53 protein-coding genes and 5 tRNA genes (1 of these 58 running past the window's edge) are annotated in these 55,951 nt (G+C 62.7%); 25 read left to right on the top strand and 33 right to left on the bottom strand.

The window, feature by feature from the left end:
- Nucleotides 1-228: the 5' end (the start) of an outer membrane protein assembly factor BamE gene (gene bamE / locus AAFO92_RS05300; protein WP_347533610.1), read on the bottom strand. Its footprint begins 228 nt before the window's first position; only the first 228 of its 456 coding nucleotides appear in the window; its start codon is at nt 226-228; its stop codon lies off the left edge, out of view.
- 90 nt (nt 229-318) lie between these two features.
- Between bamE and AAFO92_RS05295 the strand changes: the two genes are divergently transcribed.
- The 8 genes from AAFO92_RS05295 to AAFO92_RS05260 all read left to right on the top strand — a co-directional run bounded on the left by AAFO92_RS05295 (nt 319) and on the right by AAFO92_RS05260 (nt 5,942).
- Nucleotides 319-867: a DUF177 domain-containing protein gene (locus AAFO92_RS05295; protein WP_347533609.1), complete on the top strand. Its 549-nt coding sequence runs from the start codon at nt 319-321 to the stop codon at nt 865-867.
- 152 nt (nt 868-1,019) lie between these two features.
- Nucleotides 1,020-1,226, top strand: coding sequence for a 50S ribosomal protein L32 (rpmF, locus tag AAFO92_RS05290; protein WP_299844200.1), 207 nt, complete (start codon nt 1,020-1,022; stop codon nt 1,224-1,226).
- 23 nt (nt 1,227-1,249) lie between these two features.
- Nucleotides 1,250-2,356 (top strand): phosphate acyltransferase PlsX, encoded by a 1,107-nt coding sequence (gene plsX / locus AAFO92_RS05285; RefSeq protein ID WP_347533608.1) that lies wholly within the window; start codon nt 1,250-1,252, stop codon nt 2,354-2,356.
- On the top strand, nt 2,353-3,327 hold the full coding sequence (locus tag AAFO92_RS05280) for a beta-ketoacyl-ACP synthase III (RefSeq protein WP_347533607.1): 975 nt from the start codon (nt 2,353-2,355) through the stop codon (nt 3,325-3,327). The genes plsX and AAFO92_RS05280 overlap by 4 nt, the downstream gene beginning before the upstream one ends.
- Before the next feature lie 110 nt (nt 3,328-3,437).
- Nucleotides 3,438-3,740, top strand: coding sequence for an integration host factor subunit alpha (ihfA, locus tag AAFO92_RS05275; RefSeq protein WP_347533606.1), 303 nt, complete (start codon nt 3,438-3,440; stop codon nt 3,738-3,740).
- 13 nt (nt 3,741-3,753) lie between these two features.
- Nucleotides 3,754-4,647, top strand: a complete 894-nt coding sequence (locus AAFO92_RS05270) for a MerR family transcriptional regulator (protein WP_347533605.1) — start codon at nt 3,754-3,756, stop codon at nt 4,645-4,647.
- 62 nt (nt 4,648-4,709) lie between these two features.
- Nucleotides 4,710-4,786: transfer RNA gene (locus AAFO92_RS05265), tRNA-Pro, on the top strand.
- A 76-nt stretch (nt 4,787-4,862) separates the two neighbouring features.
- Nucleotides 4,863-5,942, top strand: coding sequence for a 2'-deoxycytidine 5'-triphosphate deaminase (locus AAFO92_RS05260; RefSeq protein ID WP_347533604.1), 1,080 nt, complete (start codon nt 4,863-4,865; stop codon nt 5,940-5,942).
- Between the two features lie 414 nt (nt 5,943-6,356).
- Here AAFO92_RS05260 and AAFO92_RS05255 read toward each other — a convergent pair whose 3' ends face one another.
- The 7 genes from AAFO92_RS05255 to AAFO92_RS05225 form a co-directional block, all read right to left on the bottom strand.
- Nucleotides 6,357-6,524 carry a hypothetical protein gene (locus tag AAFO92_RS05255; RefSeq protein WP_347533603.1) on the bottom strand — a complete coding sequence of 56 codons (168 nt, stop codon included), beginning with the start codon at nt 6,522-6,524 and terminating at the stop codon, nt 6,357-6,359.
- Nucleotides 6,525-6,625: 101 nt separating this feature from the next.
- Nucleotides 6,626-7,288 (bottom strand): SMC-Scp complex subunit ScpB, encoded by a 663-nt coding sequence (gene scpB, locus AAFO92_RS05250; protein ID WP_347533602.1) that lies wholly within the window; start codon nt 7,286-7,288, stop codon nt 6,626-6,628.
- Nucleotides 7,289-7,292: 4 nt separating this feature from the next.
- Nucleotides 7,293-8,081 (bottom strand): ScpA family protein, encoded by a 789-nt coding sequence (locus tag AAFO92_RS05245; protein WP_347533601.1) that lies wholly within the window; start codon nt 8,079-8,081, stop codon nt 7,293-7,295.
- A complete protein-coding gene (nagZ, locus tag AAFO92_RS05240; RefSeq protein WP_347533600.1) occupies nt 8,074-9,081 on the bottom strand; it encodes a beta-N-acetylhexosaminidase in 1,008 nt (335 codons plus the stop codon). The genes AAFO92_RS05245 and nagZ overlap by 8 nt, the downstream gene beginning before the upstream one ends.
- Nucleotides 9,078-9,995, bottom strand: coding sequence for an SPOR domain-containing protein (locus tag AAFO92_RS05235; protein WP_347533599.1), 918 nt, complete (start codon nt 9,993-9,995; stop codon nt 9,078-9,080). The genes nagZ and AAFO92_RS05235 overlap by 4 nt, the downstream gene beginning before the upstream one ends.
- An 86-nt stretch (nt 9,996-10,081) precedes the next feature.
- Complete coding sequence (argS, locus tag AAFO92_RS05230) at nt 10,082-11,827, bottom strand: arginine--tRNA ligase (protein ID WP_347533598.1); 1,746 nt, start codon at nt 11,825-11,827, stop codon at nt 10,082-10,084.
- Nucleotides 11,828-11,942: 115 nt separating this feature from the next.
- Nucleotides 11,943-13,112 carry a deoxyguanosinetriphosphate triphosphohydrolase gene (locus tag AAFO92_RS05225; protein ID WP_347533597.1) on the bottom strand — a complete coding sequence of 390 codons (1,170 nt, stop codon included), beginning with the start codon at nt 13,110-13,112 and terminating at the stop codon, nt 11,943-11,945.
- Nucleotides 13,113-13,192: 80 nt separating this feature from the next.
- Between AAFO92_RS05225 and AAFO92_RS05220 the strand changes: the two genes are divergently transcribed.
- Nucleotides 13,193-13,516 carry an iron-sulfur cluster assembly accessory protein gene (locus tag AAFO92_RS05220; protein ID WP_347533596.1) on the top strand — a complete coding sequence of 108 codons (324 nt, stop codon included), beginning with the start codon at nt 13,193-13,195 and terminating at the stop codon, nt 13,514-13,516.
- Between the two features lie 27 nt (nt 13,517-13,543).
- Here the strand turns inward: AAFO92_RS05220 and AAFO92_RS05215 are convergent, their stop codons facing one another.
- The 3 genes from AAFO92_RS05215 to AAFO92_RS05205 are packed head-to-tail and all read right to left on the bottom strand — an operon-like array spanning nt 13,544 to nt 16,097.
- Nucleotides 13,544-14,461, bottom strand: coding sequence for a DMT family transporter (locus tag AAFO92_RS05215; protein WP_347533595.1), 918 nt, complete (start codon nt 14,459-14,461; stop codon nt 13,544-13,546).
- Nucleotides 14,458-15,534 (bottom strand): hypothetical protein, encoded by a 1,077-nt coding sequence (locus tag AAFO92_RS05210; protein ID WP_347533594.1) that lies wholly within the window; start codon nt 15,532-15,534, stop codon nt 14,458-14,460. The genes AAFO92_RS05215 and AAFO92_RS05210 overlap by 4 nt, the downstream gene beginning before the upstream one ends.
- Nucleotides 15,535-15,587: 53 nt before the next feature.
- Nucleotides 15,588-16,097, bottom strand: a complete 510-nt coding sequence (locus AAFO92_RS05205; protein WP_347533593.1) for a hypothetical protein — start codon at nt 16,095-16,097, stop codon at nt 15,588-15,590.
- Between the two features lie 342 nt (nt 16,098-16,439).
- Between AAFO92_RS05205 and xth the strand changes: the two genes are divergently transcribed.
- Nucleotides 16,440-17,222, top strand: a complete 783-nt coding sequence (xth, locus tag AAFO92_RS05200; protein ID WP_347533592.1) for an exodeoxyribonuclease III — start codon at nt 16,440-16,442, stop codon at nt 17,220-17,222.
- Between the two features lie 46 nt (nt 17,223-17,268).
- Here xth and AAFO92_RS05195 read toward each other — a convergent pair whose 3' ends face one another.
- A complete protein-coding gene (locus AAFO92_RS05195; protein WP_347533591.1) occupies nt 17,269-18,438 on the bottom strand; it encodes an FAD-dependent monooxygenase in 1,170 nt (389 codons plus the stop codon).
- Between the two features lie 72 nt (nt 18,439-18,510).
- Nucleotides 18,511-18,966 (bottom strand): RNA polymerase-binding protein DksA, encoded by a 456-nt coding sequence (gene dksA, locus AAFO92_RS05190; protein WP_347533590.1) that lies wholly within the window; start codon nt 18,964-18,966, stop codon nt 18,511-18,513.
- Nucleotides 18,967-19,124: 158 nt separating this feature from the next.
- Between dksA and AAFO92_RS05185 the strand changes: the two genes are divergently transcribed.
- From AAFO92_RS05185 to AAFO92_RS05170, 4 genes are all read left to right on the top strand, one after another.
- Nucleotides 19,125-19,964 carry a MoxR family ATPase gene (locus AAFO92_RS05185; protein ID WP_347533589.1) on the top strand — a complete coding sequence of 280 codons (840 nt, stop codon included), beginning with the start codon at nt 19,125-19,127 and terminating at the stop codon, nt 19,962-19,964.
- A gap of 125 nt (nt 19,965-20,089) precedes the next feature.
- Nucleotides 20,090-21,457: a DUF2927 domain-containing protein gene (locus AAFO92_RS05180; protein WP_347533588.1), complete on the top strand. Its 1,368-nt coding sequence runs from the start codon at nt 20,090-20,092 to the stop codon at nt 21,455-21,457.
- 3 nt (nt 21,458-21,460) lie between these two features.
- A complete protein-coding gene (locus AAFO92_RS05175; protein WP_347533587.1) occupies nt 21,461-21,631 on the top strand; it encodes a hypothetical protein in 171 nt (56 codons plus the stop codon).
- 6 nt (nt 21,632-21,637) lie between these two features.
- Complete coding sequence (locus AAFO92_RS05170) at nt 21,638-22,822, top strand: VWA domain-containing protein (protein ID WP_347533586.1); 1,185 nt, start codon at nt 21,638-21,640, stop codon at nt 22,820-22,822.
- Here the strand turns inward: AAFO92_RS05170 and AAFO92_RS05165 are convergent.
- From AAFO92_RS05165 to AAFO92_RS05140, 6 genes are all read right to left on the bottom strand, one after another.
- Complete coding sequence (locus tag AAFO92_RS05165; RefSeq protein WP_347533585.1) at nt 22,819-23,619, bottom strand: DUF2189 domain-containing protein; 801 nt, start codon at nt 23,617-23,619, stop codon at nt 22,819-22,821. The genes AAFO92_RS05170 and AAFO92_RS05165 overlap by 4 nt on opposite strands.
- Before the next feature lie 62 nt (nt 23,620-23,681).
- On the bottom strand, nt 23,682-25,091 hold the full coding sequence (locus AAFO92_RS05160; RefSeq protein WP_347533584.1) for an amidase: 1,410 nt from the start codon (nt 25,089-25,091) through the stop codon (nt 23,682-23,684).
- 105 nt (nt 25,092-25,196) lie between these two features.
- Nucleotides 25,197-26,324 (bottom strand): peptide chain release factor 2, encoded by a 1,128-nt coding sequence (gene prfB, locus AAFO92_RS05155; protein WP_347533583.1) that lies wholly within the window; start codon nt 26,322-26,324, stop codon nt 25,197-25,199.
- Between the two features lie 92 nt (nt 26,325-26,416).
- Nucleotides 26,417-28,939 (bottom strand): PBP1A family penicillin-binding protein, encoded by a 2,523-nt coding sequence (locus AAFO92_RS05150; protein ID WP_347533582.1) that lies wholly within the window; start codon nt 28,937-28,939, stop codon nt 26,417-26,419.
- 96 nt (nt 28,940-29,035) lie between these two features.
- Nucleotides 29,036-30,253: an N-acetylmuramoyl-L-alanine amidase gene (locus AAFO92_RS05145; protein WP_347533581.1), complete on the bottom strand. Its 1,218-nt coding sequence runs from the start codon at nt 30,251-30,253 to the stop codon at nt 29,036-29,038.
- Between the two features lie 79 nt (nt 30,254-30,332).
- Nucleotides 30,333-31,517: an aminotransferase class I/II-fold pyridoxal phosphate-dependent enzyme gene (locus AAFO92_RS05140; protein WP_347533580.1), complete on the bottom strand. Its 1,185-nt coding sequence runs from the start codon at nt 31,515-31,517 to the stop codon at nt 30,333-30,335.
- Nucleotides 31,518-31,579: 62 nt separating this feature from the next.
- On the opposite strand from AAFO92_RS05140, the gene AAFO92_RS05135 reads away from it, so the two are divergent.
- Nucleotides 31,580-32,905 carry a M48 family metalloprotease gene (locus tag AAFO92_RS05135; RefSeq protein ID WP_347533579.1) on the top strand — a complete coding sequence of 442 codons (1,326 nt, stop codon included), beginning with the start codon at nt 31,580-31,582 and terminating at the stop codon, nt 32,903-32,905.
- 4 nt (nt 32,906-32,909) lie between these two features.
- The gene (locus AAFO92_RS05130; protein ID WP_347533578.1) at nt 32,910-33,659 is read left to right on the top strand and encodes a DsbA family protein; all 750 of its coding nucleotides are present in this window, start codon (nt 32,910-32,912) and stop codon (nt 33,657-33,659) included.
- 67 nt (nt 33,660-33,726) lie between these two features.
- Here AAFO92_RS05130 and ispG read toward each other — a convergent pair whose 3' ends face one another.
- The 3 genes from ispG to hemA form a co-directional block, all read right to left on the bottom strand.
- Entirely contained in the window at nt 33,727-34,851 is a 1,125-nt protein-coding gene (gene ispG, locus AAFO92_RS05125; protein WP_347533577.1) for a flavodoxin-dependent (E)-4-hydroxy-3-methylbut-2-enyl-diphosphate synthase, read from the bottom strand.
- Between the two features lie 148 nt (nt 34,852-34,999).
- Nucleotides 35,000-36,241, bottom strand: coding sequence for a RodZ domain-containing protein (locus AAFO92_RS05120; RefSeq protein WP_347533576.1), 1,242 nt, complete (start codon nt 36,239-36,241; stop codon nt 35,000-35,002).
- A gap of 117 nt (nt 36,242-36,358) precedes the next feature.
- Complete coding sequence (gene hemA, locus AAFO92_RS05115) at nt 36,359-37,582, bottom strand: 5-aminolevulinate synthase (RefSeq protein WP_347533870.1); 1,224 nt, start codon at nt 37,580-37,582, stop codon at nt 36,359-36,361.
- Nucleotides 37,583-37,815: 233 nt separating this feature from the next.
- Here hemA and AAFO92_RS05110 point away from each other — a divergent pair, with 233 nt between their 5' ends.
- A complete protein-coding gene (locus tag AAFO92_RS05110) occupies nt 37,816-39,192 on the top strand; it encodes a M20/M25/M40 family metallo-hydrolase (RefSeq protein WP_347533575.1) in 1,377 nt (458 codons plus the stop codon).
- Nucleotides 39,193-39,201: 9 nt separating this feature from the next.
- On the opposite strand, the gene AAFO92_RS05105 is transcribed toward AAFO92_RS05110, so the two are convergent.
- On the bottom strand, nt 39,202-39,684 hold the full coding sequence (locus AAFO92_RS05105) for a hypothetical protein (protein ID WP_347533574.1): 483 nt from the start codon (nt 39,682-39,684) through the stop codon (nt 39,202-39,204).
- A gap of 149 nt (nt 39,685-39,833) precedes the next feature.
- Here AAFO92_RS05105 and AAFO92_RS05100 point away from each other — a divergent pair, with 149 nt between their 5' ends.
- Entirely contained in the window at nt 39,834-40,703 is an 870-nt protein-coding gene (locus tag AAFO92_RS05100) for an alpha/beta hydrolase (RefSeq protein WP_347533573.1), read from the top strand.
- A 301-nt stretch (nt 40,704-41,004) separates the two neighbouring features.
- Here AAFO92_RS05100 and AAFO92_RS05095 read toward each other — a convergent pair.
- From AAFO92_RS05095 to AAFO92_RS05085, 3 genes are all read right to left on the bottom strand, one after another.
- Nucleotides 41,005-41,081, bottom strand: a tRNA-Asp gene (locus AAFO92_RS05095).
- A gap of 34 nt (nt 41,082-41,115) precedes the next feature.
- A tRNA-Asp gene (locus AAFO92_RS05090) sits at nt 41,116-41,192 on the bottom strand.
- A 110-nt stretch (nt 41,193-41,302) separates the two neighbouring features.
- Nucleotides 41,303-41,551 (bottom strand): hypothetical protein, encoded by a 249-nt coding sequence (locus tag AAFO92_RS05085; protein WP_347533572.1) that lies wholly within the window; start codon nt 41,549-41,551, stop codon nt 41,303-41,305.
- Nucleotides 41,552-41,655: 104 nt separating this feature from the next.
- Between AAFO92_RS05085 and AAFO92_RS05080 the strand changes: the two genes are divergently transcribed.
- The gene (locus AAFO92_RS05080; protein ID WP_347533571.1) at nt 41,656-42,381 is read left to right on the top strand and encodes a helix-turn-helix transcriptional regulator; all 726 of its coding nucleotides are present in this window, start codon (nt 41,656-41,658) and stop codon (nt 42,379-42,381) included.
- Here the strand turns inward: AAFO92_RS05080 and AAFO92_RS05075 are convergent.
- The 6 genes from AAFO92_RS05075 to lon form a co-directional block, all read right to left on the bottom strand.
- A complete protein-coding gene (locus AAFO92_RS05075) occupies nt 42,364-43,050 on the bottom strand; it encodes a hypothetical protein (RefSeq protein ID WP_347533570.1) in 687 nt (228 codons plus the stop codon). The genes AAFO92_RS05080 and AAFO92_RS05075 overlap by 18 nt on opposite strands.
- A gap of 392 nt (nt 43,051-43,442) precedes the next feature.
- Nucleotides 43,443-43,518, bottom strand: a tRNA-Val gene (locus AAFO92_RS05070).
- A 55-nt stretch (nt 43,519-43,573) separates the two neighbouring features.
- A complete protein-coding gene (locus tag AAFO92_RS05065; RefSeq protein WP_347533569.1) occupies nt 43,574-44,134 on the bottom strand; it encodes a histidine phosphatase family protein in 561 nt (186 codons plus the stop codon).
- Nucleotides 44,135-44,166: 32 nt separating this feature from the next.
- Nucleotides 44,167-44,241 (bottom strand) — tRNA-Val (locus tag AAFO92_RS05060).
- A 19-nt stretch (nt 44,242-44,260) separates the two neighbouring features.
- Complete coding sequence (locus AAFO92_RS05055) at nt 44,261-44,827, bottom strand: HU family DNA-binding protein (protein WP_347533568.1); 567 nt, start codon at nt 44,825-44,827, stop codon at nt 44,261-44,263.
- A gap of 187 nt (nt 44,828-45,014) precedes the next feature.
- A complete protein-coding gene (gene lon, locus AAFO92_RS05050) occupies nt 45,015-47,426 on the bottom strand; it encodes an endopeptidase La (RefSeq protein WP_347533567.1) in 2,412 nt (803 codons plus the stop codon).
- 551 nt (nt 47,427-47,977) lie between these two features.
- Here lon and AAFO92_RS05045 point away from each other — a divergent pair.
- Both AAFO92_RS05045 and AAFO92_RS05040 read left to right on the top strand, forming a co-directional pair.
- Nucleotides 47,978-49,144 carry a sugar-transfer associated ATP-grasp domain-containing protein gene (locus tag AAFO92_RS05045; protein ID WP_347533566.1) on the top strand — a complete coding sequence of 389 codons (1,167 nt, stop codon included), beginning with the start codon at nt 47,978-47,980 and terminating at the stop codon, nt 49,142-49,144.
- Between the two features lie 150 nt (nt 49,145-49,294).
- Nucleotides 49,295-50,173 (top strand): SRPBCC family protein, encoded by an 879-nt coding sequence (locus AAFO92_RS05040; RefSeq protein WP_347533565.1) that lies wholly within the window; start codon nt 49,295-49,297, stop codon nt 50,171-50,173.
- 53 nt (nt 50,174-50,226) lie between these two features.
- Here AAFO92_RS05040 and tgt read toward each other — a convergent pair whose 3' ends face one another.
- Entirely contained in the window at nt 50,227-51,357 is a 1,131-nt protein-coding gene (tgt, locus tag AAFO92_RS05035) for a tRNA guanosine(34) transglycosylase Tgt (protein WP_347533564.1), read from the bottom strand.
- Between the two features lie 123 nt (nt 51,358-51,480).
- Here tgt and AAFO92_RS05030 point away from each other — a divergent pair, with 123 nt between their 5' ends.
- The 4 genes from AAFO92_RS05030 (at nt 51,481) to rimK (ending at nt 55,815) form a co-directional block, all read left to right on the top strand.
- On the top strand, nt 51,481-52,371 hold the full coding sequence (locus AAFO92_RS05030) for an SPFH domain-containing protein (RefSeq protein WP_347533563.1): 891 nt from the start codon (nt 51,481-51,483) through the stop codon (nt 52,369-52,371).
- Nucleotides 52,371-52,637, top strand: coding sequence for a hypothetical protein (locus tag AAFO92_RS05025; protein WP_347533562.1), 267 nt, complete (start codon nt 52,371-52,373; stop codon nt 52,635-52,637). Before AAFO92_RS05030 ends, AAFO92_RS05025 begins: the two co-directional genes overlap by 1 nt.
- Before the next feature lie 111 nt (nt 52,638-52,748).
- Nucleotides 52,749-54,323 carry a pentapeptide repeat-containing protein gene (locus AAFO92_RS05020; RefSeq protein WP_347533561.1) on the top strand — a complete coding sequence of 525 codons (1,575 nt, stop codon included), beginning with the start codon at nt 52,749-52,751 and terminating at the stop codon, nt 54,321-54,323.
- An 82-nt stretch (nt 54,324-54,405) separates the two neighbouring features.
- Nucleotides 54,406-55,815, top strand: a complete 1,410-nt coding sequence (gene rimK / locus AAFO92_RS05015; protein ID WP_347533560.1) for a 30S ribosomal protein S6--L-glutamate ligase — start codon at nt 54,406-54,408, stop codon at nt 55,813-55,815.
- The last annotated feature ends 136 nt before the right edge of the window (nt 55,816-55,951 follow it).

The raw sequence follows: 55,951 nt of genomic DNA, 5'->3' as shown, positions 1-55,951 counted from the left end.
CCGGCTGCGGATATAGTAGTAATCCCCGTCGCTCAGCACGCCCGAGGCCGTTGGCGCCCCGATCGCATCATCCACGGTGGCGCGGCTGTCGACGCCGACCACCAGTTCGGCCAGGTCTTCCTCGCTGGGAACATAACCGTGGTTGCTATACGTGGCGGTACAGCCGGCCATTGCCAGAAAACACAATACGGCGAGCGCTTTGCCCGAACGGAAAATGACCCCAATCATACGTGCCCTCTTGATCTTGGCAGGCTGTGCCTTTTATCCCGCTTACAACAAGGTGATAGTGCGGTTCAAGAAAGGATACGAGATTCGCCGATGCCAGAGGAAAAGCCACAGAAGTCCAGCCTGCGCGTTGCCGACCTGCCGCAGAACCGTGAAACGCGGTTCAGGTTGACGCCGGATGACGCGCAGCGACAGCGGATTGCCGAGGATCTGGGGATTTTGTCGCTTCGCAAGCTGATCTTCGACGGCCATGTCCGGGCGCAGGGCAGGAACGACTGGCAGCTTGTCGCCCGGCTGGGGGCAACCGCCGAGCAGTCCTGCGTGGTCACGCTTGAGCCGGTGGTGACGCGGATCGATCAAGAGGTCATGCGCAATTTCATTGCCGAGATGCCCGCCGATCCGGAAGAAGAGGCCGAAATGCCCGAGGATGACAGCCGCGAACAGCTGGGGCCGGAAATCGACCTGATCCGCGTGATGACCGAGGCGCTTGCCCTGGCCCTGCCCGACTATCCGCGCCGCGACGACGCGGCCCTTGAAAACGCGGCCTTTTCCGCCCCAGGCGTGACGCCGATGACGGATGCCGAGGCCAAGCCCTTTGCCGGGCTTGCGCAGTTGAGAGACAAACTGGGAAAAGGTGAGTGAACAAGGTGAAAAAACGCTTGCCCCGGCAGCAATTCACTGTATTTTCGCGCTCTCGCCGGAATTTAGGGTTGAACCGTCGGCTCATCACGGATTAAGAGCCGCGGACACTCGTGAAACCGGGCCATTGGGCCCACAGGAATTGAGGTTGTGACATGGCTGTCCAACAGAACAAAGTATCGAAATCGCGCCGCAACAACCGTCGCGCGCATGATTCACTGGTTGCGGCAAACCCGAACGAATGCCCCAACTGCGGTGAACTGAAGCGCCCGCACCACGTTTGCGCCGCATGTGGCCACTATGCTGACCGCGAAGTCGTCGCGCTGGCTGACGAGGTCGACCTGGACGACGACGCGGCATAGACGCCTGAAGGACACGCGCCCGAATGACCGTGCTCAAGGATCAGTCCCAGGCCGGTGCAGGGCGCACCATCATCTCTGTTGACGCCATGGGTGGCGATCGCGGACCGGCGGCAGTAGTCGCCGGTATTTCGCTTTCGGCCAAGAAGAACCCGGAAATCGGGTTCATTCTGCACGGCCCCAGGGCAGAGCTGACCAAGCTGGTGAGCAAGCGCAAGCATCTGGCCGGCCGGTGCGAGATTCGCGATGCCCGTGATGTCGTGTCGATGCAGGACAAGCCGGCGCAGGTGATGCGGACAGGCAAGAACACCTCGATGTGGTCCGCGCTCGATTCGGTGCGCAACGGCGAAGCGACGGTCTGTGTCTCCTGCGGCAATACCGGCGCGCTGATGGCCTTGTCGATCCTGCGCCTGCGCAAGCTGAGCGGCATCTACCGCCCTGCCATCGCGGTGATGTGGCCCTCGCGCAATCCGCAGGGGTTCAACATCATGCTCGACGGTGGCGCCGATATTCGCGCGGATGCCAAGGACCTGATGCAATATGCGCTGATGGGGACCTCCTATGCGCGTAACGGGTTCGGGCTGGAGCGGCCCCGAATCGGACTGCTGAACGTGGGCACCGAAGAACACAAGGGACGCGCCGAGCTGAAAGAGGCGCATGACCTGATCGCCGCGAACGCGCGGCGGGCCGATTTCGAATTCGTGGGATTCGTCGAGGGGCGCGAATTGCCCGACGATGCCTGCGACGTGATCGTGACCGACGGGTTCACCGGCAATGTCGCCCTGAAGACCGGCGAGGGCATCGCCAGCCTGATCTCGGACCTGCTGAAAGAGGCATTCAAGTATTCGCCGCTGTCGCGCCTGGCCTCGGTGCTGGCCTATACCTCGCTGCAGCGGCTGAAGAAACGCATCGACCCGCGGCGCGCCAATGGCGGCGTATTCCTGGGGCTGAACGGCACGGTCGTCAAATCCCACGGCGCCGCCGATGCAACCGGCATATCCTCGGCGGTCAAACTGGCGTTCGAACTGGCGCAGTCGGGGTTTTCCGAAAAACTGGCGGCGCGGGTTGCATCTGCGGCCCTGCTTGACCAAGATGAACCATCCGAGGCAACTTCCGACGGTGAAAATCAATGACATTGCGAGCCGTCGTGCAAGGGGTCGGGCATTACCTACCAGACCGTATCGTCCAGAATTCCGCGTTCGAGAAAACGTTGGATACCTCCGACGAATGGATCAGGACCCGTTCGGGAATCGAACGGCGCCATTTCGCCGCCGAAGGGCAGACCACATCGGACCTGGCGGTCAGGGCCGCGCAGAATGCGCTGGATGATGCCGGCCTTGCCGCCGATGATATCGACGCGCTGATCGTCGCCACATCGACGCCGGACCTGACCTTTCCGTCGGTCGCCACGATGGTGCAGCAGAAATTGGGCATGACCCGCGGCTTTGGCTTTGACGTGCAGGCGGTCTGCGCAGGGTTCGTCTTTGCCCTGACCAACGCCAACGCCCTGATCGTCTCGGGTCAGGCGAAACGCGTGCTGGTGATCGGCGCCGAAACCTTCAGCCGGATCATGGACTGGACCGACCGCGCCACCTGCGTTCTGTTCGGCGACGGCGCCGGTGCGCTGATCCTCGAGGCGCAGGACGGCAACGGCAACAGTGAAGATCGCGGCATCCTGTCGGCCGACATCAATTCCGACGGGCGCTACCGCGACATGCTGTATGTCGATGGCGGCGTGTCGACGACGGGCACCTCGGGCAAGTTGAGGATGCAGGGCAATCCACTGTTCCGGCAAGCCGTCGAAAAACTGACCTCGACCGCCGATGCCGCGCTGGAAAAGGCCGGGCTGAGCAGCGACGATGTTGACTGGATTGTGCCCCATCAGGCCAATATCCGCATCATCCAGGGCACCGCGAAAAAGATGGGCGTGCCGATGGATAACGTCATCGTGACGGTACAGGACCATGGCAATACATCGGCGGCATCGATTCCCCTTGCCATGTCGGTGGGCGTGGACCAGGGCCGCATCAAACGGGGCGATTTGCTGGTGTCCGAAGCAATCGGTGGTGGTCTGGCCTGGGGTGCAGTAGTCCTTCGCTGGTGATCTGACCCCAGATATGGGAAATCGCTCGCTTAAAGAGCAATGTGCAAGTCGTTGAAGTTGACTCGGAAATTCGCTTCGCCCTAAAGTCCACCAAAGACAGAGGGGATGTGATGAGCGAAAAAACGTTAACCAGAATGGATCTGAGCGAAGCGGTCTTCCGCGAAGTCGGACTGTCCCGCAACGACTCGGCGCAGTTGATAGAAAGCGTGCTTGAATACATGTCGGACGCCTTAGTGCGTGGTGAACAGGTCAAGATTTCGTCCTTTGGCACCTTCTCGGTGCGCAACAAGTCCGCGCGCGTCGGCCGCAATCCGAAGACCGGTGAAGAGGTGCCGATCAATCCGCGCCGGGTTCTGACCTTCCGCCCTTCGCATTTGATGAAAGATCGTGTCGCCGCCGGTAACAAGCGTTAGGAAACGGGCGCTTATGGCCAAATCAGCCGACGCTTTCCGCACAATCAGTGAAGTCGCCGACTGGCTGGAAACGCCGGCCCATGTTCTGCGTTTCTGGGAAAGCAAGTTCGCCCAGGTCAAACCGGTCAAGCGCGCCGGCGGGCGGCGCTATTACCGCCCCTCGGACATGCTGCTTCTGGGGGGGATCAAGAAGCTGCTGCACACCGACGGGATGACCATCAAGGGCGTGCAGAAACTGCTGCGTGAACATGGCGTCAAGCATGTGGCGGCACATTCGCCGCCGCTGGATGACATCACCGCCACCGGGGACAAGACCATTACCGTGGATACGGCCGCGCCCAAGGCAGCCGCGCCCGACGCGCGCCCTGCCACGACCCCTGCCGCCGACACACCACCGCAAGAGGCGACAACGCCGCAAGCGAAGGCCCCGGAACCAACGGGCGTCACGCCCGAACCGGCGCCACCGGCAGATGAGGTGTCCGAGCCAGCGCCCCCCGACGCCGAGCCTGAACCGGCACCCCCCGCGGAACCCGCCCCCCGGCCCGAAACCGAACCCAAGCAAGAGCCGGAGGCCACAGAGGAACCGGTGGCCGAGGCAGACAGCGACGCGGATGCGCCCGTCATGCCGAGTTTCTCGCACAGACGCGCCGCGTCCGAAGAAACGGCGAAACCGGAATCCCCTGCCCCGGCAAGTACCGAACCCGACGCCGCGCCCGCTGTCCCCAAGCCCGAGACCGTCGATGTTCCCGACGATCCCGCCGACGACGTGACCGCCGAGCCCGGTATCCTGGCGCAGATGAGCGCCCTGAAGGCACCGATATCCGATGACCTCGCCGATCGTCTGGGCGAAGTTCTGAACCGTCTGCGCCGAGGCGATGGCGGGAATGGCCCGGGACAGAACGGCTAGGGCAAGATTTTGGGATTTAACGCTTGTCCCCGGTGTGAAAACCAGTATGAAAGCCAAATCGTCGGGCTATGGCGCAGCCTGGTAGCGCGTCCGTCTGGGGGACGGAAGGTCGCAGGTTCGAGTCCTGCTAGCCCGACCATCATCACCACACTCCCCGCCCCCGAACCCCGATCGGGGCTCGCCCCCGGGGCGCGGAACCGCCAGGGGGCATGGACATGACCGGTGTTCTTTCCAGCCAGCAGCTGAAGGGTCTGATCGCGGATGGCCGCATCTCGGCGCAGCCCGCCATCATCCCCGAACAGATTCAACCGGCCAGCATTGATCTGCGCCTCGGCGGCGTCGCCTACCGCGTCCGCGCCTCGTTCCTGGCCGGTCACGGGCGCCCGGTCGCCGACCGGCTGCGCGATTTTGAGATGCACAGGATCGACCTCAGCGACGGTGCGGTGCTGGAAAAGGGCTGTGTCTATGTCGTGCCGCTGATGGAATCACTGGACCTGCCCGCGGATATCACCGCCGTGGCCAATGCCAAATCCTCGACCGGGCGGCTGGATTTGCTGACCCGAACCATCACCGACAGCGGCGAAGAGTTCGACCGCATCGCCGCGGGCTATTCCGGCCCCCTCTACGCGGAGATCTGCCCGCGCTCGTTTTCGGTCCTGGTGCGTCCGGGCATGCGGCTCAACCAGATTCGCTTCCGCGAGGGCCAGGCGATTCTGGACGATACCGCGCTGCGGGCGCTGCACGCCGAAACACCGCTTGTCGATGACGCGGCGGTGATCGACGAGGGGCTGGGGTTTTCGGTTGATCTGAAACCGACCGACACGACCCTGGTCGGCTACCGCGCCAAGCCGCATACCGGGGTGATCGACCTGGACCTGATCGGGCATTACGATCCGGCCGAGTTCTGGGAGGAGGTTCACGCCGCCGGCGATCACATCATCCTGGACCCCGGCGCGTTCTATATCCTTGTTAGCCGTGAAGCGGTGCACATCCCCCCCGCCTATGCCGCCGAAATGGCCCCCTACCTGGCGATGGTCGGTGAGTTCCGCGTGCATTACGCGGGCTTCTTCGATCCCGGCTTCGGCCATAGCCGGGCGGGCGGCGCCGGCTCTCGCGGCGTGCTCGAAGTGCGTTGCCACGAGGCACCGTTCGTTCTGGAACACGGGCAGATCGTCGGCCGGCTGGTTTACGAGAAAATGGACCAGATACCTGACCAGCTCTACGGCGCCGGCATCGCGTCGAACTACCAGGGCCAGGGGCTGAAACTGTCCAAGCATTTCCGCGCCACCGCCTGAGCTTTACCCCTTTCAAGACAAGCGTTTTCTTGCCTGAAACCCGGAAATCCTATACCAAAGGATAGACATTAACTCCTCTTTAATTATTACTACCGAAAATTTGATTCACCATAGGTTGTATTAGATCAGGAACTGGGTTTTGTATTTACTACGTAAATTACCATCGCGTCCCCTCGTGATTTTGGCTGTATTGACGTCCTTCGTGGCCTACGTGTCCGTTCAGGATTACCTTAAATCCAATGGACCGGGCGCAAACGCCTCGTCGACGAAACAACACTTGATCCCGCGGGATTGATACTGGTCCGACGCCCCTCGTCAGGTTGAAGACAGCCAGGCGCGCCGTCGCGCGGTGCGATGTCTGCCGGTAAAATCAACAGGTTACGGATTGGCTGCGGGCCTGCACCGCGCGAAAACTCATTTCATCCGCTTGGTGGTCTGCGATGCCTCCGCTGCGCTGTCCTTGGCGGATCTGTTCCGGTTCAGCCGCGATCCCACCGCATCCATCCCGGCATTGATGCCCGAGCGGATCACTTTGCGCATCACGGTGCGAACGATCATGTTGATGATTTGATTGGCGTTCATTGCGCCCTCCTCGTGTACCTCGCCCCGAGACTAGCACCAAATCGTGAAATAATCAGGGCAGAGCCGCATTTTCCGTGCCGATTGCCGCAGGGGTAACCGGCTCAGTCCTCGAACAGCTCGTTCTGGCCTTCGCTGGTTTCCTCCTGGGCGTCCTCGTCGCCATCGCCCAGCTGTGGCATCGTTCCCGGTGGCGGCCGGTTTTCCAACAGCCCCGCCGAGCGCAACTCCTTCAGCCCCGGCAGATCCCGGGCGCTTTCCAGCCCGAAATGATCCAGGAAGGTCTGGGTCACCACAAAGGTCACGGGCCGCCCCGGCGTCATCTTGCGCCGGCCAAAACGGATCCATTCCATTTCCAGCAGTTGATCGACGGTACCGCGGCTGACCGACACGCCCCGGATTTCCTCGATCTCGGCGCGTGTGACCGGCTGATGATAGGCAATGATCGCCAAGGTCTCGGTCGCGGCGCGGCTCAGCTTGCGGGTCTCAATGGTCTCGCGCTGCATCAGGAAACCCAGATCGGCGGCGGTGCGCATCGCCCAGGCATCCCCGACCTTGACCAGGTTCACGCCACGCCCCTCATAGCGTTTGCGCAGATGCACCAGCGCCTCAGCCGCATCGCTGCCATGGGGCATCCGCGATTCCAGCTCGCGCACGGTGATCGGCTCGGCGGTGGCAAAAAGGATCGCTTCGCACATGCGCTCCTGCTCGGCCATCGGCGGGGCCTCGAACAGGCTTTCACCTTCGTCTTCAAGCTTTTCCGTCATCTTCTTAATCCTTGCGCCGCAACTGAATCGGCGCGAAAACCTCTGATTGCCTGATCTCGACCTTGCCTTCCTTGACCAGTTCCAGCGAGGCGGCGAAAGTCGACGCCGTAGCCGACCGGCGCCGCGCCGGATCGGTGGTGAACCCATCGGGCAGATAGCTTGAGATATCCGTCCAGGTACCGGCAAAACCGATCAGCCCGCGCATCCGCTCCAGCGCCTGTTCCAGCGTGAACACCGCGTTGCGATCCATCACGAAGGGGCGGAACTCGTCCTTGGTGCGGATGCGGGCATAGCCCTGCATCAGATCCAGCAGCGTGGCGGTGTAGGTGACCCGCTTGATCCGCGTCACGTCCTCGGGGATGCCGCGGGCAAAGAAATCGCGCCCCAGCCGGTCCCGCGCCATCAGCTTGGCGGCGGCCTCGCGCATCGCCTGCAGCCGTTCCAGCTGAAACGCCAGATGCGCGGCCAGCTCCTCGCCCGACGGCCCTTCCTCGGCGGGGTCGGGCGGCAACAGCAGGCGCGATTTCAGAAATGCCAGCCAGGCGGCCATCACCAGGTAATCGGCGGCAAGCTCGATCCGCAGCGCCTTGGCACGCTCGACAAAGCCCAGATACTGTTTGGCCAGTTCCAGCACCGAGATCTTGCGCAGATCTACCTTCTGCGTCCGGCTGAGCATCAGCAACAGGTCAAGCGGCCCCTCGAACCCATCCACATCGACGATCAGCGCCTCGGCCGCCATGCGGTCCGCGACATTATCGAAGCTGCTGACATTCTCGAAATCGTTCTCAGGCATTTCCCGACCCACCGATAAGCGTCCCCAGCTTTGCCTCAAGGGCGGGAATGTCAACCTCGTCCGGTGTTTTCCGCTGCGCCAGGGCCGCCTCGGCCCGCCGCTGCGCCAGCGCGTCCATCTGCCCGGCGGCCTCGGCCACCTCGCGGCGGGCGTCCAACGAGCCGTTGCAGTGCAGGATCACGTCGCAGCCTGCCGCCAACGCATCCTGCGCGATCTGCGCCAGCGATCCCCTGAGCGCCTTCATCGAGATGTCATCGGTCATCACCAACCCGTCAAAGCCGATCTGGTCGCGGATCATCTGCATCATCACCGGCGAGGTGGTCGCCGGGCGATCATCGACGGCATCATAGACCAGATGTGCCGTCATCCCCATCGGCAGATCATTCAGCGCCCGGAACGGGGCAAAATCCACCTGCTCCAACGCATCCACAGGGGCGCTGACCACCGGCAGATCATGGTGGCTGTCGACGACCGCGCGACCGTGGCCGGGGATATGCTTGAGAACCGGCAGCACACCGCCCCGCAAGAGCGCATCGGCCACCGCCCGCCCGATCCGGGCCACGCTGGCGGGATCGAACCCGTAACAGCGATTCTTCAGAAATTCATGGGTCGCGGGCCCCGCCACATCCACCAGCGGCGCGCAGTTGCTGTCGATGCCAAGGGCACGCAGCTCGGCCGCGATCAACCGGTACCGCAGGTACATCGCCTCGGCAGCGGCTTCGCCTGCGACGGTCACATGTTCCAGCGGCGGCAGCCAATCGCGCCATGTCGGGCCACGCAGCCGCTGCACCCGCCCGCCCTCCTGATCTATCGTGACCGAGGCATCGCGCCCGACCGCCTCGCGCATTTCGTCGCAAAGCGCGCGAACCTGATCGGGCGTGTCAATATTGCGGGCAAAAAGGATAAAGCCGAACGGGTTGGCCTGCCGAAAGAACCGCTTTTCCTCTGCCGTCAGCCGCAGCCCCTCGGCATCCAGAATCGTGGCCCCAAATCGGCTCACCGTGTAACCACCGGGATGCACTCGGCATTTTCCGCAACCAGCGCCGAACAGAAACGGCGCGCATCGTTCAGATCGGCAAAGCCCATCGCGCGCAAACGATAGAAGGTCCGCCCGCCGCTCTGGGCCTTCTGAACCACGCGTTGCTTGTCTTCGAGATATTCGCCGAACTGTCCATCCAGACGCTCCCATTCGCTGCGCGCGATCTCGGCGCTTTCGAATGCGCCCAGCTGGGCCAGGCGTGTGCCCTTGGGGATGCTGGCGGGATCGACTTCTGCCGATGCGGGCTGCGGCGGGGCCGCGACCGGTGCCTCAACCTGCAGCGACGCGGGCCGGACATGCGGGCGAAGCGAACTGCCCAGGCCGCCTTCGACCCTTGATGTCGTTTCGGCAGCGGCGGGTTCAAATCCTTCGATCGGCTCCACATCCTCGATGATCCGCGCGACCAGCGCATCGACCGAGGCCAGTTGAACCGCTTCCGCGTCCTCTGTGGGTTGCGGCAACGGCTCTCCGGCTTCGGCGGCGGGGGTCAGGTTATCCGTGCCCTCGTCATCGGCTTCGGCAATCAGCCTGGCGGCAGGTTCGTCTTCCAGCGACAACTCCAGCGGCTCGGGCGCCAGCACCAGACGGTCCGCCGGATCCGACGCCGCGCCGATCGCTGCCACGTCGTTTACCGCCAGCCCCTGGTTCAGCGCCTGCTCGCCGCCCGGATCGTCGGGCTGGATGCGCATCGGACCTTCGGCGGCGCGCACCACCGGTACCCCGCTGACATCGCGGACCAGCAGCTTGTAGCCCCAGACGCCGATCCCGGCGACAAGCCCGACCGAAATCGCGGCCCCCAGAAAATTGGTGAGTTTCTTGAGTGATTGTGCCCGCGTGGGTGCAGCGATCTGCTGCGAACCGGTTACCTGTGCCATGTCTCGCCTCGTTTCCACCGGCGCGAAATGGTGGCCGGGGTTGATGTGATCTGCCTCATCCCCGGCGTTTTATGTACGTGCGGTTGTCAGCGCATCTCTTCTGCCGGAGTTACCCCCAGAATACCAAGACCCGCGGAAATAACAACGGTTACGGCGCGCGCCAGCGCAATTTTCGCCTGTGTTCCCGCGATATCCGCCTCGTCGAGAAAGCGCAGCGCCGGTTCGTCGTGGCCACGATTCCAAAGCGCGTGCAGCTCGCTCGCCAGATCATAGAGGTAGAAGGCCACGCGGTGCGGCTCGTTCGTGCGGCCGGCGATCTCGACCAGGCGCGGCCATTCCGCCACCTTCTTGGCCACGGCAATCTGCGTCTCGTGAGTCAGGCCGCCCAGATCCGCCGCACCGAGGGTTGCGTCATCCACACCCATTCCCGCTTCGCGCGCCTTGCGCAGCACCGAATTCACCCGCGCATTGGCATATTGCACGTAAAAGACCGGATTGTCCTTGGACTGCTCCAGCACCTTGTCGAAATCGAAATCCAGCGGCGCATCGTTCTTGCGGGTCAGCATGACAAAGCGGGTCACGTCCGGCCCCACCTGATCGACCACGTCGCGCAGGGTCACGAAAGTGCCCGCGCGCTTGGACATCTTGAACGGCTCGCCGTTCTTGTAAAGCTTCACCAGCTGGGTCAGCTTGATATCCAGCGGCACCTTGCCGCCGCTCAGCGCGCTGACCGCCGCCTTCATTCGCTTGACATAGCCGCCGTGATCGGCGCCAAAGACGTCGATCAGCGCATCGAAGCCGCGCGTAATCTTGTCGTAGTGATAGGCGATATCGGGCGCGAAATAGGTCCAGCTGCCATCGGATTTCATCACCGGCCTGTCCACGTCATCGCCGTGTTCGGTCGACTTGAACAGGGTCTGCTCGCGCGGCTCCCAATCCTCGGGTTTCTTGCCCTTGGGCGGCTCCAGCACGCCCTCGTAGATCAGCCCCTTGGCTTTCAGCGCCTCCAGCGCCTCTTCGATCCGACCGGTGCCGTAAAGGGATTTCTCCGAATAGAAGTGGTCCATCTCGACGCCAAGCGCCTTCAGGTCGCTGCGGATGAGATCCATCATCGCGTCGGTGGCAAACACGCGCACATCGGCAAGCCAGACATCCTCGGGTTGATCGACATAAGCATCGCCCACCTTGTCCTTCAGCGCCTGCCCGACCGCGATCAGGTAATCGCCCGGATAGGTGCCGTCCTCGAACGCGACCGCCTGACCATGCGCTTCGAGGTAGCGCAGGTAGACCGACCGCGCCAGCACATCGACCTGCGCGCCGCCGTCGTTGATGTAGTATTCGCGGGTCACGTCATGGCCGGTGAAATCCAGCAGGCTGGCCAGGGCGTCACCAAAGACTGCGCCACGGGTATGACCCACATGCAGCGGCCCGGTCGGATTGGCGCTGACATACTCCACGTTGACCTTTGCGCCCTGCCCCATGGCTGAACGGCCGAAATCATCACCCGCCGTCAGGGCCGCGCGCAGCACCTCTTGCCAGATACCGCCCGCCAGCCGCAGGTTCAGGAATCCCGGCCCCGCAACCTCGGCGCTGGTGATGCGCGCATCGTCGACCAGTTTCCCGGCCAGGGCCCCGGCAATATCGCGCGGCTTGAGGCCCGCGGGCTTGGCAAGCACCATCGCGGCGTTGGTGGCCATGTCGCCATGGGCCGCATCGCGCGGCGGCTCGACCGCCACGTTGTCAAACGTCAGCCCGTCCGGCAACGCGCCCTCGGCCTGCAGCGCGCCCAGCGTTTCCAGCACCAGATCCCGAATTTCGGTGAACACATTCATCGCAGTTTTCCCTTCAGCGTCGCGCGTGGGTTACCCACTGTCAGCCCGGGGGTCAACGCATCATTCCGCGCGGGTCCGTCCGGTATCGGCCTTGGCGGTTTCGGACCACCCGTGCCTATTGCCGGCCGCTGTCACCGCTATCATCAGCCACTCCCAGCAACCGCGCATGGCTTTGCCGGGCGAAACGGTCGGTCATGCCGGCGATGTAATCGCTGACCAGGCGCGCCAGCGTGGTTTCGTCCCGCGCGTTTTCGACATCGTCCCGCCACTGGTCAGGCAGATGCGCCGGGCTTTCGAGGAAGAAGGCAAAAAGTTCTTCGACCACCGTGGTCACGCGGCGGCGCATCTCCATCACCGAGGGTGCGCGATACATCCGGGCGAAAAGGAAATCGCGTATCTGCCGCAACTCCTGCCAGAGCCCGTCCGAGAAGCGGATGACCGGTGCGCCCAGTTCGCGTATGGCGGCGGTGTCACGGGGTGCCGCGGCCGCCAGCTGGGCCGCGGAGGTGGTGATGACATCCTCGACCATCACGCCGAAGACCCGGCGCAGCGCCTCGTGCCGGCGACGATAGGCATCCAGGCCGGGATATTTCGCCTCGACCGCCGCATAGCACGGCCCGATAATCGGCAAGGCGCGCACATCTTCTTCGGTGAAGAGGCCCGCGCGAAGGCCGTCATGCAGATCGTGGTTGTTATAGGCGATGTCATCGGCCAGGGCGGCCACCTGTGCCTCGGCGCTGGCATGGGTGTGCAGTTCCAGATCGTGGCGCGCGTTGTACCCGGCCAGCGCATAAGGCAAATCGCCCATTACCGGCCCGTTATGCTTGGCGATACCTTCCAGCGTGTCCCAGGTCAGGTTCAGGCCGTCGAACTCGGCATAGTGCCGTTCAAGCGAGGTGACGATGCGCACCGCCTGGGCGTTGTGATCAAACCCGCCATAGGGCGCCATCAGCGCGTTCAGCGCGTCCTCGCCGGTGTGGCCAAAGGGCGTATGGCCCAGATCATGCGCCAGCGCCACCGCCTCGGTCAGTTCGCCGTTCAGTTTCAGCGCACCCGCGATCGTGCGCGCCACCTGCGCCACCTCGATCGAATGGGTCAGGCGGGTGCGGAAATAATCGCCCTCGTGCTCGACGAATACCTGCGTCTTGTGCTTGAGGCGGCGGAACGCGCTGGAATGGATGATCCGGTCCCGGTCCCGCTGATAGCAGGAGCGAAACGCGCTTTCTTCTTCCGTTACCAGACGCCCCCGCGACTGCGCGGGGTCCGAGGCATAGGGCGCATTCATGCTGGGTTGTCCTTGTCGCCTGTTCCTGGCGCCCATATATTGCAAAGCGACGTCATTAGAAACCGCCTGGGAAGACTGAAATGAACCTGCCCCCCAAAGTCACGGAACGCGCCTTTTCCCGCTTGGCCGAAATCGGTGCCGGCGATGACGGACAGGCGTTGCGCGTCGCGGTCGAAGGCGGCGGCTGTTCGGGGTTTCAATACGATATCAAGCTGGACACGCCGGCACAGGATGATCTGGTGCTGGAGGGTCTGGGGCAGAAAGTTGTGGTCGACAGCATTTCGCTGCCCTTCCTGGCCGGGGCGACGATCGATTTCACCGAGGAACTGATCGGTGCGCGCTTTGTGATCGACAACCCGAATGCCAGCAGTTCCTGCGGATGCGGAACGTCTTTCTCGATGTAATTCAAATGCTAATCTTGCGAAGTTAATCTATTCTGCGGGCATGACCCGGGGTTTGACGGGTATCTCCCGGCGCACGGCCATGACCTGATCGTAGACCAGCCAGGCACCGGCGCAGATGATGATCGCCGCCCCCAGGAACACCATGCCGCCCGGCACCTCGCCGAAAATGGCGATGCCGATCCCCACCATCCACAGGAATTGCAGGTTCATCAGCGGCGTGACCACGAAGGCTGGCAGCATCTTGAGTGCCGCAACCAGCACCCATCGCGCCCCGAAGAGCAGCACCGCATAGGCCAGAGCCCAGCCCAGATCGGCCAGCGCCATGGGTTCGAACACAAATGGCAACACCGCCCCCATCGTCACCATCAACGCCAGGTTCGGATAGAACACCTGCGCCAGCAGGTTGTCATCCCGCTGTCCGATATAGCGCGATGCGACCATCGACACCGTTCCCAGCACAACCGCAGCCAGGGCCACCAGATGCCCCGGCCCGACCGATGTGACGCCTTCCGGGAAAAGACACATCACCCCCACTGCCCCGAGCGCCAGCGCCACCCAGACCTGCGGGCGCACCGCCTCGCCCAGCACCGGCCCGGACATGAGCGCGGCAAAGAGCGGGATCATCGCGATGAAAAGGAACACCTCGGCAAAGGGCAATAATCGGAAGGCGTAGAAAAATGCTACGGTGCCGGCCACCGTAGCCAGCACCCGTATCGCCATCGCCACCGGGCACGTGGTGCGCATCCCGCGCAGCGTGCCACCCTGGCGGTTGGCCACAAGGCTCAGCACCGCGACAACCCCGCCCGACAGCGCAAAAAGCTGGGGCGCGGCATAGCTGGCGGCGAACATCTTGGTGATCCCGTCGGCACTGGAGATCAACAGCGTGTACAGCGCGGTCAGCAATACGCCTGCCGCGACCGGACCCGGAAAATATCGCGCAATCATGCTGTTGCTCCATTCAATCCGACGCGGGCAAACCCGGCGAAAAAGGCATCGAACCGGTCATTTGCGGCCTCGGCGGCGGTCAGCACCGTATGCGCCTCTTCCGACAGTCGGTCGGTTACCGCGCGGCGCATCGCCTGCCAGTCGTCGCTGCGGGTCTCGCCCATCGCATAGACGCATTCCGACAGTTCATGCAGCGGCAGGGCCGCCGGGATGGGTTGGTGAAAGATGACGCGACCCGCGGGAATGCTGGCGGCAAACCCGCCCTTGTTGGCAACCTTCATGAACCAGTTGACCATCAGATACTGGTGATAATCGTCCTGAATGGGGCCGTTTGCATCTTCTTCCAGGACAAAGCCCTGCGCCTGCGACATCAGCCAGCTTTCCCAGATTTCCGACGGGCGCCGCCCGGCAAAGCGCAGCGCGATGCAGATTTCGGACAGGAGATCGACATTCAGATCCAGGAACGCGAGCGTCCCGGCGAAGGTCAGGCTTTCGATGAATTCATCGTCCAGGTCCGGATCATGGCGGCCATATTCCGACAGGTAAAAGACGATATGGGTCAGCTCGTACGCCGCTTTCTTGTTGGGCATGGCAAAAGTGTTCGAGCGCCGGGCAAAGCGCCGCAGCCTGTCGTTCAGGCCCAGATCACCCGGCAGCGGATCAACCCCGCGGCGCAGGCAGAGCCTGCGGGCCTCGGCGCGCTGCAGATCCGAGATTTCGGCATCGACCAGCCGCTGTGCCGCCACCCATTCCGCCAGCCGCACGCCCTTGCCGCCGGGCAGGCCCAGGTTCTCGAGATCGAGGCACATGGACAGCAGGAAACGGTAATATTGCGGGAAAAACCCCATGCGTTTCTCGATATCCTCGTAGAACCCGCCATGAACCGCCAGGGCATCCGGTTCCAGTTCGGCATTGGTGCATTCCAGCACATTCAACACCTCGGCGTTTTCCTTGAGCCAGAACACGTCGTCGCCAAAGCGGCGGTTCTGGGCAAATGTGGTCAGCAGGGCCGCCTGACGGGCGGCCATGCTGTATTGGCGGAACGGGGTATCCAGGCGAACGATATTCGTCATGTCACTGATCTCCATTTCTAAAATCGGGCCAAGGCCCCGTTCCAGGCAGTGCCTTACATGCTCGAGGTAAAGATCTCGCAGCCGTCGCCATCGGTTGCATCCGCCCCGGCCCTGGGCGCCATCGACGAGGTGAAGGCGCCAATCGCGTCGCCCTGCGTTGCCTTGCCCGCCGTGACCGGACCCATCGAGGAGGTGAACAGTTCAACCGCGTCGCCGGACCCCGCCTTGCCCGCGGAAACCGGGCTCATGGACGAGGTGAACATCTCGACTGCGTCACCTGCATCGGCCTCGGCGGTTGTTGCAGGCGCCATCGAGGAGGTGAACATCTCGATCCCTTCGCCCTGGCGCAGATCGGCAGCGGTTGTCGGCCCCATGGACGAGGTGAACATGCCCACCATCGACGAGGTGAACATTCCAACCGCGTCGCCGCGCCCGGCGCGGGCGGTGGCGGCCGGCCCCATCGAAGAGGTGAAGGCCTCCACCGCCTCACCGCCATGCAGGCTGGCTTCGGGCAACGGATTGTTAAGATTTACGACGGATATTTCTTTGCGAAGTGCAGACATTTTCGTCTCCCAGGTTGTGTGATTGCAGCACAAAAACGCTTGCACGTTAAACGTGTTTTGCCAAGATTGTTAACCCGCTTTCCGTGTCTTCTCGCTCTTCCAGAAAACGAAATTCGGCTCACAAGTTTTTGAATTTCTTAATATATTCTAGCTTTGATTTTTTTTCACTTTTTTGATCTGTCAAGCAAATTTAAATGAGTTATCCCAGAGTTATCCACAAGTTATGTGACAACTAATTTCAACTTATCCGGGTTTCAGGGTTGAAAACTGATTCGCGGGGTGACACTTGCCAGTGACCCCAAGCTGCGCGATAGAGGGGCAGGCTTCAGGGGGGCGTGGGACATGAAAATCGCCAGTTTCAACATCAACGGGATCAAGGCGCGAATTCAGGCCCTACCCGATTGGCTGGACGAGGCGCAGCCGGACGTGGTTCTGCTTCAGGAAATAAAGTCGATCGACGAGAACTTTCCGCGCGAACTGTTCGAGGATCGCGGGTTTACCGTCGAAACCCATGGCCAGAAAAGCTTCAACGGGGTGGCCATTCTATCAAAGCTGCCGCTTGAGGACATCAGCCGTGGCCTGCCCGGGGACGACGATGACGAACAGGCGCGCTGGATCGAGGCCACGGTCATCGGCGACAAGACTGCCGTGCGCGTCTGCGGGCTCTACCTGCCCAACGGCAACCCGACGCCCGGCCCGAAATATGACTACAAGCTGGCATGGATGACGCGCCTGCAGGCCCGCGCGGCCGAGCTTCTGGCCGCCGAGGAACCCGCCCTGATGGCCGGCGATTACAACATCATTCCCCAGGACGAAGACGCCAAGCGCCCCGAGGCGTGGCAGAAAGATGCCCTCGCCCTGCCCGAAAGCCGCGCCGCGTTTCGGCGGATCGTCAACCTGGGTTTTACCGAGGCCTTCCGCGCCCGCACGCAGGGGCCCGGCCACTATACTTTCTGGGATTACCAGGCAGGCGCCTGGAACCGCGATGACGGGATTCGTATCGACCATTTTCTGCTAAGTCCCCAGGCGGCAGACCTGATGACGGATTGCCAGATCGACAAAGAGATCCGCGCGCGCGAAAAACCGTCCGACCACGTGCCGATCTGGGTTGAACTGAACGCGTAGTTATTTGTTTCTGTTCAATGTGGTACCGGCCGATATCAAGCCAGGTTCACTCATCGCAGGTAACGTCATACCCGTAGAGCCAGTCAAACTGGCGCATCATCCGCACCGGGGCAACCGCCCCGCCCAGGCGCAGCGCCGAATGCGCCGCCCATCTGAGTGGCGGAAACGAAAGGTGGTATTTGCGCGCGTTGCCATTGGCCGCGGCGATCACCCGGCGCACCCGACCTTCTCGCCGCGCCTGATACGCCTGCAGGGCCGTGTCCCGATCAGGGCCCGTCGCCAGCGCCGCGGCCAGTGCCCAGGCATCCTCCAGCGCCATTGAGGCCCCCTGCGCCAGAAATGGCAGCGTCGGATGTGCCGCATCGCCCAGAAGAACGGCGCCATCCCGGTGCCAGACCTGCGCCACCGGATGCCGGAACAGCCCCCAGAGGTTGACGGTTTCGATCCCGGCCAGCATCTCCTGCACTTCGGGACAGAAATCAGCGAATGCCGCCTGAACCGCCATCGGGTCGTCACGCTGGCTCCAGCTTTCCGTTGTCCAGGCCGCGCGTTCCTGCACGGCCACGATGTTCAGCATCGTTCCGCCGCGCACCGGATAGCTGACCACATGGCGCAACGGACCCATATGCACCCGCGCCTCGGGGCCGCGCCCGGAAGTGTTGGGCACCAATGCGCGCCACGCCACCTGTTGCGTGAAATACGGCGCGGAGCTGCCATTGAGTACCGGCCGCACCCGCGAATTCAGCCCGTCCGCCCCGACCACCAGATCGGCATCGACCGACGCACCGTTTGCAAGGTCAACGCGCGGCCGTAGACCCGGCGTAACCGTTTCGGCCTTCTGCAGCAGGCGTATCCTGACCCCCGCCGCACGGGCGCCACGGGCAAGGACATCAATCAGATCGGCACGATGGGCAAAGTAATAGTCCCGCGAGGCAAGTCGGGTGAGGTCGAGCTGCAGAACCTGCCCGCGCCGGTAGTCATGCAGCGACACGGCCTGCGCCCGGACCGAGACATCCGCCACCGCCTCTCCCAGCCCGAGGGCACGCAGAACGGCAAAACCATTCGGACTGATCTGCAGCCCGGCGCCGACCTCGCGGATCGCCTCGGCCTGCTCCAGCACGACAACATCCGCCCCGCGAAGGGCCAGGGCACGCGCAACCGCCAGCCCGCCGATGCCCGCGCCGATGACAACGATTTTCATGCCTGCTACTGTCATGTCACCCTAGTGAAACGAAAAACGCCGGAGCGGAAGCCCCGGCGTTTTCAAATTTCTCGGCAAACCCCGCGATCAATCGTCGCGATGCACCTTCTCGCGGCGCTCATGGCGCTCCTGCGCCTCAAGCGTCATGGTCGCGATCGGACGGGCGTCCAGCCGCTTCAGGCTGATCGGCTCTCCGGTGACTTCGCAATAGCCGTATTCACCATTGTCGATCCGACGCAGCGCGCTTTCGATCTTGGCGACAAGCTTGCGTTGACGGTCTCTTGTACGAAGCTCCAGCGCGCGATCGGTTTCTTCGCTGGCGCGGTCGGCAACGTCGGGAATCGCCCGGGTGCCATCCTGCAAGGCTTCGATCGTGTCGCGGCTTTCCTCCAGCAGGTCTTCGCGCCAGTCGATCAATTTGCGGCGAAAGTATTCCAGCTGACGTTCGTTCATAAAAGGCTCGTCTTCGACAGGACGATAATCGTCCGGCAGAAAAGTCTCTGCTTTCATGTCTTCTCCCTTATCAAGGCCAGTGTCCGGCATGGTACTCTCCTAAGACATGTGGCACCCCAATGCGCTGCGTTTACACCCGCAAAAAAGGATTGTCACTAGGCAATCACGCGGCATTGATGTGAATGGCCGATGCCGCTAGGTTGCGGCCTGCGATAACACGAAAATGTGGCGAAAAGGGTTGAAAAAGAATGAAATTCCAAGGCACCGAAAGTTATGTCGCCACCGATGACCTGACAATCGCGGTCAATGCCGCGGTGACGTTGGAGCGGCCCCTGCTTGTCAAGGGTGAACCCGGCACCGGCAAGACAGAGCTGGCCAAGCAGGTGGCGCAGTCGCTGGGGCTGCCGATGCTGGAATGGAACATCAAGTCCACCACCAAGGCCCAGCAGGGTCTTTACGAATATGACGCGGTCAGCCGCCTGCGCGACAGCCAGCTGGGCGAGGCCCGCGTGCATGATGTCAGCAACTACATCCGCAAGGGCAAATTGTGGCAGGCCTTCGAGGCCGACAGCAAGGTCGTGCTGCTGATCGACGAGATCGACAAGGCCGATATCGAGTTTCCAAACGACCTGCTGCAGGAGCTCGACAAGATGGAGTTCCACGTCTACGAAACCGGCGAGACGATCCGCGCCAGGCACCGGCCCGTCGTCATCATCACCTCGAACAACGAAAAGGAACTGCCGGACGCCTTTCTGCGCCGCTGTTTCTTCCACTACATCCGCTTCCCCGACATGGACACGATGCGCAAGATCGTCGAGGTCCATCACCCCGGCCTGAAGGACGCGCTGCTGACCACCGCGCTGACGCAATTCTATGAGATTCGCGAGCAGACCGGCCTGAAGAAGAAGCCGTCCACATCCGAGGTGCTGGATTGGCTGAAACTGATTCTGGCCGAGGATCTGAGCGCCGAGGATCTGCGCCGCGACGGGGCCGATGCGCTGCCCAAACTGCACGGCGCGCTGCTGAAGAACGAACAGGACGTTCACCTGTTCGAACGGCTGGCCTTCATGGCACGCGGTCAGCGGTAATCTGCCATTGGCGCAATTGCACCCGCCGACCCGAGTCTTTTTCACCACCGCCATCCAGAGCAGGACATATAGTTGATCGGTAACCCACACCGGATATAGTGCCATCAGAACGGGTCGAGGTTCCTATGCGATTTTTGATAGCACCACTCTGTCTGCTTTTGGGGGCCTGTGCCGCGGGCCCGGCGCGGGACGTTCCGACACGCGCCTTCGGCGGCACGCAGATCTCGCTGCCGGCGATGAAATCCTTCGCCGCCCCAAGCCCCGAGCGGCCGGCCAGATCCAACCGCGACATTCAGCGCGATTTCCTGGATCTCAGCTTCAATCTCGAATCGGGGCGCGCGCTGCCGGTTTTCTCGCGTTTCGAGGGCCCGATTACCGTACGTATCACCGGTGCGCCGCCGCCCACGCTTGGCCCCGATCTCAACCGGCTGATCGGGCGGCTTCGGACCGAGGCAGGGATCAATATCCGCCGGGTCAGCAGGCCCGGTGCCAGCATTACCATCGAGGCGGTGACCCGCGCCGAAATTCAACGCTACCTGCCCAAGGCCGCCTGTTTCGTCGTGCCCAACATCTCGGGCCTGTCGGAATATCGCAGCGCCCGGCGTCAGGGCGCCACCAGCTGGTCACAATTGCGCACCCGTGAACAGCTGGCGATATTCCTGCCCAACGACGCCAGCCCGCAAGAGGCCCGCGACTGCCTGCACGAGGAACTGGCGCAGGCCATCGGCCCGCTGAATGACCTCTACCGCCTGCCCGACAGCGTGTTCAACGATGATAATGTGCATACGGTCCTGACCGGGTTCGACATGCTGATACTGCGCGCCTATTACGCGCCCGAACTGCGCTCTGGCATGACCCGCGAGCAGGTCGCGGCAAAACTGCCCGCGATCCTTTCGCGCTACAACCCGTCGGGCGACAACCTGTCACCGGTCCATGCCTCGGAAACGCCGCGCGCCTGGATCGGCGCGATTCAGGCGGCGCTTGGTCCGGGCACCGGCGACAGGCAACGCATGAAGGCCGCCCGCGAGGCGTTGAACATCGCCAGGTCGCGGGGCTGGCACGATCACCGCCGCGCCTTCAGCCATTTCGCCCTGGGCCGTGTCCTGCGCTTTTCCGATCCCGAACGGGCGCATCAGCATTTCCTTCGCGCCGAGCACTACTACCGCCGCACCCCCGGCACATCGCTGCACCGCGCCTATTCCGCCTCGCAACTGGCGGCGATGGCTATCCTCAGGGGCGACGGCGCCGCGGCACTGGACCTAGTCGCCCCGCATATGGCGGTAGCGGAACGCCATGAAAACGCGGCGCTGCTGGCCAATCTGATGCTGCTCCGGGCCGAGGCACTGGACCTGTTGGGCCGCCACGCCGAGGCCGACGCCGCGCGGCTGGACAGTCTGGGCTGGGCGCGCTACGGGTTCGGCGCCGAATGGGCGCTGCGCGCCAAACGGCGCGAGATTGCCGTGATCGGCGCGGCAGATACATCGGACGGATAAACCATGATCGTATTACTGGGGGCCATCCTGGGCACCATCACCGGCGCCGTGATCGCCTGGCGGCGCAAGGGTCGTCCGGCCGACATTGCGCAATACGCCTTTGTGTATTTCCTGATCTTCACGATGGCCAGCCTGTTCGTTACCCTGCTTATTCATCGTGCGGCACTGGTCTGATCGCTCATGTTCCTGCCCTTCTTCGAAAATCTGCGCAAGGCCGGGGTGCCGGTCAGCCTGCGTGAATATCTGACCTTTCTCGAAGGGATGGGCGCGGGCCTGGCCACCTATGACATCGAAGGGTTCTATTACCTGGCCCGCACCGCGATGGTAAAGGACGAACGCAATATCGACCGGTTCGACCGCGCCTTTGCCGCCAGTTTCAAGGGGCTGGAGGCAATCAGCGCCGACCAGGTGCTGGAGGCGATGAACCTGCCCGAGGACTGGCTGCGCAAGATGGCCGAGAAGCACCTGTCCGACGCGGAAAAGGCCGAGATCGAGGCGCTTGGCGGCTTTGACAAGCTGATGGAAACGCTCAAGGAACGGCTGAAGGAACAGCAGGGCCGGCACCAGGGCGGCAACAAGTGGATCGGCACCGCCGGCACGTCGCCCTTCGGCGCCTATGGCTACAACCCCGAAGGGATCCGCATCGGCCAGGACGAAAGCCGCCACCAGCGCGCGGTCAAGGTCTGGGACAAGCGCGAATTCAGGAATTTCGACGATAGCGTCGAACTGGGCACCCGCAACATCAAGGTCGCGCTCAAGCGCCTGCGCCGCTGGGCCCGCGACGGCGCCGCCGAAGAGCTGGACCTGGACGGCACAATCCGCGCCACCGCCGAACACGGCTATCTGGACGTTCAGACCCGCCCCGAACGCCGCAACGCCGTAAAGGTGCTGTTGTTTCTCGACGTGGGCGGATCGATGGACGCCCACGTGAAGGTGGTCGAGGAGCTGTTTTCGGCCGCCGCCGCCGAATTCAAGCATTTCGAGCATTTCTACTTTCACAACTGCCTCTACGAAGGCGTCTGGAAGGACAACCGCCGCCGCTGGGATGCGCAGACCCCCACGGATGAGATCCTGCACACCTATGGGTCGGACTATAAATGTATCTTCGTGGGCGACGCCTCGATGTCGCCCTACGAGGTCGTCTATCCCGGTGGCGCAAACGAACACTGGAACGCCGAGGCGGGCCAGGTCTGGCTGCAACGCGCGCGCGCCCAATGGCCGTCCAATCTCTGGATAAACCCAGTGCCCAAGAAACATTGGCGCTATACCCAGTCAATCGGCCTGATCCACGAGATCTTCGAAGGCCGGATGGTGCCGATGACCCTTTCGGGGATCGAGGCCGGCATGAAGGAACTGGTGCGCTAGGGGTTCGCGCTGTCGCGCAGTTGGCGGTAAAGATGCCAGGAGGCGTGGCCCAGCAGTGGCAAGACGATGAACAGCCCCAGAAAGGCGGGCAGCAGCGCCAGGAAAGTCAGCCCGGCAATCAGCGCCGCCCAGCCCAGCATCGGCACCGGGTCGCGCCGAACGACCCCAAAGCTGGTGATCATGGCGGTCACGAAATCCACCTCTCGGTCCAGAAGCAGCGGCAGCGCGATCACCGTTATCATGAACAGGAGCAGCGCAAAGACACCGCCCACCACCGTGCCGACCGTCAGCATGGCCAGGCCGTTCCCGGTCAGGAACACCTCGTAAGAGCTTGAGATATTGGTCATTGTCGACAGGCCCAGGAACAGCGCAAAGATCATGTGCGCAAGGAAGAACCAGAACAGAAAGACAAAGATGATGATGGCGCAGATCGACGGCAGCTGCCGCCGCCGCTGATGCGCGATCACCCCCAGTATGGCGCGCATGTCCAGGGGCCGTGCCTCGTCCAGCCGGTGACTGACCTCGTAGAATCCGACCGCCGCGAACGGCCCGATCAACGGAAAGCCGACGGCCGAGAAGATCAGCCAATAGCTGTGTCCCGTGGCCAGGGTTACCCAGGTCATGATCCAGCCCAGCACGACATATGTACCGGCAAACAGGATCGCAAAGCCGGGTGCGCGCTTCGTGTCCGCCCAGCCCCGGCGCAGCGCCTCGGCCAGCATCTCAATCGTCACGCGGCCCAGATCCGGGACGCCGTGCGCGCGTTCCACCTGCCCCGCTCTTGTCAGGTCATTCATGCCATTCCTCCCGGCGCCAGCGTATCCCGGCGGCGAGGTAGGAAAAAAGATTTAACTCAAACTCATGTTTCAGGCGGGCGTTTCTGCGGCCAGAGGGTTCGGCGGTGATAGGCTTCGGCCAGGGCCAGCAGCCCCTGGTCATTGCCATATCTGCCGATCAGCTGAACTCCCATCGGCAGGCCGCGGGGGCCGAAACCGGCGGGTAGCGCAAGCGCCGGCAAACCAATCAGGCTTGCGGGCACCGCGACCTCCATCCAGCGGTGATAGGTATCCATCCCCTGCCCCGCGATCGCTTCGGGATAGGCCCTGTCGATGGCAAAGGGCCAGACCTGCGCGGTCGGTGCTGCCAGCGCATCGAAACGCTCGAACAGCGCCGCGGCGGTACGGAACCAGTCGGACCGTATCTCGCTTGCCGCCTGCACCTCGGCCGCGCTCATCGCCATGCCGCGCTCGGCCTCCCAGATGGCGGTGTCTTTCAACTTCTTGCGGGCCGCTTGATCCGCCATCAGCGGCGCCAATCCGACCGAGACCGACCAGCTGCGCAACATCGTCCAGCTGTCCCACAGCGCGTCAAGGGAAAACGGCGCGGTGACGGGTTCGATCACGCAGCCCGCCTCGGCAAATACCTCCATCGCGCCTTGGCACAGGTCCAGAATGCCGTCCTCCATCGCCCAGGCTCTACCCCAATCACCCAGCCAGCCAATGCGCTTGCCGCTGATCCCGGCACCTTCCGCGTCGAACCGCATCGCCGGCAGATCGTGCGGCCGCCGCGGGTCAGGCCCCGACATCACCTTCAGCAGCAGCGCCAGATCGGCCGGGCAGCGCGCCATCGGCCCGTTGGTCGAAAGCTGGTGCAGATAGGTATCGCCCTCAGGTTCCGCCGGCACCCGGCCCCAACTGGGCCGGAAACCATAGACATTGTTCCATCCCGCCGGGTTGCGCAGGCTGCCCATCATGTCCGATCCATCCGCGATGCTCAGCATCCGCGTGGCCAGCGCCACCGCCGCCCCGCCGGACGAGCCGCCGCAACTCACGGTCGGGTCGTAGGGGTTATGGGTGACGCCATGAACCGGGTTGAACGTATGGCTGCCCAGGCCGAATTCCGGTGTGTTGGTCTTGCCCAGGATGATGGCGCCCGCGGCACGGATCCGGGCCACGTGCAGATCGTCGGTTTGCGCCACGCGATCGACATAGGCGGGCGAGCCTTCGGACGTGACGATCCCGGCCACATTCGCCAGGTCCTTTATCGCCACCGGCAACCCGTGCAGGGCACCGCGACCCGGCCCCTTATCCGCCGCCCGCGCCTCGGACAGCAACGTATCCGCATCACGCAGCGCGACGATGGCATTGACCGTGCCGTTCACCGCCTCGATCCGCGCCAGCGTGGCCCGCATCAGCTCTTCGGCGCTCAGCCTGCCCTGCGCAATCAAGGCAACCTGCGCGCCCGCCTCCAGTTCTAGTACATCATCCATGCGCGCAGGCTATCCGCCCGTCCCGGCAGCGCAAGCCCCTGTCTTCATCTTGCTCAAAATACTCACCAAAGAGCGCCAGCCCCGGCGCGCAACGGCGCGCTTCCCCTAGCCCTCGCCCTGGGCCTCGGCGCGCGACTTGCCGCTGACATCCATCGCCAGCGTGGCCGCCATGAACGGGTCCAGATCCCCATCCAGCACGCCCTTGGTATCCGATGTCTCGTGATTGGTGCGCAAATCCTTGACCATCTGGTAGGGTTGCAAGACGTAAGACCGGATCTGGTTGCCCCAGCCCGCATCGCCCTTGCTTTCATGCGCTTCGGTGATCGCCGCATTGCGCCGGTCGAGTTCAAGCTGATAGAGCCGCGATTTCAGCGCCTTCATGGCGATGTCCCGGTTCTGGTGCTGGGATTTTTCCGAGCTGGTCACCACGATGCCGGTCGGATGGTGGGTGATGCGAACCGCCGAGTCGGTCGTGTTCACATGCTGCCCGCCCGCGCCCGAGCTGCGGTAGGTGTCGATGCGGATATCCGCCGGGTTGACGTCGATCTCGATATCGTCATCCACCACCGGATAGACCCAGACCGAACAGAACGAGGTATGCCGCTTGGCCGCCGAGTCGAACGGGGAAATCCGTACCAGCCGGTGCACGCCGCTTTCGGATTTCAGCCAGCCATAGGCGTTGTGGCCGCTGATCTTGTAGGCGGCGGATTTGATCCCGGCCTCGTCACCCGATTGCTCGGATTGCAATTCGACGGTATAGCCGCGTTTCTCGGCCCAGCGGACATACATCCGCGCCAGCATGCTGGCCCAGTCGCAGCTCTCGGTGCCGCCCGCGCCGGCGTTGATTTCCAGGAAGGTGTCGTTGGCATCCGCCTCGCCGTTCAGCAGCGCCTCCAGCTCCTTGGCGGCGGCGCGTTTCGCCAGAACCTTCAGCGCGGCCTCGGCATCGGCGACGATCTCGGCATCATCCTCCATCTCGCCCATCTCGATCAGTTCGACACTGTCGTTCAGTTCCTGCTGGATCGCGTTATGGGTATCCATGGCATCGACCAGGCTTTGCCGGTCGCGCATCAGCTTCTGCGCCTTGGCCGGATCGTCCCACAGGTTCGGGTCCTCGACCCGCGCGTTGAATTCCTCCAGCCGGTGCTGGGCGGTTTCCCATCCCATTCGCTGGCGCAACAGCTCCAGCGATTTCTCGATCTCGGAAACAAGGGTCTGGGTTTCGGCGCGCATTCGGGGTTCCTGATTGGCGTTGTCTTCTGCTCAGCTTCGGGTGATAGCGCAGGCCCGAGCGGCGGGCAAGATCACCTGCGAATTGGCCGCTCCTAATATAGCCCGCCGGAACTAAGCTCGCCGAAAGTCGCTTTTTCGCCCACCTGACCGGTGCCGCCGCTTGAGGTGGTGACATCGCGGATGACTTCGTTCTCGCCGACGCTGAACAATTCCAGATCCGAGCCCATGGCGAAACCACCGTCGAACATCAGGCCAAAAATCGGATCCTCGCCATCGCGGAAATATTCGGCCACGACGTAATCGCCAACGGCGTCCTCGGGCAAACGCGCGCCGGTATAGCGGTCGATCTTGATGAAATGCCCGCCCGGCGGGATACGAAATTCACCGCCGCCGTATTTGGCCACCGCCTTGGTCATGAACTGCTGAAAGACCGGGCCGCACATCGTCCCGCCATAGGCACCCCGGCCCAGGGTGCGGGGCTGGTCATAACCGATGTAGCAACCGGCCACGATATTGCTGGTGAAGCCGATGAACCAGACATCCAACGCATCGTTGGTGGTGCCGGTCTTGCCCGCCGTGGGAACCGGCAGGTTGACATGGCGCGCGGCGGTACCGCGATCCACAACACCGCGCATCATCGAGGTCAGCTGATAGGCGGTGATCGGGTCCATCACCTGCTCGCGGTCCGATACGATCCGGGGGCCCGTCGCCGGGGGCAAGGCGGGGTTGTCGCAATCGACGCATTCGCGCGGGTCATGGCGATAGACCGTCTTGCCGAACCGGTCCTGCACCCGGTCAACCAGTGTGGGCTCAACCCGCTCACCGCCATTGGCGAACATCGCGTAGGCCGCCACCATCTTGTAAAGCGTGGTCTCGTCGGAGCCCAGCGAGTTGGCCAGGTAGGTGCCCATGTAATCATAGACCCCAAAATCCTCGGCATAGGCCGCGACCGTATCCATCCCGACCTCCTGCGCCAGACGGATCGTCATCAGGTTGCGCGACTGTTCGATCCCGGTACGCAGCGGCGTCGGCCCGTAGAACTTGTTCGACGAGTTGCGCGGCCGCCAGATGCCCTGCGGCGTGTCGATCTCGATCGGCGCGTCGATCACGATGGTGGCGGGCGAATAACCGCTGTCCAGCGCGGCGGCATAGACAAAGGGCTTGAAGCTCGACCCCGGCTGACGTTGTGCCTGGGTCGCCCGGTTGAAGACCGAGTTCTGATAGGAAAACCCGCCCTGCATCGCCAGTACGCGCCCCGAATGCACATCCATCGCCACGAAACCGCCCTGCACCTCGGGCACCTGCCGCAGGCTCCAGCGAATGAACGTGTCGCTGCCCACATCCGTCATTCGGCGGACATGCACCACGTCACCGGGCTCAAAGGTCTGCCGGAAACTGCCGGGCAGCCAGCCGATATCCTTGCGCGGGATCACCTGGGGTTCGGTTTCGGAATTGGCGAGGCCGTCGATACCGATGCGCATCTGCTCATCGCCGACCTCCAGCACGACAGCCGGGTACCAGTGCCCGTCAAGGTCGATATCGCGCGCCACCTCAAGCTCGGCCAACGCCGCGCGCCAGGCCGGTTCATCTGCCAGAACCTCGGCGGGCAGCGTCTTGCCGGTGCCCCGCCATTTGCCCTGAGCGCGATCATATTGTTCCAGCTGGCGCTGCAGCGCATTCGCGGCCTCGACCTGCATCTCCGGGTCGATGGTCGCGCGCACGCTCAGCCCGCCGGTGAAGAACTCGCCCTCGCCAAAATCCTGGCTCAGCTGGCGGCGGATTTCATCGGTGAAGTAATCACGCGGCGGCAGCGCCTTGGCAAAGGGTTCGAAATCGCCGTTCTGCACGCTGCGCACGGGCTGCTCGACCTCGGCCAGATAGACCTCCTGGCTGATATGGCCGTTCTCGCGCATCTCCTTCAGCACGAAATCGCGCCGCGCCTGCAACCGGTCCTTCTGCCGCACCGGATGGTAATCGCTGGGCGCCTTCGGCATCGAGGCCAGGAACGCCGCCTCGTGCGGGGTCAGTTCTGCCAGCGACTTGTTGAAATAGGTCTGCGCCGCCGCAGCCACGCCATAGGAATTCTGGCCCAGGAAGATCTCGTTCAGATAGAGTTCGAGAATCTTCTCCTTGCTCAGCGTCTCTTCGATCCGCGTGGCCAGGATGATCTCCTTGATCTTGCGGGCAATCTTGCGGTCGCCCGACAGCAGGAAGTTCTTCATCACCTGCTGGGTAATGGTCGAGGCCCCGCGCACATCGCGCCCGCGCGTGCGCACCGCGTCATAGATCGCCGCCGCGATGCCGCGCGCATCGTAGCCGCCATGGGAATAGAAATTCTTGTCCTCGGCGGAAATAAAGGCCTGTTTCACCAGATCGGGAATTTCCTCGGCAGGCGTGAACAGGCGCCGCTCCTGGGCAAATTCGTCGATGATCCGCCCCTCGCCGGAATAGATCCGGCTGATCGTGGGTGGCGTGTAGGTCGCCAGCGACTGGTGACTGGGCAGGTCCTTGCCATAGATGTGGAACACCGCGCCGATGCTGAGCGCGATCAACATGATGCCAAGCGTCATCACGCTGAAAATCGTGCCGAAAAAGGTTGTTATCGCACGTAGCACGCTCTACCCCACTCTTCGCTTTGCCTCATATAGGCATCCTCCGGCGCGGCGTCAAAACACGATAGGTTGCAGTCTGCGCCGGTTTCCGCGCAGACGTCACTGTCGCACCAGTTCGGCCGCGGCCGCATCGGCAATCGACCAGGCCTGCAGTCCCTTGACGATCCCCTGCGCCAGGTCGCGCCGCCAATCGGCATCTTTCAGGTTCTCCAGGTCGCGCGGGCTGGACAGGAATCCCAGTTCCAGCAGAACAGACGGGATGTCGGGCGACTTCAGCACCGAGAAACCGGCGGATCGAATCGGGCGGGAGTTGATCGGCACATCGTATTCGCCGATACCCAGGATCAGCGCCTCGGACAGCAGCCGCGCCCTAGGCTGCGTTTCCTGCCGGGCCAGATCGATCAGGATGTCCGCGACCACGTCGTCGGTCCCGCGCAGGTCCACCCCCGACAGGATGTCGCCCCGGTCATGGCGTTCGGCCAATGCCGCGCTCGCCTTGTCCGACGCGCTCTCGGACAGAAGATAGGCCGTCACCCCGGTCGCCTGCCCCTCGGTCACCGAATCGGCATGGAGCGAGATCATCAGGTCGCCGCCCAGCTGATGCGCCAGCGCGACCCGGCGCTCCAACGAGACAAAGCGGTCATCATCGCGCGTCATCACCACCTCGAACCCGCCCGCGCGAATCAGGGCTTCCTTCAGTTCCCGCGCGAAACTCAGCATCAGGTCTTTCTCGACCACACCGCCCTTTTCAGCCCCCGGATCAATACCGCCATGCCCTGGGTCCAGCACCAGCCGCAACGGCCCCTCGCCGGAATGGCGCGGCGTCGTTGTCGCGGGGGTGCCATCCTTCGGCAGATCCCACCCCGGCAGGTCCGGTGCACCGGATGCGGCGGCAAAATCCTCGGGCATGGCCTGGCGCAACACCACCTCCAGATCGGCCGAACCGTCCTCGGCGCTCACGTTCAGCGCCGTGGTCTGCATCACGAAAGGCCCTTCCAGATCGATCACCATGCGCGACCAGCCGGGTCGGAATCCGCCGACACGCACATTGCTGACCCGCTCGCTCCGGTCCAGTTCGCGCGGCGCCATATCCCCCCAGTCAACCTCGCGAAAATCCAGGATCAACCGCCGCGGATCGTCCAGCGTAAAGGCCCGGTACGGCACCCCCTGCGACAGTTTCAGCGCAACGACCACGCTGCGCCCCCGATCGGTGATCGCGCTGGTCGCCACATCCAGACGCGCCAGGCCGGAAAATTCCTCGGCCCCTGCGCCCAGGCCAAGACAACAGGCCACGAGGGCCAGAATTCTGCTGATCATCCTGCTCATCCGCCGATCTATCGGTCGTCCTTTCCGCAAGGCTATACCAAAGCGCATCGCTTTGCACCTGCCCGCTGCTTCACCGTTCCGGAAATACTCTTTTACCGGCCGCGGGACCGGCGCCACGATCGGCCATGAAGCGCGTCAGCCGGCGCAGCCCCTCTTCGATATCCGCCGTCGAGCGCGCATAGGAAAACCGGATCGTGCCCGCCCCCCGGACCGGGTCGAAATCCAGCCCGGGCGTGACCGCAACGCCAACGGTCTCCAGTATCTCGGCCGCAAAGGCGCGGCTGTCATCGGTCAGGTGGCTGACATCGGCATAGACGTAAAACGCCCCGTCAGGCGGCGCGATCCGGTCAAACCCGGCTTGCGGCAACCCCGCCAGCATCAGGGCCCGGTTGGCGCGGTAGACATCCATGTTGGCCTGCAGTTCCGGGCCACAATCCATCGCCGCCAGCGCCGCCACCTGGCTGGCGTGGGGCGGACAGATGAACAGGTTCTGCGCCAGCCGCTCGACCACCCGCACGTGATCCTCGGGCACCACCATCCAGCCGATGCGCCAGCCGGTCATGCTGAAATACTTCGAAAATGAGTTGATGACATAGCAGTCGTCGCTGATCTCCAGCGCGCTGACCGCGCGGCGGTCATATTCGATACCGTGATAGATCTCGTCGCTGATGAAGCTGGCCCCCAGGTCGGACGCGGTCGCCATCAACCCGGCAAGCGCCGCGCGATCCAGCATCGTGCCGGTCGGATTCGCCGGGCTGGCCACCATCACGCCGGACAGATCACGCCCCGTCAGGTCCGCGGGCACCGGCTGCAGGCGATTCTCCGCCGCCGTTTCGATGTCGACCGGCACCAGGTCCAGCGCCTTCAGGATCTGCCTATAGCTGGGATAGCCCGGTGCGCCGATCCCCACGTGGTCCCCGGCATCGAAAAGCGCGGTAAAGGCCAGGATGAACGCCCCTGACGATCCGGGCGTGACCACCACCCGGCTGGGCGAGAGATCAATGTCGTACCACTCGCCATAGAGCCTTGCGATGCGCCTGCGCAGCGCCGGCAGGCCAAGTGCCACGGTATAGCCCATCGCGTCGCCCGCCATCGCGGCCGTCAGCGCCTGACGCGCCCCTTCGGGCGCGGGCGTTCCGGGCTGGCCCACCTCCATGTGGATGACGTCTCGGCCCGCCTCCTCGGCCCGGCGCGCCGCCTCCATCACGTCCATCACGATAAAGGGATCGACCTGGCTTCGCCTTGAGTTCCGCATAGATTTGTTCCTAACTGGCCGCGAGACACTGAACCTTTCACAAGGAAAGAGACGACCCGTCAATGCACGTTCTTCGCCTTCTTCTGATTTGCGCCCTTCTCAGCCTGACCATCGGCGGCCCGGCCCGGGCGCTGACCCTCCTGCGCGATCCCGACATCGAATACGCGCTGAACCAACTGGCCGCGCCGGTCCTCAAGGCAGCGGGGCTCAGCCCGGCCCGCATCGACATCCTGGTGATCGATGACCGCCGTCTGAACGCATTCGTCGTCGACGGCAACGCGATCTTCATCCATTCCGGCCTGATGCTGAAAATGGAGAACGCCGCGATGCTGCAATCGGTCATCGCGCATGAGGCTGCCCATATCGCCAACGGTCATCTGGTGCGCCGCCCGGTGGCCGCGCGCAACGCCCGTACCGCCGCCGGGCTGGGGGCAATCCTGGCTGCTGCCGCCGCCGTCGCCGCGGGCGGCAGCGAAGCGGCCGGCGCTGTGGCGCTCGGCGCGCAGAACACCGCGCGAAGACTGTTTCTGGTGCATACCAGAGCCGAAGAGAACAGCGCCGACAACAGCGGCTTGCGCTACCTGGCCACGGCCGGGATCGACCCGCAAGGCGCGGTAGACGTGATCAACATCTTCCGCGGCCAGGAGGCGCTCTCGGCGTCGCGGCAGGACGCCTATGCCCGCACCCATCCCCTGTCGTCGGACCGCTACCGGCTGGTGAAACGCCTGGCCGATGGCTACAAGGACCGTGCCCGCCCCAACCCAAGCGCCGAATACTGGTTTGCCCGCGCCAAGGGCAAGCTCTCGGCCTTCCAACGTTCGCCCAAATGGACGCTCAACCGCGCCGGCGAAAGCGGCTATTCGGATGTCAAGCTGATGCGCCAGGCGATCGCCCACCACCGCAATTCCCGTCTCAAGAAGGCACTGGGCGCGATGGATGCCGCCATCGCACAACGCCCCAACGATCCGTACCTGCATGAGTTACGGGGCCAGATCCTGATGGAAAGCCGGCAAAGCAAGGCAGCGGTCGCCGCCTACGCCCGTGCCGCCAGCCTGGCGCCGAAAAACGCGCTGATCCTCGGAGCCTACGGGCGCGCCCTGCTGGTGACGGGCCAAACCGGAAAAGCCCGGCAATTGCTGGAACAGGCGCGCGCCCGCGATGGCCGCGATGCCCGTGTTCTGCGCGATCTCGCCGCCAGTCACGCCAAGCTGGGCAACAACGGCATGGCCTCGCTGGTCACCGCCGAACGCTACGCCATGCTGGGCCGGATCAGGGATGCGGGAATTCACGCCAAACGCGCCTCGGACCTGTTGCCACGCGGCTCTGGCGGCTGGCAACGGGCCCAGGATGTGCTATCTGCTTCAGAGGCAGCCAAGAGAAGGAAATGACCCGATGACACGCACCCTGATATCCGCCGCGATGCTGGCCGCCTCCCTTGCGGTTCCCGTTCAGGCGCTTGACCTGAGCCAGATGAGCGACGCTGAACAAGATGCGTTTCGCGCCGAGATTCGCGCCTATCTGCTGGAAAACCCCGAAGTCATCATGGAGGCGATCGAGGTTCTCGAACAACGGCAGGCCACCGCTCGGGCGCAGGAAGACAGCGATCTCGTGCAGGTCAATGCCGAGGATATCTTCAACGACGGCCATTCCTGGGTCGGCGGCAATCCGGACGGGGATATCACGCTTGTCGAATTCATGGACTACCGGTGCGGTTACTGCCGCCGGGCGTTTGGCGAGGTCGAAGCGTTGCTCGAACAGGACGGCAATATCCGATTCGTCATCAAGGAATTCCCGATCCTGGGCGAAGAAAGCATGACGGCGTCGCGTTTTGCCATCGCCACCCAGCAGGTGGCCGGTGACGACGCCTACAAGCTGGTGCATGACACGCTGATCGCCTTCAACGGCGCCGTCAACGAGGCATCCCTGATCCGGATCGCCGACTCCCTCGGATTGGACCCTCACCCGATCATCGCACATATGGACAGCGATGACGTCAGCAGCATCATTTCCGAGAACCGCCAGCTTGCGCAGCGCCTCGCGATCAGTGGAACGCCGTCCTTCGTGATGGCCAACCAGATGCTGCGCGGATATCTTCCGGCCGAGGACATGCAACTGCTGGCCGACGAGATCCGCACCCAGTAGCAGCGCTTTCGGGACGGTGGGCGGGGCGTCGTTTGCCCGCAGGGCCAAACGCGCGTCGTCCGCTGTCCTACTCCGCCGCCTGCGCGGTTTCCGCGTCGAGCTCCGCAGCCCGTCTTTCGACCTGCTCGACGATATGGTCGATCATCTGGTCATTCGACATCTTGTGGCTCTGCTTGCCCGCCAGATAGACCATGCCGCTGCCAGCACCGCCGCCGGTAAAGCCCACATCCGTCATCAACGCCTCACCCGGCCCGTTGACGACACAGCCGATGATGCTCAGGCTCATCGGCGTCTTGATATGCTCCAGCCGCCTTTCCAGCGCCTCGACCGTCTTGATCACGTCAAATCCCTGCCTGGCGCAGCTGGGACAGGAGATGATGTTGACCCCCCGGTGGCGCAGTCCCAGGGATTTGAGCATCTCATAGCCCACCTTGACCTCTTCCACCGGATCGGCGCTCAGGCTGACACGCAGCGTGTCACCGATCCCCATCCACAGCAGATTGCCCATGCCGATCGCCGATTTGATCGTACCAGACATCAGACCACCCGCCTCGGTGATGCCCAGATGGATCGGCGCATCGGTGGCTTCCGCCAATTGCTGATAGGCCGCCGCCGCCATGAACACGTCACTGGCCTTCACGCTGATCTTGAAGTCGTGAAAATCATTGTCCTGCAGGATGCGCATATGCGCCAGCCCGCTCTCGACCATCGCGTCCGGGCATGGTTCGCCATACTTGTCCAGCAGATGCTTTTCCAGCGACCCGGCATTCACCCCGATCCGCATCGAACAGCCGTGATCGCGCGCCGCGGCGATCACCTCGCGCACCCGCTCCTCTGAGCCGATATTGCCCGGGTTGATGCGCAGACAGGCCGCGCCCGCCTCGGCCGCCTCGATTCCGCGCTTGTAGTGAAAATGGATGTCGGCAACGATCGGCACAGGGCTTTCGCGCACGATCTCTTTCAGCGCCCTGGCGCTGGCCTCGTCTGGAACAGACACCCGCACGATATCCGCGCCCACATCCGCCGCCGCCTGCACCTGTGCCACGGTCGCGGCCACGTCGCGCGTATCGGTATTGGTCATGGTCTGCACGGAAATCGGCGCACCGCCGCCGACGGGCACATTGCCCACCATGATCTGGCGGCTTTCCCGGCGATAGATATTGCGCCACGGGCGGATCGGATTCAGCGACATCTGGAATGCCCCGTCTGTTCAGAACTGGTTACCCCTTAGATACTGCGCCCGCGCCACGCCCGCAATGTGCAAGCCAAGATGTCGCGGGACTTGGGCGTAACGGCGTGGCCTGCCAGGGGTGCTTGCGACCGTCGGGGCCAGCCCTGGGTCATTCCTGCGGGCTGGACACCGTCTGCAACTGGGCCACGTAGCGCGACAGATCCTTGTCCAGACTCAGATCCGCAACGTTCAACCCGTCGATCAGCATCTGCGCATCCAGCCTCAGGCCTGAGGTAACAGAACCCGCCTCGCCCACCGGGCCGTAATGCTGACCGTTGACCGCGAAATAGATGGCGCCGGATTCGCCGGCGCGCAATGTCGGCGGTTCTTCGGTATTCGGAACGGCGTAGGTTTCGCCGGCATTGAGGATACCCTCAAAGATCACGCTGCCATCGGCGGCGCGGACCCGCACCCAGGCGGGGCGCACGGCGACCATCTGCACACCGGGCGCCGGATCGGCCACAACCTTCGGGCTGTTGACCGGCAAGGGCTCGGTTGTCACCGGCACGACATCGAAGGGCGAGCCGTAGCGCCCGGCAACCACATAGGTCTTGTCGGTCTCGGGCAGTTGCGGCCGCATCGTGCCCACTTCGGCCGGGTCCAGCGTGGAAATCGGCGCATCCCGCGCCACCAGCACCGGCACGTCCAGCGCTTCGGGACGATAGAGCCGATCCAGCCGGTCATCCAGCGGCGGCTTGAAGACCCCGTCGGCTTCTGCAACCTCGGCACTTTCATCGGTCTTGTTCAGCGCCGCCAGCGGATCCAGGTCCGACAGGACATCCGGCGTGTTTTCGACCGGCGCGAACTGCACCCGCTGCACCTCGTTCAGAACGCTCCAGCCGCCGTAGCCGATGCCGCCGATCAGCGCCACCAGCACCAGCGCCGAACCGATCGCGCCCGGTTCGATCTGCGAGAACATGCCCTCGGACGCGGGAATGAACGGCGTGCTGGGCGATACGAAGGGATCGCCCTTGCCCACCGGCCGCTTGGCCGGATCACTTGATTTGCGAATGGTCGACGCCTCGGCCGACATGCCATGCGCCGTTGAAAACCCGCTTTCCTTGCAGAAATCGCGAAACGCCGCGTCGGGGTCCATGTTCAGATAGCGCGCATACGACCGCACATAGCCGGGAATGAAGCCAGGGGTATCAAAAGCGTCGGGATCGGAATTTTCGATCGCGGCCACGTAGTTGGCCTTGATTCTTAATTCGCGTTCAACATCGAGAAGGGATTTGCCCATCGTGGCCCGTTCACCACGCATCACATCGCCCAGTCGCAATTCGAAGGCGTCAAAGCCGCGGGCTTCGACCTCTTCCTTCTCTTCATTACGCGACGAACGACGCCGTATCATGAACGCTGCCTCTTACCAGTCCTGACTGCCCCCGGGCCCGAATTTGCCGATTCGAGCTTCGCCCCTGTTCTTCAGGCTAAGCTAACACATCGCAAGCAGTTTTGCACGAGGACCTGACTAACCCGTTAATTCGGCACGATTTAGCGCACAATGCGACCAAAGTTCGTCCATTGCGCGGACAAGCCGGTCAAGCTCGTCCGGGCCATGTACCGGCGAGGGGGTGAAGCGCAGGCGTTCCGTGCCGCGCGGCACGGTGGGAAAGTTGATCGGCTGCGCGTAGATCCCGTAGCGTTCCAGCAGCATGTCGCTCAGGATCTTGGTGTGCTTCGGATCGCCGACGATGACCGGAATGATATGGCTGCCGTGATCGATCAGCGGCAGGCCCAGCCCCTTGAGCCGGGTCTTGAGAATCTTCGCCTGGGTCTGGTGTTGCTCGCGCAGCGCATGGTCGCGCTTCAGATGTGCGACACTGGCGGCAGCCCCGGCGGCCACGGCCGGCGGCAGCGAGGTGGTAAAGATGAAGCCCGGCGCGTAAGACCTTACGGCATCACACATTTTAGCAGAGGCCGCAATATAGCCACCCATCACGCCAAACGCCTTGGCCAGCGTTCCGTTGATGATGTCGAGGCGGTGCATCAACCGGTCACGCGCCGCCACACCGGCGCCACGGGGCCCGTACATGCCCACGGCGTGAACCTCGTCGATATAGGTCAGCGCCCCGAATTCATCGGCCAGGTCGCAGATCGCCTCGATCGGACCGAAATCGCCGTCCATCGAATAGACCGATTCAAACGCGATCAGCTTGGGCGCTGCCGGGTCATCGGCCGCCATCAGCTCGCGCAGATGGGCGACATCATTGTGCCGAAAGATCCGCTTGGCCCCGCCATTGCGGCGCACCCCTTCGATCATCGAGGCGTGGTTCAATTCGTCGGAATAAATGATCAACCCCGGAAACAGCTTGGGCAGCGTGCTTAATGTCGCGTCATTGGCGATATAGGCACTGGTGAACAGCAGGGCCGATTCCTTGCCGTGCAAATCGGCCAGCTCGGCCTCGAGCCGCTTGTGGTAGATCGTCGTGCCGCTGATGTTGCGGGTCCCGCCCGATCCGGCGCCGGTGGCGTCGATCGCCTCGTGCATCGCCTCAAGCACCACCGGATGCTGGCCCATGCCCAGGTAATCATTGCCGCACCAGACGGTGATCTGCTGTTCGGACCCGTCGGGGCGGCGCCACATCGCATGGGGGAAATTCCCCTGTTTACGCTCGATATCGATGAAGGTCCGATACCGGCCCTCCTCGTGCAAGCGGTCAATCGCCTCATTCAGCTTGGCGGAATAGTCCACGCGCTTCCCCTCTACGTCGGCTTTGGCGTTCTGGCCCCGGATCGGCCCCTGACCAGAATACACCATCATTCTAACCCGTTGTGATCGGTTTCGTTAAGTATAGAAACCTTGTCCGTCCGGCAATAGTTACAAAGTGTCGCTCCCCGTGCCTTGACTTGGGTCAAGTTGCTGGACAGCGCCGCGCGGCCTGTTACGGTCGCCGCCGATCTGTCACATGAATCAAGGCTTTCCCCATGTCTCTTGACGCCGTTTTATCCCGCATTGACGACCAATTGCCCGTGGCGCTTGACCGCCTGATGGGGCTGTTGCGCATCCCGTCCATCTCGACCGACCCTGCATTCGCCCAGCCCTGCCTGGAGGCTGCCGACTGGCTTGTCGCGGATCTGCAAAGCATTGGCGCAACAGCGGAAAAACGCGCCACCCCCGGCCATCCGATGGTGGTGGGCCATATCGACGGGCCGGGCCCGCACCTGCTGTTCTACGGCCATTACGATGTGCAGCCCGTCGATCCGCTGGCACTTTGGAACAGTGATCCGTTCGACCCCAAGCTTGAAGACACGCCCAATGGCAAGGTCATTCGCGGGCGCGGCTCATCGGATGACAAGGGCCAACTCATGACCTTTGTCGAAGCCTGCCGCGCATACATTGACGTGCATGGCGCGCTGCCATGTCGCATCACTTTCTTCTTCGAAGGCGAAGAGGAAAGCGGCTCGCCCTCGCTGATCCCGTTCATGAAGGAGAATGCCGAAGAGCTGAATGCCGATATCGCGCTGATCTGCGATACCTCGATGGTCGCGCCCGGTGTGCCCTCGATCGCCTCGCAGCTCAGGGGGATGCTAAAGGACGAATTCACCATTCACGGGCCGCGGATCGACCTGCATTCCGGCCATTACGGCGGGCCCGGCCTGAACCCGCTGCGCGAGCTGTCGCGCATTGTCGCATCGTTTCATGACGACACGGGGCGCGTGGCCGTCGACGGGTTCTATGACGGCGTGCACGAGGTGCCCGAAGACCTGCTGCGCCAATGGGAAAATTGCGGGTTCAACGAAAAGGAATACCTGAACTCGGTAGGCTACACCCGACCGCATGGCGAGGAAGGATATTCCACCCTGGTCCAGCAATGGGCGCGTCCGACGTTGGAAATCAACGGTCTATGGGGCGGCTACCAGGGCGCGGGGTCCAAGACCGTGATCCCGGCCGAGGCGCATTGCAAGCTGACCTGCCGGCTGGTCGGCGACATGGAGCCCGACGACCTGCGCAAGAAGATCCGCGCCCATGTCGCGGCGCAGCTGGCGCCCGACGCCCGTGTCACCTGGAACAGTGACCTCGAAGGTGCACCTGCGGCAGTGATGAACACCACCCGCCCCGAGTTCGAAAAGGCGCGCCAGGCGCTGAGCGACGAATGGAACCGCGAGGCGGTCTTCTGCGGCATGGGCGGATCGATCCCGATAGCCGGCTTCTTCAAGGAAATCCTAGGGCTCGACGCGATGCTGATCGGTTTCGCCAACGAGGATGACGCGATCCATTCCCCGAACGAGAAATACAATGTCGAAAGCTTTCACAAGGGCATCCGCAGCTGGGCGCGGGTGCTGGATACGCTTGGCAGCTGATTCGGGGACTTACGGCTGATCCAGATGCAATTGCGCCATCATGCCATCGGCAAATTCGGTCGGGCCAAGGCCCAGGGCAATGCCCGCCACCATGCCGATGGCAAAGGGCAGCCGGCCGGGCTCGGTCATCAAGCGGAAGGCCGCGCGCTGTAGCTTGAAGGCAAAGAACAGCATCACCGCCGCGATGCTGATCGCGATGGCGGCCATGGCCATGTTTGTGTAGGGAACCAGCGGCTCGACCCCGTTCAGCCAGTTGTTTATGCCCTTCATCTCACCCATCAACTGGAACGTCAGGAACATCAGCGCAAAGCCCATCACGAACCGCAAGGGCAGCGCAGCGGCGCCACCGCGCCGGCCGGATTTCCGCTTCTTCTTTTCATCGGCCTTCGGTATGGCCTCTTCGGCCACGCCGACCAGAATCCGCTCGGTGACGGGGCGGTTCTCGGCCGCCTCGATGCGCTTCAGGCGTTCTGTAAAACTGGATTGAGTCATTTCGCCCTCCGTCACTTACGCCCTGACTGCATGGGAAATCGGGCCACAATTGGGCTGCGTCACGGAGAAACTGAGGAAATGCGGCGGGATCGGTTGCAAACGGCCTCTTGATGATTAGCATTTTACGGAATGCGCAATATGGGTCCGACATGACGACAATACCCGGTTTCACCGATCACCGCGTGACCCTTGAAGATGTCGAGATCGCCTATTCCGTGGGTGGGGACGGACCGCCGGTGCTGCTGTTGCACGGCTATCCGCAAACCCGGTCCCTGTGGCGGCAGATCGCGCCGGCCCTGGCGCGGAGCCACACGGTGATCTGCCCGGATCTTCGCGGTTACGGCCAGAGCTCGAAGCCCAAGGATGTGGCTGCCTACAGTTTTCGCGCGATGGCGCGCGATCAAACGGCGCTTCTGCGCCATCTGGGGATTTCCTCGGCGGCGGTCATTGGCCACGACCGGGGTGCGCGCGTGACCCACCGGCTGGCGCTGGATGCGCCCGAGGTGGTCTCGCGCCTGGCCCTGCTGGACATCATCCCGACCCATACGCTCTTGGCCGATCTGCGCCGCGAAGTTGCTGTGGCCTATTACCACTGGTTCTTTCTGGCCCAGCCGGAACCGGCCCCCGAGACGATGATCCTGGCCGACCCGGACCGCTATTACCATTCCTGCCTGCTGGGCTGGGGTGGCGCCACGCTGGATGATTTCGACCCCGAGCAACTGGAGGCCTATCGCACCGCCTGGCGCGACCCCGAGACGACGCGGGGCATGTGCAACGACTACCGCGCCGCGATCCGGCATGATTTCGATGACGACGCGGCCGATCTGGACGCCCGGATCGCCTGCCCCGTCCACATCCTTTTTGGCGCCGATGGCACGATGGCCCGCGCCTATGACGTTCCGGCCACATGGGCGCCCAAATGCACCGAGATGACAGCCCAGGCGATCCCCGGCGGGCATTTCTTTCCCGACACGAACCCAGGCGACACACGCGACGCTTTGCGCAGATTTCTGACATGAAGGAACAAACGGACGGGTCAATGGCGGCTTTGAGACCTGAGCGGTCATTGAAACCAAGCCACGCGATGGCCAGACCGCGGGATGGCGGCGAACCTGAGTTCAGCGCAGTTTATCCCTGCCAAACTCGAAGAAGATCAGAAGGACGCACCGGCATCACCCAATCGCCAGCCCGGGGGGCGGTCTGGCGATCGCGCGGCGGCCTGCGGCCTTGATTCCGCGCGAGGGGTACCCGACCGATTGGCCGTTTCGCCCCGCTCAACCGGCTTTGACAATAAAGGAACGGCGCTTCTTGATTGAAAAGTGGCGCGGTTGACGGGGCTCGAACCCGCGACCCCCGGCGTGACAGGCCGGTACTCTAACCAACTGAGCTACAACCGCGCAGACGCTTTTACGGGATCGACAAAGGCAGCGGTGGCGCGGTTGACGGGGCTCGAACCCGCGACCCCCGGCGTGACAGGCCGGTACTCTAACCAACTGAGCTACAACCGCTCGCTGCCCGCCCGATCCGTTGGGCGTTGGACCCGTCTCATATGCCGGGGCACACGCCCCGTCAAGCAGGGGAAAGATGAATTTTGGACTTTCTTCGCCGAACCGGCCCTTCAGCCACCCGGCCCCGCCGGACCCGGCACGCCGACCGCTTTGCGAAAAATCTCGAGCCCGCCCGTCGCAGCGAAAATATTCAGCAGTTCCGACCTGAGTTCGCTCTCGTCGCAGTCGATGGCCCATTCCAGAACCATCACCGCCTCGCAGGGGCGCAACACGGCCCCTCTGCCGTCAGTCAATTTCTGTCGAATAGCGGAGAGAAGCGCCTGCCTCTCTCCGCCATCGCGCGCCAATGCACTCGCCATCACCACTCCACGTAAACTTGCGCGTTATGCCATCTAATTGACTTATTCGTGTGTTTGTCAATATAAGTTACCAACTATCCGGTATTTAGGACTGCGTACCAGTTATGGATTTTCACGAACGGCTGAAAGAGCTGATCAAGAATTCGGATTACGATTACAAGAGCCTCTCGCTCGAGATCGGCCAGGGTGAAAGATATATCTCGAACCTGCTGTCGACCAAGAGCGATCCGGGTTTCAGCAGCGTGATAAAGATTTGCGCCTCGCTGGGCGTGACACCGAACCAGATCGCCGGGCTGAACGACCAGCTGCGCCTGGTGAATGACGATATCGACAACCGAATCGTTTCGGCCCATGCCGAACGCATCCTCACCTCCGTCACCCGCGAGGCGCACCGCAAGCTGTCGGCCCGCGGCACCGGCCCGCTGATCGACGACGTGCTGACCTGGTGGCACCAGCAGCACGGTGTGCTCAGCAATTTCGACCGGCTTTCCGAACATGTCGACCTGTATCACGCCCCCGATGACAACGCCCGCTTGCCACAGCCGTTCATGGTCGGCGAACAGAGCCTGGCGCGCGTGTCCTTCGGCATCAAGTCGGCCGAGCATCTGGGCTATCTGTTCACGACATTCGATGAGAACCTGACCGAACAGGTGCGCCTGGCCCATGTCGAGGCCACCAAGGGCGACCCGCAGCTTTCGATCCAGGAGATCGAGGTCAACCTGCCCAATCACAGCTTTCCGCTGCGGTTCAACTACAAGCGGCTTTTGCTGCCGGTGCGCGACATGCAGGGCCACCGCTATGTCCTGAACTATTCACAGGCTCTCGAGTGACCCGGCATAATAAGCCATCATGTGGCTCAGGCTTTCGGCGGGAATGGCCACCAGCCATTCCGCATTGCCACGGCCCGGCGGGGCCGGATCAGCCCAGCGGGCCACGCCGGGGATCTGGATCGAAAAGCCGTAATTCGTGGCAAAGCCCAGTTTCACATCCCGGTCGCGCATCATCGCATAGGTCCAGTCGATCGGCCATTTCGCGGCAATCGTGGTGTGCAGCAGCATCATGAAATAGCGCAGCTTCTGCCGCGATCCGCGGAAACCGGGGCGCATGAACAGCTCGCCGATATAGGCCATGCGGCCATGGAAATTGGGCGGCATCGCCTCGGTAAAATGCAACAGCGTGTCGGTGCGTTGCTGCGGATAGTGGCGGGACATGGTGCGGATCATGTAATCGCCCATCTTCTCACGCCCGATATTGTCATACCGGACCGAGACCGAGGCCGAATATTCCCCATCCTCGCGCATGAACAGCCAGAAGCCGCTCTCTTCGGTGAAATCGTTGAAGTCGCTTGACAGCTTGGGCGTCAGGCCGGGCTTGCCCATATCCTCGGTCAACTCCTTGGCATAGGCAAAATCCGAGATCATCTCGACCGTGACGCCGATCTCGGCCAGAGCGCCCAAGCACTCTCCGCCGACCGTGATCAAGTCCAACGCGTTCTTCATCGCCCACCCGTGTATTCTGCCTGCATACCATACCCCGTTCCGCTGCCGTTCGGGGCACAGTCTTGTGTTTTTTTGTTGGGCACACGCGAAATGTGCCATTCCTGATCTTTGAAACCATGCCAATACCATCCGGGGCAAGCCTGAATTCACGTTTATTAATGATTTTCCACCGCCCCTACACGCTATGGATGTATGAAGAGGTAGTTACCGCCACAAATTGGGATATTTTGGCCCATTTGCACAGGGTTTTCGCCGACAGGCACAAATGGGCGGGCCACGCGTGCGAGCGGTCAGTTCGGCCGGTCAGAATGTACAGGGGCGGCGGACACAAGAACGCAGAGCAAGGAAACCCTTGCCGTCCTGGCGGCCCCCGATACATGCTGCAGTATTCATGGTGGGTGATGAGAGACTCGAACTCCCGACATCTTCGGTGTAAACGAAGCGCTCTACCAACTGAGCTAATCACCCGACCGGCGCTTATTGCCCCAGAAATCCGGAGGGCGCAACCCCTTCCGGCATACGCTCAGGCCAGAATTTCCTCGGTGCCGTTTTCCAGCACATAGATCACGCCCTGACGGTTGCAGAGCGCCGTTGTCTGCTGCCGGTTCAGCCCCCGGATCTGGCCGCGCAGCACCTTGCCCAGGATGCCGTGCGAGACGATGATACTGGGGCCGGCGAGCGCCTTCAGGAAGTCCTGCACCCGCGCCTCCAGCGCGTCGATCCCCTCGCCCCCCGGGGCCGAGGCATAGGTCTCGATATCCGAATCCGCGCAGGGCAGTTCGGAACGCAGCCGTCCCTCCCATTCGCCGGTGTCGATTTCGGCGATCCGGTCGTCGACCGCATAGCCATGCCCCGCCAGAGCGATCTGTGCGGTCTGCTGCGCCCGCCCCTGGGGCGAGACATAAATGCCCCCCGGCCCGCTCAGCACGTCGTCGATGAAGGGCGCGACCAGCGCAGCCTGTTTGCGTGCATCCTCGCGGCCCCGCGCCGTCAGATCGGAATTCAGCCGCCCCTGGATACGGCCCTCGGCATTCCATTCGGTCTGTCCGTGCCGAAGAAACCAGATTTTCGGCAAAGCTCCCATGGCGCGCATCCCGTCAGATCAATTGCAATAGATGGTGGGTGATAACGGATTTGAACCGCTGACATCTTCGATGTGAACGAAGCGCTCTACCACTGAGCTAATCACCCGCCGGGCCGCGTTTTAGCGTCACTCGGCGGCATCCGCAAGCGGGTCTTTCGGGGCAGATGAACGCGCCTTGGCTGGTTTGCTCTGGCGAATCTTCGTCACCACCACACGGGCCGATGTCGTTTCTTTCGTGCGGTTGTATTTCACCTTGCCAAGCGGCTGCAGGTTCATCTCGCGGCCCTTGGACAGGGTTTCGCCCAGTATCTCCAGCATCGCCTCGACGACCGGTTTGGCATATTTCTTCTTGATCTCCGACCGGGTGACCACAAGGTCGATCAACTCGGGTTTCTTCAATTCGACCGGCAGGGGCGACGGCATTTTGTCCCCGGGCGTCGTCTCCGGCGCCGGGATCTTGCCGGTGCCGGTGCGGGAGGTCTGGAATTCGGTTGCCTGTTGCGGCGCGCGCGCCGGTGCTGCCGCCTCGGGCGTTTGCGTCTTTTTGCGCGACTTCGGTGGCTTTGGCCCTGCCAGGCGCGATTTGGTCCTGGCGGGGGTGCCGGCCTTGGCTTTGCCTGCCGCTCTGGACGGGGATTTCGCCGCCGGTTTTGTGCTGGTCTTGGTTTTGCCTGTCGTCGATCGCGTGCTCATGATTGGCCTCTGGTTTTTTGCTCTTGTGCCAACACTACGCAGAACGGCGTGATTTTTCCAGTAATGAGTTTGAGGCGGCGGCGCGCGGGGCCGCCGCAACCGCCCGGGTCCGCCCCGGCAAGACCTTTTCAAAAAGAGAAAGGGCGCACCATTCGGCACGCCCTTCGTCTCTTGCAATCACGCTCGATCAGTGCGCCGTGGCACCCGGTGCGTCATTGTCCTTTTTCAAAGCGGCTTCCGCGGCGGCGGCCTCTTCGGCGGCCTCGTCCCATTCCACCGGTTCGGGTGCTTTGACCAGTGCGTATTTCAGCACGTCGCGAACATGCTCGACGGGAATGATCTCAAGCCCTTCTTTCACATTGTCCGGGATCTCGGCCAGGTCCTTCTCGTTTTCGGCGGGGATCAGCACGCGCTTGATACCGCCCCTGAGCGCGGCCAGCAGCTTCTCTTTCAGGCCACCGATCGGCAGGGCATTGCCGCGCAGCGTCACCTCGCCGGTCATGGCGATATCCTTGCGCACCGGAATGCCCGTCAGGACCGAGACGATCGAGGTCACCATCGCCAGACCGGCACTTGGCCCATCCTTCGGCGTCGCGCCCTCGGGGACGTGCACGTGAATGTCCCAGTTCTCGAATTTCGGCGGCTTGATCCCGATCTGCGGACTGATCGACCGGACATAGCTGGATGCCGCGTCGATCGATTCCTTCATCACGTCACCCAGCTTGCCGGTGGTCTTCATCCGGCCCTTGCCCGGCAGGCGCAGCGCCTCGATGTTCAACAGCTCGCCGCCAACCGATGTATAGGCCAGGCCGGTGACGACACCCACCTGATCGGCATCCTCGGCAAGGCCGAACTTGAACTTCCGCACACCCAGAAAATCATCCAGGTTATCGGGCGTCACGGTTATCGTCTCGTCTTCCTTCTTGACGATCTTGGTGACGGCCTTTCGGGCAACCTTGGCGATCTCACGCTCCAGGTTCCGCACACCCGCCTCGCGGGTGTAATAGCGGATCATGTCGGTCAGCGCCGCGTCGGTCAGCTCGAATTCCTTGGCCTTCAGACCGTGGTTCTTGATCTGCTTGGACAGCAGGTGCTGCTTGGCGATCTCGCGCTTTTCATCCTCGGTATAGCCGGCCAGCGGAATGATCTCCATCCGGTCCAGAAGCGGCCCGGGCATGTTGTAGGAGTTCGCGGTGGTCAGGAACATCACGTTGCTGAGGTCATATTCGACCTCCATGTAATGGTCGATGAACGTGCTGTTCTGCTCCGGGTCCAGCACCTCGAGCATGGCCGAAGCCGGGTCGCCACGGAAATCCTGACCCATCTTGTCGATCTCGTCGAGCAGGATGAGCGGATTGGTCGTCTTGGCTTTTTTCAGCGCCTGGATGATCTTGCCCGGCATCGACCCGATATAGGTCCGGCGGTGGCCGCGGATTTCGCTTTCGTCACGCACCCCGCCCAGCGAGATGCGGATGAATTCGCGCCCAGTGGCCCGCGCCACCGACTTGCCAAGGCTGGTCTTGCCCACGCCCGGCGGGCCGACAAGGCACATGATCGGGCCTTTCAGCTTTTTCGAACGTTGCTGGACCGCCAGGTATTCGACGATCCGCTCCTTGACCTTTTCCAGCCCGTAGTGGTCGGCATCCAGCACCTCTTGTGCGCGGTGCAGGTCTTTCTTGACGCGCGATTTTACGCCCCACGGGATGCTGAGCATCCAGTCGAGATAGTTGCGCACCACGGTGGCTTCGGCGCTCATCGGGCTCATGTTCTTGAGCTTCTTGAGTTCCGCCTCGGCCTTTTCACGCGCCTCCTTCGAAAGCTTGGTCTCGTTGATCTTGGCTTCAAGCTCGGCAACCTCGCCTTCGCCCTCTTCGCCATCGCCCAGTTCCTTCTGAATGGCCTTCATCTGCTCATTCAGGTAATATTCCCGCTGGGTGCGCTCCATCTGAGACTTCACGCGCGTCTTGATCTTCTTCTCGACCTGCAGAACGCTCATTTCGCCCTGCATCAGGCCATAGACCTTCTCCAGCCGTTCGCTGACAGAAAGCGTCTCGAGCAGTTCCTGCTTCTGGCCCACCTCAATGCCCAGATGGCCGGCGACCAGATCGGCCAGCTTGGCGGGCTCGTCGGATTCACTGACGGCGGCAAGCGCCTCTTCGGGGATGTTCTTCTTGACCTTGGCATAGCGCTCGAACTCGTTGGTGACGGTCCGCAGCAGCGCCTCGATCGTCGTGGTGTCGCCCGGCATCTCGGTCAGATACTCGGCGCGCGCCTCGAAAAAGCTGTCGTTTTCCAGGTATTCGGTGATCCGCACCCGCGCCACGCCCTCGACCAGCACCTTGACGGTGCCATCGGGCAGCTTCAGCAGCTGCAGCACATTGGCCAACACCCCGGCCTTGTAGATGCCGTCGGTATCCGGGTCATCGACGCTGGGGTCGATCTGGCTGGAAAGCAGGATCTGCTTGTCATCCTGCATCACCTCTTCCAGCGCCCGCACAGATTTTTCGCGGCCTACGAAAAGCGGTACGATCATATGGGGGAATACCACGATATCGCGCAAAGGCAGCACCGGGTAAGAGGCATTTAATGGATCTTGCATGCTCGGTTTTCCTGTTCTTGGCAAGAAAGCTCCGGCCCCGATGAATCAGCAGCCCCGGCCTTCTCCGTTTCACCCCCTCAATCTGGGACGCTCGCCCCCCGATTTCAACGGCATGACGCGACAATGCCCTGCCCGCCCGACAGGGGCAAGCGGCAATTCCCAATGAAACAACGAAATTCCGGCGTATGTGCCGGGTCAGGCCAGCATCGCCGCAGCCACGGTCGCCACGGAAAACCAACCACAAAAGAAAACAATGAACTTCAACATACCAGTCACCACGTTACTCACTCAGTTACACTACAAGCCCCACCCTTTCAGCTCCTATGCCGGATTTCCTGACCTTTGCCTAAAGACCCAGGCACCGAGGCATGTTATTCCACACGATTTTGACCAAAATACGAAATACTAATCTGAAAACACACTGTTTACGTTTTTGCCACGCAGGCCGATCCGCTGCGCCAAATCCGAACATCGCCTTAGTTTGACCATATTCTCTCAACATTATTGTTTCCATAAAGGAAACCAACGGCACGCAGCAGCAGAGAACGATCATGAACCTTCAAACACCGGTGACCGCCGAACAACAGGACGGGGCGCAGTTCGACAGAATCCGCAAACCACGGCATCAGGACATGCTGGTTTTCGCCGCCCGGAAAAGCGGGCGGTCCGTTATGCAGATCCAGCGGGATTTCTCGCGCCTGTCGCGGCAGGACGGACGGATCAACATGGTGGAATACCTCCTCCACGGGCTCTACGAGGAGGACAGGTATTCCGATGCCCAACGGGCCGAATTCATCGGCAACGACATCCACTGGCCGATCACGCATACCTGCAATAATCCCGGCTGGCAGCAGGCGGCAGAGGACAAGGCGCTTGCAGCGACCCTGCTGCGTGCTGGGGATGTGCCTGTTCCCGATTGCCTTGCGGTCATCGACCGTTCACCGCGCATCTATCCCGGCATGCAAAAGATCACATCAGCCGAGGATCTGCGTGATTTTTGCCTGCAGAACGTACAAGGCGGTCTCTTTGGCAAGATCCTTGGCGGGATGGTCGGTTTCGGTGTCTTCCGGATCGAAAATGCAGACGACACGCATCTGTTCTGCTCCAACCACGAGCCGATGACCTACGCCGATTTCCTGCAAAACCTCGTGGCAGACAACAAGTATCTGATCCAGCGGCAGCTGCGCAACCACAGCAAGATCGCCGATTACGCGTCGGCCCTGGCCACCATACGGATGGTCAATCTGGTGACGCCGGACCGGGTCTTCACGCCGGTTGCCGCCATGGCGATGGCGCAAGGCAACAACATTGCCGATGCCTTCTGGCGGGACGAGAACATTGCCTGCGGCATCGATCTTGAAACCGGGAAAATCGAAACCGTTGCCAAGCGCAATGAGATGGTGATCGAATATCTGGCAGATCATCCCGAAAAACCCGGCCTCAAGGGGCTCGAACTGCCGCACTGGCAGGAACTGCGCGATATCAACGAACGCGCGGCGAAACTGTTCGCTCCGATACGCTATCAGTCCGCCGATATCGCGATCACCGAAACCGGCCCGGTCATTGTCGAGATCAACTATGGCTGCGGCTTCGGCTTGCCGCAACAGGCCAGCGGCCAGGGAATGCTGACCCCGGAGGTCAAGGCTTTTTTCCAGGAATGCGGGTATGATTTCACCAGCAAGGGCGGCAAGAAGCGTTCGTTCTTTCGCCGGCGCTGAGGCACCTGCTGCAGGACTTCGGGCCTGACGTGATGGCCGGCGGGGCGCGCGGCATCGCCGCCCTTCGCCGAAATTTCACAATTTCTCCCAACCCGCGCCGGAATGCCAGGGCACGCTTTCCCGGTTACCGAGTGTTTCCGAGGTTGCCGAATGTTCGCCCGTATCGCCCGCCAGTACCGCCGATTCCTCCTTGGCAGCGCCCTTCTGACGCTGATTGTCGCTCTTGGCCTGCTTCTTGGCCTCGCCGACTGGCCGGCCGACATGAGCAACCCGTTGCTGGTCACGCTTTCATGGCTCATTCTTCTCGTGCTCGTGGTCGGCATCCCCGTCGCCCTCTTCGCCCTGTTGCTGCCCGGCCTCCTGCCGCTGATCGAGATCTGGGGCATCGCGCTCCTGCTTCTCGGCCTGCTCGATCCGGCGATCCGCTTCGTCATCGCGCAGGCGGCCCTGCCCGGCTGGAGCTGGTGCATCGCGCTTTTCGCGGTCTTCATCTGCGTCGAACGCGCCCTCTACGGCCCCTGGCTGCTCGATTTCCGCCGCCGTGACATGCCAGAACGGACCGCGACACTGGTGATACCCGGCACCCCCGACGCAATCTGGCGCGCCCTAGCCCCCGATCCCGAGCATCCGCAGAATTTCTACTGGCCCGGCGCCAGCTTCCTGGCCCCGCCACGCGGCAGCCATGCCGATGTCGTGCTCAACCTGCCGCGCCAGGGCGGCTACAAGGACGCGCTACTGAAGATTCATCTTGAACGCGCCGACCCGCCCGCCCGGCTGCGCTACCGGGCCGAACCGATGCCCGGCTCAGCCGATCCCGCCCACCATGTGGCAATCGACATCGCGCCGATTGACGGGGGCAAATGCCGCGTCATCTACACGCTGCAATATCTCGACGTTCCGCTGGGTCGCCGGCTGTTCTACTATCTCAACCACGATTTCCGCGACACGCTGGCTAGCCTGCGGGCGCGGCTCAGCGGCCGCCCCGACCGTTCGATCCAGGGTCTGCAGATGCTGAAGAGCAGCCCCTGACGGGACGGCGGGCGGGGCGATCCGCGCAGCGGGAGCGGCGCATCGTCGTCCCCTCAAAGCGGCTCGATATCGCCCCCGGCGCGCAGGGCGTGGAAATCCGCCTCCCACACGGCAAAATTCCCGTCGGCAATCGCCTTGCGCATCCCCGACATCAGGTCTTGATAATAATGCAGGTTATGCCAGGTCAGCAGCATGCCGCTGATCATCTCCTGGGCCCGGAATACATGGTGCAGATAGGCGCGGGAATAGTTCCGGCAGGCGGGGCAGCCACATGCCTCGTCCAGGGGGCGCGGATCATCCGCGTGGCGCGCATTCTTGATATTGACCACGCCGCGGCGGGTAAAAACCTGCCCGGTCCGGCCCGAGCGTGAGGGCAGCACGCAGTCCATCATGTCGACGCCACGCTTGACCGCGCCCACGATGTCATCGGGCTTGCCCACCCCCATCAGATAGCGCGGCCTGTCCGCGGGCAGGAACCCCGGCGCGTAATCCAGAACGCCGAACATCGCCGCCTGCCCCTCGCCCACGGCCAGCCCGCCGATGGCATAGCCGTCAAAGCCGATCTCGCGCAGGGCAGCGGCACTTTCCGCGCGCAGATCGCGCGTCACCCCGCCCTGCATGATGCCGAAAAGCGCGTGCCCCGGCCGGTCTCCGAACGCCTCCTTGGATCGCGCCGCCCACCGCATGCTCAGCCGCATGCTCTCTGCCACCGCCTCATCCGTCGCCGGCAGGGCCGGGCATTCATCGAAACACATCACGATGTCGCTGCCCAAAAGCCGCTGGATCTCCATCGACCGTTCCGGCGTCAGCTCGTGTTTCGAGCCGTCGACATGGGATTTGAACGTCACCCCCTTCTCGGTCAGCTTGCGCAGCCCCGCCAGGCTCATCACCTGAAATCCGCCGCTATCGGTCAGGATCGGCCTCTGCCAGTTCATGAACTGGTGCAGCCCGCCCAGCCGGTCCACCCGTTCGGCCCCCGGCCGCAGCATCAGGTGATAGGTATTGCCCAGCAGGATATCCGCCCCGGTCGCGCGCACGCTTTCCGGCATCATCGCCTTGACCGTTGCCGCGGTGCCGACCGGCATGAAGGCGGGCGTTCGAATCTCGCCGCGCGGGGTCGAAATCACGCCTGTCCGGGCTTCGCCGTCTGTTGCCTTTAGCTCAAACTCGAATTTTTCGCTCATTCAGAAGGGCCTTATTCCTTTTGTCCCTCCATAATCCCAGTTACCATATCTTGTAAAACAGATGGTCAAACCCCATATGTATACAACAGTATACTATATATGGAATTACATAGAGGGACCTGAATGACCGAAGACCAAATCCTGAACCTGCTGTCGTCGAATGTGCTTTATCTGCTGCTGGCCGTGCTGGTGGTGATCGTGATCCTCAAGGGGGTCAAGATCGTGCCCCAGTCCGAGCAATTCGTGATCGAACGCTTCGGCCGCCTGCACGCGGTGCTGAAACCGGGCATCAACATGATCGTGCCGTTTCTCGACAAGGCGGCGCACCGCATCTCGATCCTCGAACGGCAATTGCCGACCGCGACGCAGGACGCGATCACCAAGGACAACGTGCTGGTTCAGGTCGATACCTCGGTCTTCTACCGGATCATTCAGCCGGAAAAGACGGTCTACCGGATCCGCGACGTGGACGCCGCCATCGCCACCACCGTGGCCGGGATCGTGCGTGCCGAAATCGGCAAGATGGACCTGGACGAGGTGCAATCAAACCGTTCCCAGCTGATTGCCACCATCAAGACCTCTGTCGAGGATGCGGTCGATAACTGGGGGATCGAAGTGACCCGCGCCGAAATCCTGGACGTGAACCTGGATCAGGCCACCCGCGACGCGATGCTGCAACAGCTCAACGCCGAGCGCGCCCGCCGCGCCCAGGTGACCGAGGCCGAGGGCCAGAAACGCGCGGTCGAACTGAATGCCGATGCCGAGCTTTACGCCGCCGAACAGACCGCCAAGGCCCGCCGCGTGCAGGCCGATGCCGAGGCCTATGCCACCAGCGTCGTCGCCGCCGCCATCGCCGAAAACGGGCTGGAGGCCGCGCAATACCAGGTGGCGCTGAAACAGGTCGAGGCGCTCAACGCGCTTGGCAACAGCCCGTCGTCGAGCACCGTTCTGGTCCCGGCCAATGCGCTCGAGGCCTTTGGCAACGCCTTCGCGATGCTGAAAGGAAAAGCGTGATGTTGTGGTCGCTCTGGTGGGTCTGGCTGGCGGGGGCGCTGGCGCTTGGCATCCTCGAGGTTCTGGCGCCGGGCTTCATCTTCCTCGGCTTCGCAATCGGCGCCGCGCTGGTCGGCCTGCTGTTGCTGACCCCGATCAGCCCCGGCCTGCCCGCCCTGCTGGCGATTTTCGCCATCCTGTCGCTGGCCGCCTGGGCGGTCCTGCGGGCGGTATTCCGCCGTGAGGGCGGCGATGCCCGCCGGATCCACCACGACATAAACGACTGAACCTGCGGCGTCAGGGCTTCGTGTCCCGGGGTCGATCCCGGGGCCGAATTTGATTTTTACACGCATTGCGGGCAAGCTTGACGGGATTATTCTCCCAAGGTCTTTTCCGCGATGAGCGAGCTTCCGACCGAGATTGACCGTATTGACGCGCTGACCAGCAATGCCCGCAAGACGTGGTTCGCGCTTCTGGGTGTGCTTGTCTTTGTCGGCATCACGCTCATGGGGGTCGAACATATCGATTTCTACGGCGTCAACCGTGCCACCAAGCTGCCGCTGGTGAATGTCGAGGTGCCGACATTCTATTTCTTTGTCGCGGCCCCGATACTGACCGCGGCCATCTATGGCTATTTTCACCTCTACCTGATCCGCCTGTGGGATGCGTTGGGCGATGCCCCGCCGCGCGTCAAGGACACCCCCCTTGGCGATCTGATCGCGCCCTGGCTGGTTTCGGACGCGGCGCTGCATTTCCGCAGCCGCGCGCGCAAGGACGGGTGCGCCACGCCGCGCACGCTGGAGGGCGGGGCGATGCTTCTGAATTTCCTGCTGGCCTGGCTCTTTGGCCTCATCATCCTCTACTTCCTCTGGCGGCTTTCCATGCCCGCACGGACCTTCTGGATGACGGCCATCGCCTGCCTGTCCTTTATCGTATCGGTCATCGTGGGCGTTTCCAGCATCGCGATGATGATCCGGCGCATGAAGGAACCGTTCGACGGCGCCACGCCCAGGCTCTGGCGATCGCCGGTCCGCCTTCTCGGCGTGTTCGCCGGCACCGCCGCGCTGCTCGTCGAAAGCTACTTGCGTACCGAGGGCCCGCCCCGGCGCCTCGCGTCGCTTGACATGATCGACGAACATATCGTCGCGCGCCCCGGCGACTGGCTCGATTACGATTTCGCCCGGGCCGAATTCCGGTCGGCCTGGTGCCGCCGCGAGGGGCTGAAATGCGACGAGTTCGAACGCCACAAAGACCGGTTCATGACCGAATGGCTATCGCGCCGCCACGCCAAGCTGGCCTCGCTGCAATTTCCCACCTGGCACAAGATCGGCCGTGAAAAGCCCGACCTGCGCAAGGCCAAGCTCTATTCGACCTTCATGGCCGGCGTCAGCCTGTGGGAGGCGCGCCTGGACGGTGCGGTGCTCGAACACGCCCAGATGGAAGAGGTCAATCTGAGTTTTGCCAAGATGACCGAAACCCTGCTGACCAACACCTATCTGGAACGCGCGACGCTGAACTATTCCTACCTGACCGGCCCAAGACTGCATTTCGCCAACATGGTCGATGCCAATCTCAGCGGGGCGATCAACAACGGCGGCGCGATGCGGGCGCTGGACATGACCGGCGCGCGGTTCAGCCCGATGACCGATTTCCGCAATGTGTTCATGGATGGCTCGGTCGTCGTGCCCAAGGAATTCGCCGACCAGATGGGAACACCATGCCAGTGGATCAAGCAGACCCTCGCCGATCCCGAATTCTTCAGCCTCTGGCGCTGGTGGGTCCGGCAACACCCGGTCTATGCCGACGACTTCAATGACGAGATGTGGCGCGATCTGATCGCGCCGCACGGGTGGGAGGATGTGGCCCTTCCGACCGATGAACAGCTTACCGCCTACGGCGTCAAAAGCTGCACGTGGAAAACCGGGGCGATAACGGCGCCCAAGGCAGCCGAAGACACGCCGACCGGGGAATAGCCACGCCTCTTGAACCTTGGCCGGTCAACCGCGATGATGCGCAAAAAACCAGGGCCGCCCCCGACAGCAGAGAGGACATTTCATGACCCAACGCGATGCCCAGCCAGCACTGCAATTCGGCTGGGAGGAATGGATCGGATTGCCCGATCTGGGGGTTCCCGCCCTGCGCGCCAAGGTCGATACCGGTGCCCGGACCAGCGCCCTGCACGCCTTCGACATCGAAACATTCGGGCCCCATGCCAAACCCAAGGTCCGTTTTACCGTGCATCCCATTCCGGGGCGCGATGACCTGGTGATTCCCTGTTCCGCCGAAATCGTCGACCGGCGCGAGGTGACATCGTCGAACGGCGACAAGGAACTGCGTTACGTGATCTCTTCGACGCTGGAGGTCAGCGGCCAGAAATGGCCGATCGAGATCACCCTGACCAACCGCGCCAACATGACCAGCCGGATGCTGCTGGGGCGTACCGCGCTCAAGGACAACATTTCGATCAATGCCACCGACCGGTTCTGCCAGCCCGAGCTCAGTTATGATTTCTATCATACGGCCAAGATGCGCCACAGCGCACCCAAACGCGCCCTGCGCATAGCCGTGCTCAGCCGCGAAGACAATTATTCGACCCGCCGCCTGGTGGAAGAGGGTGAAAATCGCGGTCACGCGGTCGAGGTCATCAACACCACCCGCTGTTACATGGCGATCAACTCGCTGGCGCCCGAGGTGCATTACGACGGCAAGCGCCTGCCCCGTTTCGACGCGGTGATCCCGCGCATCGGCGCCTCGATCACCCCCTATGGCGCGGCGATCATCCGCCAGTTCGAAACCATCGGCACCTATTGCGTAAACGGCTCGGCCGGGATCACCGCCAGCCGCGACAAGCTTTATGCCCATCAGCTGATGGCGCGCGCAAAGATCGGGATGCCCAATACCGCCTTTGCCGCCTCGCCACGGGACACGCATAACATTATTCACCTTGCCGGCACGGCGCCGCTGATCGTGAAATTGCTGGAATCGACTCAGGGCAAGGGTGTCGTGTTGGCCGAAACCAAGAAGGCCGCGGAATCGGTCATTGATGCCTTCCGCGGGCTCAAGGCCAATTTCCTGGTGCAGGATTTCGTCAAGGAGGCGGCGGGCGAGGACATCCGCTGCCTGGTGATCGGCGGCAAGGTCGTGGCGTCGATGAAACGCACCGGGGCCGAGGGCGATTTCCGCTCGAACCTGCATCGCGGCGGCTCGGCCAAATCTGTCAAGATCTCCAAGGTTGAACGCGAAACCGCGATCCGTGCGGCGAAGGTGTTTGACCTCAACAAGGCGGGCGTCGACCTGTTACGCTCGGAAAGTGGCCCCAAAGTGCTCGAGGTCAATTCCTCTCCCGGCTTCGAAGGGATCGAAACCTCGACCGGCAAGAATATCGTCGGCAGTCTTTACGAGATGATCGAAGCCCGCGTCCGCCCCACCCCCATCCGCCGCCGCAAGAGCGCAGCCAAGGCGTGATATTCTGAAAGACGGCCAGAATTGCAGTTGCCCGCGTGGCGGCCGATTGACGGCGAATGAATAATGGCATTGAACGGCCGCTTCGAGCCCGGAGCGTGCCTTGCGAGTTCTGCCCCGCGCGGAACCAAGCCCGAAG

Source organism: Roseovarius sp. CAU 1744 (genome assembly GCF_039839345.1).
Taxonomy (GTDB): Bacteria; Pseudomonadota; Alphaproteobacteria; order Rhodobacterales; family Rhodobacteraceae; genus Roseovarius.
This window is presented reverse-complemented; position numbering and strand designations above follow the sequence as displayed.

What these genes read in the sequence shown, in the direction of transcription:
- AAFO92_RS05165 (WP_347533585.1), bottom strand. Translation starts at nt 23,619, where the DNA reads ATGAATGACCTGACAAGAGCGGGGCAGGTGGAACGCGCGCACGGCGTC.
- AAFO92_RS05185 (WP_347533589.1), top strand. Translation starts at nt 19,125, where the DNA reads ATGAAATTCCAAGGCACCGAAAGTTATGTCGCCACCGATGACCTGACA.
- scpB (WP_347533602.1), bottom strand. Translation starts at nt 7,288, where the DNA reads ATGACGGAAAAGCTTGAAGACGAAGGTGAAAGCCTGTTCGAGGCCCCG.
- AAFO92_RS05130 (WP_347533578.1), top strand. Translation starts at nt 32,910, where the DNA reads ATGACACGCACCCTGATATCCGCCGCGATGCTGGCCGCCTCCCTTGCG.
- AAFO92_RS05175 (WP_347533587.1), top strand. Translation starts at nt 21,461, where the DNA reads ATGATCGTATTACTGGGGGCCATCCTGGGCACCATCACCGGCGCCGTG.
- AAFO92_RS05215 (WP_347533595.1), bottom strand. Translation starts at nt 14,461, where the DNA reads ATGATTGCGCGATATTTTCCGGGTCCGGTCGCGGCAGGCGTATTGCTG.
- AAFO92_RS05040 (WP_347533565.1), top strand. Translation starts at nt 49,295, where the DNA reads ATGTTCGCCCGTATCGCCCGCCAGTACCGCCGATTCCTCCTTGGCAGC.
- AAFO92_RS05295 (WP_347533609.1), top strand. Translation starts at nt 319, where the DNA reads ATGCCAGAGGAAAAGCCACAGAAGTCCAGCCTGCGCGTTGCCGACCTG.
- AAFO92_RS05055 (WP_347533568.1), bottom strand. Translation starts at nt 44,827, where the DNA reads ATGAGCACGCGATCGACGACAGGCAAAACCAAGACCAGCACAAAACCG.
- AAFO92_RS05180 (WP_347533588.1), top strand. Translation starts at nt 20,090, where the DNA reads ATGCGATTTTTGATAGCACCACTCTGTCTGCTTTTGGGGGCCTGTGCC.
- AAFO92_RS05220 (WP_347533596.1), top strand. Translation starts at nt 13,193, where the DNA reads ATGAACCTGCCCCCCAAAGTCACGGAACGCGCCTTTTCCCGCTTGGCC.
- prfB (WP_347533583.1), bottom strand. Translation starts at nt 26,324, where the DNA reads ATGCGCGCCGAAACCCAGACCCTTGTTTCCGAGATCGAGAAATCGCTG.
- AAFO92_RS05075 (WP_347533570.1), bottom strand. Translation starts at nt 43,050, where the DNA reads ATGAAGAACGCGTTGGACTTGATCACGGTCGGCGGAGAGTGCTTGGGC.
- AAFO92_RS05100 (WP_347533573.1), top strand. Translation starts at nt 39,834, where the DNA reads ATGACGACAATACCCGGTTTCACCGATCACCGCGTGACCCTTGAAGAT.
- lon (WP_347533567.1), bottom strand. Translation starts at nt 47,426, where the DNA reads ATGCAAGATCCATTAAATGCCTCTTACCCGGTGCTGCCTTTGCGCGAT.
- AAFO92_RS05065 (WP_347533569.1), bottom strand. Translation starts at nt 44,134, where the DNA reads ATGGGAGCTTTGCCGAAAATCTGGTTTCTTCGGCACGGACAGACCGAA.
- AAFO92_RS05030 (WP_347533563.1), top strand. Translation starts at nt 51,481, where the DNA reads ATGACCGAAGACCAAATCCTGAACCTGCTGTCGTCGAATGTGCTTTAT.
- AAFO92_RS05105 (WP_347533574.1), bottom strand. Translation starts at nt 39,684, where the DNA reads ATGACTCAATCCAGTTTTACAGAACGCCTGAAGCGCATCGAGGCGGCC.
- AAFO92_RS05160 (WP_347533584.1), bottom strand. Translation starts at nt 25,091, where the DNA reads ATGGATGATGTACTAGAACTGGAGGCGGGCGCGCAGGTTGCCTTGATT.
- plsX (WP_347533608.1), top strand. Translation starts at nt 1,250, where the DNA reads ATGACCGTGCTCAAGGATCAGTCCCAGGCCGGTGCAGGGCGCACCATC.
- AAFO92_RS05210 (WP_347533594.1), bottom strand. Translation starts at nt 15,534, where the DNA reads ATGACGAATATCGTTCGCCTGGATACCCCGTTCCGCCAATACAGCATG.
- AAFO92_RS05270 (WP_347533605.1), top strand. Translation starts at nt 3,754, where the DNA reads ATGGCCAAATCAGCCGACGCTTTCCGCACAATCAGTGAAGTCGCCGAC.
- AAFO92_RS05085 (WP_347533572.1), bottom strand. Translation starts at nt 41,551, where the DNA reads ATGGCGAGTGCATTGGCGCGCGATGGCGGAGAGAGGCAGGCGCTTCTC.
- AAFO92_RS05235 (WP_347533599.1), bottom strand. Translation starts at nt 9,995, where the DNA reads ATGGCACAGGTAACCGGTTCGCAGCAGATCGCTGCACCCACGCGGGCA.
- AAFO92_RS05110 (WP_347533575.1), top strand. Translation starts at nt 37,816, where the DNA reads ATGTCTCTTGACGCCGTTTTATCCCGCATTGACGACCAATTGCCCGTG.
- AAFO92_RS05280 (WP_347533607.1), top strand. Translation starts at nt 2,353, where the DNA reads ATGACATTGCGAGCCGTCGTGCAAGGGGTCGGGCATTACCTACCAGAC.
- AAFO92_RS05120 (WP_347533576.1), bottom strand. Translation starts at nt 36,241, where the DNA reads ATGATACGGCGTCGTTCGTCGCGTAATGAAGAGAAGGAAGAGGTCGAA.
- AAFO92_RS05260 (WP_347533604.1), top strand. Translation starts at nt 4,863, where the DNA reads ATGACCGGTGTTCTTTCCAGCCAGCAGCTGAAGGGTCTGATCGCGGAT.
- AAFO92_RS05245 (WP_347533601.1), bottom strand. Translation starts at nt 8,081, where the DNA reads ATGCCTGAGAACGATTTCGAGAATGTCAGCAGCTTCGATAATGTCGCG.
- dksA (WP_347533590.1), bottom strand. Translation starts at nt 18,966, where the DNA reads ATGCCGGACACTGGCCTTGATAAGGGAGAAGACATGAAAGCAGAGACT.
- AAFO92_RS05020 (WP_347533561.1), top strand. Translation starts at nt 52,749, where the DNA reads ATGAGCGAGCTTCCGACCGAGATTGACCGTATTGACGCGCTGACCAGC.
- AAFO92_RS05080 (WP_347533571.1), top strand. Translation starts at nt 41,656, where the DNA reads ATGGATTTTCACGAACGGCTGAAAGAGCTGATCAAGAATTCGGATTAC.
- AAFO92_RS05255 (WP_347533603.1), bottom strand. Translation starts at nt 6,524, where the DNA reads ATGAACGCCAATCAAATCATCAACATGATCGTTCGCACCGTGATGCGC.
- AAFO92_RS05025 (WP_347533562.1), top strand. Translation starts at nt 52,371, where the DNA reads ATGTTGTGGTCGCTCTGGTGGGTCTGGCTGGCGGGGGCGCTGGCGCTT.
- AAFO92_RS05135 (WP_347533579.1), top strand. Translation starts at nt 31,580, where the DNA reads ATGCACGTTCTTCGCCTTCTTCTGATTTGCGCCCTTCTCAGCCTGACC.
- AAFO92_RS05195 (WP_347533591.1), bottom strand. Translation starts at nt 18,438, where the DNA reads ATGACAGTAGCAGGCATGAAAATCGTTGTCATCGGCGCGGGCATCGGC.
- AAFO92_RS05140 (WP_347533580.1), bottom strand. Translation starts at nt 31,517, where the DNA reads ATGCGGAACTCAAGGCGAAGCCAGGTCGATCCCTTTATCGTGATGGAC.
- rpmF (WP_299844200.1), top strand. Translation starts at nt 1,020, where the DNA reads ATGGCTGTCCAACAGAACAAAGTATCGAAATCGCGCCGCAACAACCGT.
- AAFO92_RS05205 (WP_347533593.1), bottom strand. Translation starts at nt 16,097, where the DNA reads ATGTCTGCACTTCGCAAAGAAATATCCGTCGTAAATCTTAACAATCCG.
- AAFO92_RS05045 (WP_347533566.1), top strand. Translation starts at nt 47,978, where the DNA reads ATGAACCTTCAAACACCGGTGACCGCCGAACAACAGGACGGGGCGCAG.
- rimK (WP_347533560.1), top strand. Translation starts at nt 54,406, where the DNA reads ATGACCCAACGCGATGCCCAGCCAGCACTGCAATTCGGCTGGGAGGAA.
- argS (WP_347533598.1), bottom strand. Translation starts at nt 11,827, where the DNA reads ATGAATGTGTTCACCGAAATTCGGGATCTGGTGCTGGAAACGCTGGGC.
- ispG (WP_347533577.1), bottom strand. Translation starts at nt 34,851, where the DNA reads ATGTCGCTGAATCCGATCCGCCCGTGGCGCAATATCTATCGCCGGGAA.
- AAFO92_RS05225 (WP_347533597.1), bottom strand. Translation starts at nt 13,112, where the DNA reads ATGAATGCGCCCTATGCCTCGGACCCCGCGCAGTCGCGGGGGCGTCTG.
- xth (WP_347533592.1), top strand. Translation starts at nt 16,440, where the DNA reads ATGAAAATCGCCAGTTTCAACATCAACGGGATCAAGGCGCGAATTCAG.
- AAFO92_RS05170 (WP_347533586.1), top strand. Translation starts at nt 21,638, where the DNA reads ATGTTCCTGCCCTTCTTCGAAAATCTGCGCAAGGCCGGGGTGCCGGTC.
- AAFO92_RS05145 (WP_347533581.1), bottom strand. Translation starts at nt 30,253, where the DNA reads ATGATCAGCAGAATTCTGGCCCTCGTGGCCTGTTGTCTTGGCCTGGGC.
- tgt (WP_347533564.1), bottom strand. Translation starts at nt 51,357, where the DNA reads ATGAGCGAAAAATTCGAGTTTGAGCTAAAGGCAACAGACGGCGAAGCC.
- ihfA (WP_347533606.1), top strand. Translation starts at nt 3,438, where the DNA reads ATGAGCGAAAAAACGTTAACCAGAATGGATCTGAGCGAAGCGGTCTTC.